General features: G+C 69.7%; 38 protein-coding genes and 2 pseudogenes (1 of these 40 running past the window's edge). 20 read left to right on the top strand and 20 right to left on the bottom strand.

All coding sequences use genetic code 11. The features are described 5' to 3' along the window. Both ACFXOA_RS27525 and ACFXOA_RS27520 read left to right on the top strand, forming a co-directional pair. Positions 1-351 carry the end of an IS110 family transposase gene (locus ACFXOA_RS27525; protein ID WP_385034018.1) on the top strand. 717 nt of this gene lie to the left of the window's left edge, so only the last 351 of its 1,068 coding nucleotides appear in the window; the start codon falls outside the window, past its left edge; the stop codon is at positions 349-351. 16 nt (positions 352-367) lie between these two features. After that, positions 368-592: pseudogene (locus tag ACFXOA_RS27520) on the top strand (transposase family protein); the annotation flags it as partial. Positions 593-688: 96 nt separating this feature from the next. On the opposite strand, the pseudogene ACFXOA_RS27515 reads toward ACFXOA_RS27520, so the two are convergent. From ACFXOA_RS27515 to ACFXOA_RS27470, 10 genes and pseudogenes are all read right to left on the bottom strand, one after another. Continuing rightward, positions 689-904, bottom strand: a pseudogene (locus ACFXOA_RS27515) (hypothetical protein); the annotation flags it as partial. Between the two features lie 44 nt (positions 905-948). Beyond that, positions 949-1,353 (bottom strand): hypothetical protein, encoded by a 405-nt coding sequence (locus ACFXOA_RS27510; RefSeq protein ID WP_056791702.1) that lies wholly within the window; start codon positions 1,351-1,353, stop codon positions 949-951. Between the two features lie 127 nt (positions 1,354-1,480). Then, on the bottom strand, positions 1,481-1,891 hold the full coding sequence (locus tag ACFXOA_RS27505; RefSeq protein WP_385034015.1) for a hypothetical protein: 411 nt from the start codon (positions 1,889-1,891) through the stop codon (positions 1,481-1,483). A gap of 1,029 nt (positions 1,892-2,920) precedes the next feature. Then, positions 2,921-3,235 (bottom strand): hypothetical protein, encoded by a 315-nt coding sequence (locus ACFXOA_RS27500; RefSeq protein WP_385034012.1) that lies wholly within the window; start codon positions 3,233-3,235, stop codon positions 2,921-2,923. Continuing rightward, positions 3,232-7,248 carry an SAV_2336 N-terminal domain-related protein gene (locus tag ACFXOA_RS27495; RefSeq protein WP_385034009.1) on the bottom strand — a complete coding sequence of 1,339 codons (4,017 nt, stop codon included), beginning with the start codon at positions 7,246-7,248 and terminating at the stop codon, positions 3,232-3,234. The genes ACFXOA_RS27500 and ACFXOA_RS27495 overlap by 4 nt, the downstream gene beginning before the upstream one ends. Further along, positions 7,245-8,312 (bottom strand): AAA family ATPase, encoded by a 1,068-nt coding sequence (locus ACFXOA_RS27490; protein ID WP_385034006.1) that lies wholly within the window; start codon positions 8,310-8,312, stop codon positions 7,245-7,247. Before ACFXOA_RS27490 ends, ACFXOA_RS27495 begins: the two co-directional genes overlap by 4 nt. 25 nt (positions 8,313-8,337) lie before the next feature. Beyond that, positions 8,338-10,257: a hypothetical protein gene (locus tag ACFXOA_RS27485; protein ID WP_385034003.1), complete on the bottom strand. Its 1,920-nt coding sequence runs from the start codon at positions 10,255-10,257 to the stop codon at positions 8,338-8,340. Continuing rightward, positions 10,254-11,456, bottom strand: coding sequence for a hypothetical protein (locus ACFXOA_RS27480; protein ID WP_385034000.1), 1,203 nt, complete (start codon positions 11,454-11,456; stop codon positions 10,254-10,256). The genes ACFXOA_RS27485 and ACFXOA_RS27480 overlap by 4 nt, the downstream gene beginning before the upstream one ends. Positions 11,457-11,896: 440 nt before the next feature. Beyond that, the gene (locus ACFXOA_RS27475; protein WP_385033997.1) at positions 11,897-12,238 is read right to left on the bottom strand and encodes a hypothetical protein; all 342 of its coding nucleotides are present in this window, start codon (positions 12,236-12,238) and stop codon (positions 11,897-11,899) included. Next, positions 12,222-13,196, bottom strand: a complete 975-nt coding sequence (locus ACFXOA_RS27470; RefSeq protein ID WP_385033994.1) for a hypothetical protein — start codon at positions 13,194-13,196, stop codon at positions 12,222-12,224. The genes ACFXOA_RS27475 and ACFXOA_RS27470 overlap by 17 nt, the downstream gene beginning before the upstream one ends. A gap of 133 nt (positions 13,197-13,329) precedes the next feature. On the opposite strand from ACFXOA_RS27470, the gene ACFXOA_RS27465 reads away from it, so the two are divergent. Beyond that, on the top strand, positions 13,330-14,472 hold the full coding sequence (locus ACFXOA_RS27465) for a hypothetical protein (protein WP_385033991.1): 1,143 nt from the start codon (positions 13,330-13,332) through the stop codon (positions 14,470-14,472). A gap of 579 nt (positions 14,473-15,051) precedes the next feature. Then, on the top strand, positions 15,052-17,055 hold the full coding sequence (locus ACFXOA_RS27460; protein WP_385033988.1) for an N-6 DNA methylase: 2,004 nt from the start codon (positions 15,052-15,054) through the stop codon (positions 17,053-17,055). Between the two features lie 46 nt (positions 17,056-17,101). Here the strand turns inward: ACFXOA_RS27460 and ACFXOA_RS27455 are convergent, their stop codons facing one another. After that, positions 17,102-18,571, bottom strand: coding sequence for a serine/threonine-protein kinase (locus ACFXOA_RS27455; RefSeq protein ID WP_385033985.1), 1,470 nt, complete (start codon positions 18,569-18,571; stop codon positions 17,102-17,104). Between the two features lie 205 nt (positions 18,572-18,776). Here ACFXOA_RS27455 and ACFXOA_RS27450 point away from each other — a divergent pair, with 205 nt between their 5' ends. The 9 genes from ACFXOA_RS27450 to ACFXOA_RS27410 all read left to right on the top strand — a co-directional run bounded on the left by ACFXOA_RS27450 (position 18,777) and on the right by ACFXOA_RS27410 (position 36,612). Then, positions 18,777-20,459: a PD-(D/E)XK nuclease family protein gene (locus ACFXOA_RS27450; protein ID WP_385033982.1), complete on the top strand. Its 1,683-nt coding sequence runs from the start codon at positions 18,777-18,779 to the stop codon at positions 20,457-20,459. 56 nt (positions 20,460-20,515) lie between these two features. Continuing rightward, on the top strand, positions 20,516-21,715 hold the full coding sequence (locus ACFXOA_RS27445) for a hypothetical protein (RefSeq protein WP_385033979.1): 1,200 nt from the start codon (positions 20,516-20,518) through the stop codon (positions 21,713-21,715). Then, complete coding sequence (locus ACFXOA_RS27440; RefSeq protein WP_385033976.1) at positions 21,708-25,397, top strand: hypothetical protein; 3,690 nt, start codon at positions 21,708-21,710, stop codon at positions 25,395-25,397. The genes ACFXOA_RS27445 and ACFXOA_RS27440 overlap by 8 nt, the downstream gene beginning before the upstream one ends. Positions 25,398-25,428: 31 nt before the next feature. After that, positions 25,429-28,512 (top strand): pPIWI_RE module domain-containing protein, encoded by a 3,084-nt coding sequence (locus ACFXOA_RS27435; RefSeq protein WP_385033973.1) that lies wholly within the window; start codon positions 25,429-25,431, stop codon positions 28,510-28,512. Between the two features lie 256 nt (positions 28,513-28,768). Beyond that, a complete protein-coding gene (locus ACFXOA_RS27430) occupies positions 28,769-29,584 on the top strand; it encodes a hypothetical protein (RefSeq protein WP_385033970.1) in 816 nt (271 codons plus the stop codon). Then, the gene (locus ACFXOA_RS27425; protein WP_385033968.1) at positions 29,569-33,078 is read left to right on the top strand and encodes a DEAD/DEAH box helicase; all 3,510 of its coding nucleotides are present in this window, start codon (positions 29,569-29,571) and stop codon (positions 33,076-33,078) included. Before ACFXOA_RS27430 ends, ACFXOA_RS27425 begins: the two co-directional genes overlap by 16 nt. Positions 33,079-34,157: 1,079 nt before the next feature. After that, complete coding sequence (locus ACFXOA_RS27420) at positions 34,158-34,859, top strand: hypothetical protein (RefSeq protein WP_385033965.1); 702 nt, start codon at positions 34,158-34,160, stop codon at positions 34,857-34,859. Positions 34,860-34,981: 122 nt separating this feature from the next. Further along, on the top strand, positions 34,982-35,284 hold the full coding sequence (locus tag ACFXOA_RS27415; RefSeq protein WP_258466693.1) for an AlpA family transcriptional regulator: 303 nt from the start codon (positions 34,982-34,984) through the stop codon (positions 35,282-35,284). A gap of 131 nt (positions 35,285-35,415) precedes the next feature. Beyond that, on the top strand, positions 35,416-36,612 hold the full coding sequence (locus ACFXOA_RS27410; protein WP_385033960.1) for a tyrosine-type recombinase/integrase: 1,197 nt from the start codon (positions 35,416-35,418) through the stop codon (positions 36,610-36,612). Positions 36,613-36,738: 126 nt separating this feature from the next. Here the strand turns inward: ACFXOA_RS27410 and ACFXOA_RS27405 are convergent, their stop codons facing one another. From ACFXOA_RS27405 to ACFXOA_RS27395, 3 genes are all read right to left on the bottom strand, one after another. Next, on the bottom strand, positions 36,739-38,268 hold the full coding sequence (locus ACFXOA_RS27405; RefSeq protein WP_385033957.1) for a helix-turn-helix domain-containing protein: 1,530 nt from the start codon (positions 38,266-38,268) through the stop codon (positions 36,739-36,741). A gap of 148 nt (positions 38,269-38,416) precedes the next feature. Next, positions 38,417-38,617 (bottom strand): DUF4236 domain-containing protein, encoded by a 201-nt coding sequence (locus tag ACFXOA_RS27400; protein WP_362665792.1) that lies wholly within the window; start codon positions 38,615-38,617, stop codon positions 38,417-38,419. Between the two features lie 107 nt (positions 38,618-38,724). Then, positions 38,725-40,266 carry a PucR family transcriptional regulator ligand-binding domain-containing protein gene (locus ACFXOA_RS27395; protein WP_385033953.1) on the bottom strand — a complete coding sequence of 514 codons (1,542 nt, stop codon included), beginning with the start codon at positions 40,264-40,266 and terminating at the stop codon, positions 38,725-38,727. Positions 40,267-40,929: 663 nt separating this feature from the next. On the opposite strand from ACFXOA_RS27395, the gene ACFXOA_RS27390 reads away from it, so the two are divergent. The 3 genes from ACFXOA_RS27390 to ACFXOA_RS27380 all read left to right on the top strand — a co-directional run bounded on the left by ACFXOA_RS27390 (position 40,930) and on the right by ACFXOA_RS27380 (position 44,410). Next, complete coding sequence (locus tag ACFXOA_RS27390) at positions 40,930-42,363, top strand: purine-cytosine permease family protein (protein WP_385033950.1); 1,434 nt, start codon at positions 40,930-40,932, stop codon at positions 42,361-42,363. A 200-nt stretch (positions 42,364-42,563) separates the two neighbouring features. After that, the gene (locus ACFXOA_RS27385; RefSeq protein WP_385033947.1) at positions 42,564-43,070 is read left to right on the top strand and encodes a nucleoside deaminase; all 507 of its coding nucleotides are present in this window, start codon (positions 42,564-42,566) and stop codon (positions 43,068-43,070) included. Beyond that, on the top strand, positions 43,067-44,410 hold the full coding sequence (locus ACFXOA_RS27380; protein WP_385033944.1) for an amidohydrolase family protein: 1,344 nt from the start codon (positions 43,067-43,069) through the stop codon (positions 44,408-44,410). Before ACFXOA_RS27385 ends, ACFXOA_RS27380 begins: the two co-directional genes overlap by 4 nt. Before the next feature lie 121 nt (positions 44,411-44,531). Here the strand turns inward: ACFXOA_RS27380 and ACFXOA_RS27375 are convergent, their stop codons facing one another. Further along, entirely contained in the window at positions 44,532-45,119 is a 588-nt protein-coding gene (locus ACFXOA_RS27375) for a TetR family transcriptional regulator (RefSeq protein ID WP_385033941.1), read from the bottom strand. Between the two features lie 85 nt (positions 45,120-45,204). Here ACFXOA_RS27375 and ACFXOA_RS27370 point away from each other — a divergent pair, with 85 nt between their 5' ends. The 3 genes from ACFXOA_RS27370 (at position 45,205) to ACFXOA_RS27360 (ending at position 50,299) form a co-directional block, all read left to right on the top strand. After that, positions 45,205-45,627 carry a nuclear transport factor 2 family protein gene (locus tag ACFXOA_RS27370; RefSeq protein ID WP_385033937.1) on the top strand — a complete coding sequence of 141 codons (423 nt, stop codon included), beginning with the start codon at positions 45,205-45,207 and terminating at the stop codon, positions 45,625-45,627. A 432-nt stretch (positions 45,628-46,059) separates the two neighbouring features. Next, positions 46,060-48,774: an aconitate hydratase AcnA gene (gene acnA / locus ACFXOA_RS27365; protein ID WP_385033934.1), complete on the top strand. Its 2,715-nt coding sequence runs from the start codon at positions 46,060-46,062 to the stop codon at positions 48,772-48,774. A gap of 295 nt (positions 48,775-49,069) precedes the next feature. Further along, positions 49,070-50,299 carry an ROK family protein gene (locus ACFXOA_RS27360; protein ID WP_385033931.1) on the top strand — a complete coding sequence of 410 codons (1,230 nt, stop codon included), beginning with the start codon at positions 49,070-49,072 and terminating at the stop codon, positions 50,297-50,299. Positions 50,300-50,357: 58 nt separating this feature from the next. Here ACFXOA_RS27360 and ACFXOA_RS27355 read toward each other — a convergent pair whose 3' ends face one another. After that, positions 50,358-51,230, bottom strand: a complete 873-nt coding sequence (locus ACFXOA_RS27355) for an alpha/beta hydrolase family protein (RefSeq protein ID WP_385033928.1) — start codon at positions 51,228-51,230, stop codon at positions 50,358-50,360. Positions 51,231-51,466: 236 nt separating this feature from the next. On the opposite strand from ACFXOA_RS27355, the gene ACFXOA_RS27350 reads away from it, so the two are divergent. Beyond that, positions 51,467-52,855, top strand: a complete 1,389-nt coding sequence (locus tag ACFXOA_RS27350; RefSeq protein WP_385033925.1) for an alpha/beta hydrolase domain-containing protein — start codon at positions 51,467-51,469, stop codon at positions 52,853-52,855. Positions 52,856-52,975: 120 nt separating this feature from the next. Here the strand turns inward: ACFXOA_RS27350 and ACFXOA_RS27345 are convergent, their stop codons facing one another. Genes ACFXOA_RS27345 through ACFXOA_RS27330 form a run of 4 tightly spaced genes read right to left on the bottom strand, consistent with a single transcriptional unit; the run spans position 52,976 to position 57,472 of the window. Further along, positions 52,976-54,355, bottom strand: a complete 1,380-nt coding sequence (locus ACFXOA_RS27345; RefSeq protein ID WP_385033922.1) for a GH1 family beta-glucosidase — start codon at positions 54,353-54,355, stop codon at positions 52,976-52,978. 8 nt (positions 54,356-54,363) lie between these two features. Next, positions 54,364-55,221 carry a carbohydrate ABC transporter permease gene (locus ACFXOA_RS27340; protein ID WP_385033919.1) on the bottom strand — a complete coding sequence of 286 codons (858 nt, stop codon included), beginning with the start codon at positions 55,219-55,221 and terminating at the stop codon, positions 54,364-54,366. A gap of 5 nt (positions 55,222-55,226) precedes the next feature. Then, entirely contained in the window at positions 55,227-56,198 is a 972-nt protein-coding gene (locus ACFXOA_RS27335; RefSeq protein WP_385033916.1) for a carbohydrate ABC transporter permease, read from the bottom strand. An 11-nt stretch (positions 56,199-56,209) separates the two neighbouring features. Beyond that, on the bottom strand, positions 56,210-57,472 hold the full coding sequence (locus ACFXOA_RS27330) for an ABC transporter substrate-binding protein (RefSeq protein WP_385033913.1): 1,263 nt from the start codon (positions 57,470-57,472) through the stop codon (positions 56,210-56,212). Positions 57,473-57,671 lie beyond the last annotated feature (199 nt).

Below are 57,671 nucleotides of genomic sequence, written 5' to 3'. Positions count from 1 at the left end.
ACGGAGACCGCCGGGCAGCTCTTGGTCACGGCCGGCGACAACCCCGAACGCCTGCGCACCGAGGCCGCGTTCGCAGCTCTGTGCGGCGCAGCTCCGGTTCCGGCTTCCTCCGGACGCACCGACCGACATCGGCTCAGTCGAGGCGGAGACCGCCAGGCCAACCGCGCGCTCCACATGATCACAGTGGTGCGGATGCGCTACTGCCCCCGCACTCGCGCCTACGTTGCGCGCCGCACACAGCAGGGACTGACCAAGAAGGACATCATCCGTTGCCTCAAACGCTTCATCGCCCGCGAGGTCTACCACGCGCTCACCCGCACTCACACCGGCAGCACTACTTCGACGACTTGACTTCTATAGGAGCATCAAGGCGTATCAGGGCGCAGGTCCTGCTGTCCGCGTTCCGTTCCGGGGCAGGAATCTGCGCGGCTGGCGCCGTCGCCACAACCGCGATCACGCCAAGATCCGCAGCCTCGGCGAACGTGCCATGGCCACCCTCAAATGCTGGCGGCTCCTGCGGAAGCTCCGCTGCAACACCACCCGGATCACCGCCGTCGTCCGAGCCGTCGTTGCCCTCGAACTCGCCTCCTGATCAAGATGGAAAAGGCTCAGTGTCACCGGTTTCTGACGGTTGAACCGGGGGATGGGCCGAGGAGCGCACCACAGCAGTCGCGGAGGAAGCACACGACTATTTTGTGCCAAGGGCGGCTTCGAGCCAGCGCACGGACCAGATGAAGATGCCCGCGAGGTGGAGTGCCGCCTGGTAGATCGTGGCGGTCTTGTGGCATCGGGTGGCCAGACTGCGCCACTGTTTGAGCTTGTTGATGCACCGCTCGACTGTGTTGCGCTGTTTGTAGGCAGGCATCCTGCAACAACTTCCGTCAGCGATGTCGGACAAGGGGCGTGAGGTGCCCGTGGGGGTGGCAGATGGAACAGGCTCGTTCCCACTCAGCCCTGCGTACGAAGCGATTCGAAGAAATCATCGATCTCCAAAATTTCCGCATCGCTGAGATGGGGGACGCTCCACTGCATCCTCGCACCGTGCTCCATGAATCCAGAAGGGAGCCCCGTCCTGTAGGTCTCCACGTACTCGGCAGTGTCGCGACGCCAGTAGTAGGTGCCGTCACTGTGAAGGGCGGACCCACCCATCACGCCGAACTTTTTGCCCACGACATCCTCCGTATATCCCATGAGGGCGATGATCACGGGAGCTCTTCTCAGGTATTCCGCTACGCGCGAGCAGTCGTGTACGGGCATCTGTCCGGAGAGTTTCTTGATGCCCTCCGCATTAACGCTGAAGCGGGACTGGCTGGAGATACTGCTGAAAAACCCGAGAGGGGTGACCTGGCGCATGTGACGGCTTCCTGAGCAGGACCGCGTGAGGCGGTGATAGGTATACTTATACCGGTGCGTAAGGGTGCGCACGGCTTTCGTTCCGGACGCGCCCTTACGGGTAATCCTGAGCTGTTTTCGGAGAATTCTACCTCGGGTCGCCCTGGCTCCCCTCAGGCCACTCGCGAACCTTTCCGGTCCGAGGGTGGAGATCTACCTGATGACCGCTCGCGTTTCTCACTTCCACGCCACCCAGAGCCTTGGAGAGTTCACCGGCCGCCTTGCAAGCGCCGTGACAGGTGACCAACTGAATGGGGCCTCCGTTGTAATACGGATTTTCTCTGACCAGTTCGGCGATCTGCTGCGGGTGGGTTATCTTGCCGTCAACGATGAATTCTCCCTGTTCGTTGCCGTGCACAATGACGTCGTGCCCATAGTCGCCCCTGGACCGCAGCAGATTCTGAATCGTGTTCGTATCGTCTCCGATTGCTGTGGCGGTCCTTGTGTAGCGGACGCTTCCGCCGGCCCAGGTGAACGACGAGGCAGGTGGAACCCCCATCACGGTGGCTCCAGCCGCACCACGAGGCGATGCCGCCGCCTTGCGCCACCCGGTCAGTCCTCCGAGTCCCGTGACGGCGAGCTGTTGGGTCAGCTCTTCCCTGACGCCTCGTCACCAATTCAAGATCATCTTGCACGCACGTTGCACAAGGTGATGAAAAACAGCGATGATCAATGGAGGGTCCCGCAAGTGTGTAACAGCAGGTCAGCAGGCATTTAGGAGTGTCGTGCCCCTCATCTCCTAGGGGCACGGCACTCCTGCCGATCAGATGTCCCGGAAGAGACCAGCGAACGCGTTGACCTGCCGCAATGAGTGGCTGATGGCGGCTGACCTGGGCGAATGCCCTTTCAGCTGTTTCACGTTCGTGCCGGTTGATGGGGTCGGAAGTCCCAGGAAAGTCCCAGAGGGCTCCTACTCTTGATGGACGCCCTTTCGGCTTTGTTCAGGGTGGGGCAGCGTGGTGTGGCCTGGATCGTGGAACACGGATGTCGAGTCACTGGTGCTCAGCCGATGCTTTGCGGGATCGTGGGCTCCTGATGATCGACGATGACTCTGCGACTGGCGGCAGCGAGCCGACTGTGCCCTCGGAGCCTCGGACGTCGTACAGCGAGCGGGCGAGGGCGCGGGAGCTGATCGAGCGGCTCGTCGCCGAGGGGCGCGTTCGGATCGCTTCTTCCGGTGACGACGAGGTCACCGAGTGGCGGCGTGTCCTCAACTACGCGAAGCCGCACGGCCTGGAGCCGGAGGGCAAACGCATCGAGAAGGTGCCGTACGGCGGGCCGGGGATGGAGTTGTTCCTTGCGGAGGGCCTCATCCCAATGCGCGGAGTCAACGGCGGAAAGAGGTCGGGGGCTTGGTTCCCGTCCACGCACGACTGGGGAACCTGCATCCTCTCGTGGCCGCGCTCAAAGATGACGAGTGCCGACTGGTCATGCCGTCTGCCCTGCGCCGCAGGTACGAGGTGGGGAAGGACCACTCGTCCTTCTACCCACGCGAGGGCGGAGTGGACATTGCTGTCGACGGCTTCGCTTATACCGTCACCGTCAGGCAGGAGTTCCCGAAGTCAGCGGTTCCCGACCGCTCCGCGCGCCTCGTCGTGGAGCTCGCCCATGGCCTGACCAGACGGCCGGCCGCTGGCGGGATCCGAAGACCCGGACGCTCGAAGAGGCCCTCGGTGTGGTTCTTGGTGAGATCGAGGCACGAGCGGCAGAGGATGTTCGGCGAAGGCAGGACGGGCAGCGGGCTGGCGCGGAACGCGAAGCTCGCTGGCGAGCGGCCGTGGAGGTGGCGAAGGAACAGGCTGTTTGCGAACAGCTTGCCCAGGCGCTGCGCGATTCGCGTCACGCTTCGATGGGAAGGGGACGAACACTCTCCGCCTGCGGGCCGCGGTCGCCCTGGGTGATCCGGAGCTGGACGCGCTGACCGACCTCCAGCCCGCGGAAGCCGGTCATCTGGATGGCGGAGTAGTGGACGAAGACATCACGGCCGTCGTCGACGGCGATGAATCCGTAGCCCTTGTCGTTGCTGAACCATTTGACGGTGCCTTCGAGCGGCGGTGCGAAAGCGGGGTTGCGCAGGAGAAGGCCCCGGGAATCGGCGCTGGCGTCGTCAAAGGTCTGAATACCGATGACAAGCCTGCGGTCGCGGATGCGAGCAGTCAGGTCCCTAAGGCTGATGAACTCCGGCGCTTTGGGGATTCCTTCGGTGAGCACGGTGGCGAACTCGTTCGTGAGCGTCAACCGCGACCGCTTGGGGTTCTGGGGTGCGGTGATCAGGGACCAGTGCCCATGGACGGATCGGGAGTTCAGCAACGACCGTATTCTGTCCGCGTCGGCAAAGCAGGCGTCGATGATGAGGACCTTGAACCGGGCGGGGCTGTCCTCCATCAGCGAGACCAGACGCCGGAGGGACAGGGCGGTGAGATCGGGCCGGTCGCGATGGGAATAGGAAAAGGCGAGAAAGACGCCGTGGGGTGTTTCCAGCACATGCCCTGTGAAGTGGACGAGAAGAGTGTGCTCGGCCTGTTGGGAGAGGTTCTCCAGCGAACCGACGAGAGGCTCTGGGGAGTGCTGGTTCCAGAAGAGCGACACGTTGGCATCGTCGAACGGACCGGACTCCTGAGCCTGTCCCAACGCGCGCGCCAACGCGAGGGCCTGCTCCGCGGAGTTGGGCCGGTCTGGGAACTGCTCGTATCTGTCGGCTCCGATCAGCACGGCGCGTGAACGCGCTGGATCGAGCACGACGCGGCTCGAAACGGACTCTGGGGTCCGGGAGGCCGTCTGCGACGAAGACGGGATCCTTGTGGCGTGGAGCCGGTTCTCCCTGTCACCTGTGCTTCGGTACACCATGCCGATCACAGCGCCTTGCAGGTCGACAACTGTTGCCCCAAACAAAAGCACGGGGTCCGCCGCCGCTGACTCCAGTACGAAGTTGTCGCCCCGTACGGATACGACCCGGTAGCGGGCCAGAGCCGGAGGCGTGGATCCAGGAGTGCGGTCCCGCGTGAATCCCACGACCAGGACCCAGTCCCCCCGTGTCGGTGAGGGAGCGGAGGGCAGGGGTGGCTCCTGCGGGGGGCGCCCGGGTCCTACGTTCGTCAGCACGGCCAGCGGCGAATGCGTCTCAGCCGTCAGTTGGGCATGCCACGTGCGCGGGTCCTCCCATGGGCGCCCTTCGAGGCGTAGGAGGGGGGCGAGAGTACCCGCTGGGAGCAGAGCGGCCGGCATTACTACCTGCCCGCCTGCAAGAAGGATTCCCGAGCCCAGCTCCTCACGGTTCAAGCTGATCCTCACCAGCCGTTCGCCGGCGGCTCGGGCCAAGCTACGGATTTGGGGGGAGCGCGTGTCGTTGTGGAATGCCGCTGCGTTCCGGAGGAGCCAGGACACCTCGCGCAGACCTCGCTCCCGAGCGGTCTGGGTCAGGACGTCAAGTGAGTTCGTGTCGGCGAATCGGGCCAGCACCGGCCAGAGTTCGTCGGGTGGGGAGAAGTCCGGGCGGTCCCGTCGGTCGGCCCACTCCACGAAGTCGTCGAGCACGTAGTAATCCCCTCCGCGCGACGCCGTGGCCATCACCGACCGGCCTTCGGGCACCGCTGCACAGGCGTATCCCAGCGCTGCCGAATGCCAGTTGTGCGGAGCGGTGTCCCAGCTGGAGCCGGAGGACCGATAAATCAGTGTCGCCGCCTCCAGCAGTTGGCGCGACATCGCGGCCGTGTGTCCCAGGCGCCGGATGTCCAGCGCCGCCAGGAGCAGTGTTTTGGCGAAGGGCGGAGCGTTGTGGACGCGTGCGAGGGTTTCCGACTCCGCGGTCAGCGAATACACCCGTATCAAATTGAGCCGGTCTAGGGCAAATTGAAAGGACTCGGCTTCCTTCGAGTGGTCCGTTCGCAACGCATGGAAGTCCTCGGGTCTGAGTTCGCTCAGCACCAGCATGGGGCTCAGCGCGGACGTCAGATTGATGAGCTCGTTGGTTGTCGTGGGCGACCGACGGTCGGAGGCCAGCAGGAAGGAGCGGAGGTCGGGCACGACCACGGCCGTCCGAGGGTGCAGCCGTTCTCTCGCACCGACCAGTTCGTCCGGTGACTGCGGGGTCCACAGTGTCCAGTCGTCCGGCAGGGCGGTCACCGCGCGGGCGATGGCCGTCGTCTTCCCCGACCCCGCATCGCCCAGCAGCACCGTGAACGAGCTGAGCCCCCGCTGCGCCCGAGCCAGTACTTGTTGCAACTGTTCGTCCACGTAGCGGTCGACGAGTTCGGGTATAGGCTGGAGCCCTGGCGGGGGATCCGAGACCCAGCTTCCCGCACCCTCCCGAGCCGCGAACGGCATCGCCTCCGGTACGAGTCCCCGTTCACCGGTGCTGTCTCCACCCCCGCGCCCGGCGAGGAAGTCGCCGCCGCTGGCCGCGCCGTACTCGCTGATCCCCGTGCCCATCTCGCGCCGCACCAGTTGCTGCACGGAGGTGATGGCGTCCCGGCGCTGGCCGCCCAGTAGTGCTTCCCGGACCCCGGGGCGGAAGTCGAAGGGGATGCGGTCGGGGTCGGCCGCTGCCTCCTGGCCCCAGGGGGCGAAGAGGCCACCGAGAGCGACCTCCGCCAGGTGGCCGTGCTCCGTCTCGGGGAGCATCGTCTGGCGGACGAGGTTCATGACCGGGAGGCTTAAGGGCACGGCGGACAGATATCCGGCCAGTCGTTGGGCAAGGGGGGACGCACCTGCCCTGAAGCGGCGCAGTACGTCGGTGACCTCCTCCCGGGCGGGAGCCAGGGGCTCGGCCCGCAGCGGCGCTGGCGACGACGGCGTGCGGGGGAGCGCCAGGCACGGCACCCGCGTCCACTGGCCGCTGCCCGCCACCAGCTTCGCCAGGAGCAGCACGGACGTCGGTTCGGCCTCCACCACCGGGATCGCGAGGACCTGAGGGGTGGGCCGCAGCCGCATGCTCCTGCGGCGGCTCCGTGCCGGCGCACCCACCCGCCACGACGTGTTGGGCGAGGCCGGACTCACCGAACGCAACGACAGGGACCGCGGACGCACCGCGCCACGGTCCCAGAGCCGGCGCGGCAGGACGTTGAGGAGCGCCACCGGGCCGTGGGATGCCCACTGCCGCAGCATGCGCTCGACGTCCGCCTCGGCCCAGCCGCTCGCCACTGTGTCCGTGACGACGATGACCAAACGGTGCCCCGACGGGTCGGACACCTCTTGCACGCTGCGCCGCTCACCGTCAGGTGTACGGGCCACGGACAGCGGCTCGGCGGCGTCCGGGTCGGTGCCGAGCAGGTGCCAGGTGCGTACGTCGCGGAAGATGCCTGTCTGCACGAACACCCGCCGCAGTTCACCGACCAGGCCGTGCCAGAGCAGCATCGAGTGGTGGGCGTCCACCACGAGGGCCAGGTCCAGCCAGCGTCCCCTGCGCGGCCGCAGCACCGGAGTCGGAAGGCGCTGCTCGATGGTCCTGCGGACCGTCAGTTCCTCGTCGAGTTCGCAATCGGCCGGGTTCCCGCCCGAGGTGTCCTTCGAACGGCCCAGGGGGCGCAGCGCCCGCATCACCGCCAGCGCATCCCGGACGGACGAAGCTCGGCGGACGCGGACCAGTTCGACGCCTTGCCGCGCCGGGCCGGGCGCGTCCGTGACGTCGCCCGCGGTGTAGAACTCCTCCTCCGGCGCCCGGTCTGCTTCCTCGGGGCCCTCGGCCGAGTACTCGGTCAGCGGCGTGGCCTCGGACTCGTCGAGGACGTCCTGAGCGGACCCTGCGTCCAGACCCGCGGCGCCACCGACGCGCGCCGCCAGCCAGAGGATGTCCGCCAGCTCCTCGGGTCCGGCGTTCGCGCCGGACTCCTCCAGTGCCCGCAGCAGCCGCTCGATCACGCCAACGGGCCCGTCAGCCGTTGCAGTACGGCGTCCAGGAAGTCATTGCGCTCGCCCGCCCCCGACCACGCGCCGCTCAGCCGCAGCTGGACGGCGTTGAGCAGCTGGTCCGTCGCCAGGTCGCCCTCCGTACGGCGCTCGATGAAGTCGGTGATGAGGTCCTGGTAGCGGTCTTCCCGGGTCGTGTCGTCGAGCCTCAGCCGCTGCCGGACGATCTGCTTCAGCTTCTTCTCGTGCGGCGGCTCGACGTGGAGGCGGATGCAGCGGCGCAGGAAGGGCGGCGGGAAGTCGCGCTCGCCGTTGCTGGTCAGCACGACGACGGGGAACGCGCTGCACTGGACCCGCCCGCGGTCGATCCCGGCACGTAGCTCGGGATCATCCTGCGTGCCCACCCTGACCCATGGCTGGCGGGTGGCGATCCGCGCCAGTTCCGGGATCTCGAAGAAACCCTCCTCGAACACGGTGAGCAGGTCGCTGGGCAGGTCGATGTCGCTCTTGTCGATCTCGTCGACAAGCAACACCCGGGGGCGCTCCTGTGGCAGCAGCGCCGTGCCGAGCGGGCCGAGACGCAGGTACGGCGCGATGGCGCTGCCCGGGGAGGGACGCCCGCCCGGCTGCCGCCGGGGCGGCGCGCCTCGGCCGGCCTTCAGATGGCGCAGGTTCGCATCGTGCAGACGCCCGATCGCGTCGTACTGGTAGAGCGCGTCCCGCAGGGAACTGCGGCTGGTCACCGGCCAGTGCAGGACCGGTCCGAGTTTCAGATCGGCCGCGATGCTGTGCGCCAGCGTCGACTTGCCGACTCCGGGCTTGCCGGTGACGAGGAGCGGGCGGCGCAGGTACAGGGCCGTGTTCACGGCGTCAATCTCCGCGTCGTCCGGTACGTATCCGTCGCCGCGTACCCAGGTCTCGGTCCAGGCCGGTCCGGCGGTGCCGGGCGGGGCGTACTCCGGGTCGGGGGCACCCTTGAACTCCCGCCACGGCGGCCGGTTCTCGTCGAGCCGGGCGCGCTTCTCCGCGACCGAGCCAGTGCCCCGGTAGATCCACCAGTCCTTGACAGTGTTCATCGGACTTCCTCTCCTAGACGACGGTTCACGAGGACAGCGACCGCCTCAAGGGCACCCGATCGGGGTTGTCGTAGAGCAGCGCGAGCGGGTGTTGGTCCACCCGGGCTCGCCTGAGTCCGGTGGGTAGCGATGCCACGTCGAGTGCGTGCGGAGGGTCGGCGTCGAGCGCTGTACGTATGGCCGCGCCGGCTGCCGGGGAGGGGCGACGCCAAACGGCGATCGGGATCCCGCCGTCCACCACGGCTTCCAAGACGTCCATGACCAGATCCTCGGTCACCTCGGCCAGCACGCAGACCGGTGACGCGTTCAGTTGTAGCTTGTCGGCCAGGTCGCCGGACACATCGCAGTCCGCGATGTCCCGCACGGCGTCCGGATGCAGGCCGCCATGTGTCTCGTACCACTGCCACTTGGCGAGCCAGAGTTCGAGATCCTCGCGTTCCTCGGGGCAGCGCAGCACTACCTCGTAGCGGCAGCCGAGCTGGACGGCCCGCTCACGGCGGCCTCTGCGCGCGGGGTGCGACACCGTCCAGGTCTCGAACGGCACCTCCAACAGGTCGAACGGAACGTGGAACTCGATCCGCGCCGGCTTCGCCGGTTCCGTCAGGAGGTGAAGGGTGAGCGCCTTCCGCACGCCTTCCAGGTCCATGGGGTCCGGAAAGTCGCCCACGTAGTCCCAGCGCTCCTGGAACGACCAGAGTTGCAGTCGGTAGGAGCCCTCGTCGTCCTCGGTCAACCGCACGTGCAGCGCGGGGGACTCGACCGGAGGAGAGGGCGGCACCGGGACGGGGTCCGCGCTGAGGCGTTCACGCGTACGCTCCACCCATCCGTTCGCCGCCACGACCCAGGGAGAGGGCGCGGCACGGGATGCCAGGTGCTTGACGAACGGCAGAGCGAGCGGAACGGCGCGGCTGGTGCCCTGCCGGTCGTCCAGATCACGCACGATCTCCACCAAGTCCGACGACGGCAACTTGTGGTCCATCGGCGGAACGCAGCCCGTCACCTCGAAGGCCCAGCGGTACGCCGCATAGGTGTCACGGGGCAACTCCGTGCTCTCGGAAATCAGTTGCCCCAGCTCCGTCCAGGCGACCTGGTCGAGGACGAGGCCACCAGTCGGCCTGCTCGTCGTACCACCGTCCGCCCAGGTGTCCCCGTGGAGAGAAGAACCGTCCCAGCCCAGGGCGATGTCGAACTGCGGATGCTGCCAGGCCGTGCCGTTCGCTCGCATCACGGTGAAGTCGGCCTGCACGTGCCGGGCGATGTCGGATAGGCCGAGTGTCGCCTGTTCGAGCGTTCGGCCCTCCAGACGTCTGAGGAGGGTATCCGTGAACTGGCCCGCCTGGACGGTGTTCTTCGCGGTCTCACCGGGCCGGGACGCGTAGAGCGTGAACTGCATGCGCCTGGTGGGGGCGCCCACCGGGTAGTTCACCTGGGAGAACTTCCCTTTAAGTCGTGCGATGTCCAGCCGGCAGGCATCACCCACGGTGACGGTACGGCGGAAGCGGCCACCAGCGATCTCGTCGGACTTCCACCGGCGCAGAGCCGAGCTGAGATTGAGGTGAGCGAAGAGACCAGCCGTGGCGTCGGCGTACGGCAGCAGCAGATCGTGGCGACGGTCCAGGAAGCCGTGTCCGGCCCAGTAGATCCACAGCAGGTCACCGTCGCACTGGGCGAGGTCCGTGAAGAGCGCATCCTCGACGTTCTTCTGTGTCGCGGGTTTGGCCTCCCCCTCGACCCAGGTGCCGGCCAGGGGCGACAACAGCAGACGTACGTTGCTCTTCGGTACACCCGCGGTGCCGGTGAGCCAGTCGGCGAAGCGGACGGCGTCGCCGGCCGGGCCGGAGAGGTTCAGCCGGGTGTCGATCTCGTAGGACTCGACACCCACCACGAGCGCGAAGGTCCGTTCCGGTGTGATCTGCGGCTCGGCGGCTGGGGAGCCGTCCGTCACCGCAGTGCCTCGGCGATCCGCTCGAAGACCGGAGGGAGCTTCCAGTAGGCGCTGTGCGAGACGGGGAATGGCATTCCGCTGCGCACCTCATGGTCGACAACCCGGCCGTCGCCCGGGAAGACCGGTTCGGCGAGGTAGGAGAGGACATCCCGACGGTCGTAGATGTTGAGCCACTGAGGGAAGTCGGAGGGCAGCCGGTCACCAGGCTCCAGTCCGGCCAGGGCACCGAGTTCGTGCAGGAAGGGTGCCTGGGAGCCGACCGTCACCAACAGGCGCACAGACAAGGGAGGCTGGCGTCGGGCAGCCAGAGCGAGGGTGTCCACGAGGGCGATACCGCCGAGGCTGTGGCCGATGACGACCGGAGGCTCCGGGCTGTCGCCGATCACCCGCTCCAGATGGGCGCGCAGATGCTCACCGCGCGCCTGGTAGCGCAGGATGTCACCGATCTCGGATGCCTTCTCGGAGGTGACCTCACCCCGCTTACGGTCCAGAAAGGACTGGGTGGCCACGCGCTGTGCCAATCGGGACAGGACGCCCGCCGTGCGCGTCACCACGCCCCGGGCAGTCCCGCCTAGCCGCTCGCTCAGCACGTCGACGAGCCGGTCCCGTTCCGCGTCGGTGCACAGGGCGGTGTCGCGGGCCTCGGCGAGCATCACGGCCACCAGAGCCCGGCCCGCGTGGACCCTGAGTTCGGCGGCGGTCGCGTCGTCCTCGGCGACGAAGCACGCGGCGTGGAACTCGTCGGAGCGCTCCACCGTCCACAGGGCGTTCCGGTAGCCGCCGGCCAGACCGGTCTCCCGCAGTAGTACGGCGAGTTCGTCGTCCGGTGCCGGGACGGCGGGCAGGGCGCGCAGGGCATCGCCCACGTTCTCACCGGGCGACTGCGTTCCCAGCAGCCCGAATCCGTCGTCTTCGGCCTCGGTGCCGAGTTCGGCCAGAACCCTCAGCTCGCACAGCGGGTCGGCGAGGAGCAGCAGCCACTCTGCGGTCTCGGGATCCTCCTCCGGCCCTGGCGCGGGCCTCGTGCCGGGAACCGACGCGCCACCCGCGCTGAGTTCCGCACCGAACTCCGCTCCCCAGTAGCAGCGTTCGACCTCGGCCTCCGGGAATTCCTTCAGCAGCCCGGCCTCGACCAGCGCGAACAGTTCCTCGAACCGTTCCCGGCGGACACCGGTCCCATGGACAAAGACGAACCTCATGCGCCCCCCGACCTCCGACGTGCCTGTGCCACAGTGAGAATAGTCCGTCGACGCAGTTGGGGGAGGCGGTGTGGCGAACCCGCCTGACTGCGTGTCACGTTCAGACGGTTATTCCCAAGGTGAAGCTCAGAAGGCAGCCAGCGGAAGCAGGCGCGAAGGTCGGCGGGGACGACGACACCTCTCCATCCTGCCCCGGCCCGCCTCCGCCCGAGAGCAGAGACCGGGAAGGCCGATAGCCCCTGGTCTTCGTGGGGAAGACGAGGGGTCACCTGCCATGACAGCGGCGGTCCCCCGCGTGTGCGTTCTACGGCTGTGGAAAGCCGCTCAGCCAGACGGCTCGCCGTCTGCTGGGAAAGCCGGACCCGCTTGACGCACAGGTCGCCGCGCGGGCCGTACTCCGCGGTCGTGCCCGGGCCCGGGCCAAGTCCGGCGACGGCCTGCTACCGGATGCTTCTCTTGACTTCGGTGACGATGGTCCCAGGGATGCATTGTCCTTGTGCCGTGCGGCTGGCGCCCTGGCTGAACTCTCTCCAGACACGCGGATGCTCGGCGGTCACAGGCTGCCGTTCACCGGTCATGCCCTGGACCAGGCAGTGGCCGCTGCGCTCGAGGTGGTGCTCGAGCCACTCCCTGGACGCGAGGAGACTGTAGGCCCTGCCGCTCTGGCGGTCCCATGTCAGGTACTGCACCTGCAGTTGCCCGTCGGTGTCGTACCAGAAGGGGCGGTCCGGGTCGCGCCGCAGCCTGCTGGCTCTCAGGAGTGGGTCACTGGGCAGCGTCACGGAGACGGATGCGTCGAGGGAGCAGTCCAGGCTCTGACCACATGGCAGCCAGTGTGCTCAAGGCGGGCCGGACGGACTTCGGAAGGCTTTGCGCGAAGGCCGGGATACGGGCGGGGTCGACGACGACAGGATCGTCGGCGCGCTGCCACGCCGGCCGACGGGGATAGTCGGTCGACAGCGGCAGCAAACTGAAGTGACGCACGGCCGGCCGGACCTGGTAGTCCGCAAAGTCTCCCAGGGGTGAAAGGGACGAGCGGAGCGATCCCCACAGCGACTTGTTCTGGTCCCGCCAGGGGAAGAGCACGTCGAGGTCCTCCTCCGCAGGAGCCTGCCCGATCGGAGCGCAGGCGTGTGGATGCCTGACCGCGTTTGCTTCCTCGCCGGTGACGGCTCCAGCCCGGTGCGCCAGGGTGACAATTCGGGTAGCCGCTTCGCACAGCAGCCCGTTCCGTGAGGCGTGCGCGGGCGAATCAATGGCGCCGTAGGAGTACGTGAGGAGCCGCCGGGCGACGGTGCCGAGGAGGTCGTGCTGGCTGGCGTCCTCGCCGTGACGGGCCAGGACTCCGTAGGTGACCCATACCAGACGCTCGAAGAGGTAGGGATCGTCGATCTTCTCCGCGTCCTCGTGGAGGAATCTGTCCAGGAGTGAGACGAGAACGTCTCGGTGTCCCAAGAGCAACTGCACGAGGGCTTTGGTGGCCCGGTCGCGCAGGAACCGGTTGGAGGACGTGAGGGTCCACACCAGTGTCGTGGCGGCCAGCCGGACGACTTCCTCGTGGCCGGCTCCGGCCGTCTGCACCGGCTGGCGGGTCCGGTCCCCGAGGCGAAGTCGGGCCGTGAGGGATGCAGGGTGGAGATGGCGCGGGGTGGGGTACTGCTCGGCCCAGCGCAGCAGCCGGTCACGTTCGTGCCGGTTGATGGGTCCGGAAGTCCCAGGAAAGTCCCAGGGGACTCCCACTGCTGACGGGCGTCTTTCGGCTCTATACGGCGGTACGGGTTCGTAGAACGGCCTCGTTTCGAGCGCGGCCAGTGGAGCCAAGATGTCGAGTGACTGGCGTTCGGCCGATACCTTGCGGGATGGTGGGGTCCTTATGATCGACGACGACTCTGTGGTCGCAGTTGGCAGTGAGCCGGCGGCGCCCACCCACCCTCGGACGCCCTACAGCGAGAGGCCCGTCGCGCGAGCCCGGCGGGCGAAGGCTCATGAGTTGATCGAGCGGCTCGTCGCCGAGGGCCGCGTTCGGATCACTGACCCTGATGACGATGAGGTCGCGGAGTGGCGGCGCGTTGTCAACTACGCGAAACGGCACGGCCTGGAACCAGCAGGCAAGCGCATCGAGAAGGTTCCGTACGGCGGGCCGGGGCTGGAACTGTTCCTTGCGGACGGCCCGCATCCCAACGCGCGGAGTCAACGGCCGAAGGAGAACGGGGATCCGGTTCCCGTTCCCTCACGACTGCGGAACCTCCATCCGATCGTGACCGCGCTCAAAGACGACGAGCGCCGACTCGTCATGCCGTCCGGGCTCCGCCGAAGGTCGCTTCTGCTCCTGCAGGGACTGTCGGCTGAGGCGGTCCGGCGAGGGTACGAGGTGCGGAAGGCCCACTCGTTCTTCCACCCACGAGAGGGCGGAGTGGACATTGCTGTCGACGGCCTCGCTTACACCGTCAGTGTCAGGCAGGAGTTCCCGCAGTCCACGGATCCCGACCGCTCCTCTCGCCTCGTCGTGGAGCTCGCTCATGGCCTGACCGACCGGCCCGGTCGCTGGCGGGATCGGACGACCCGGACGCTCGAAGAGGCCCTGGACGCGGTCCTTGGAGAGATCGAGGTACGAGCGGCACAAGACGCCCGGCGCAGGCAGGACGAGCAGCAGGCCACTGTGGAACGCGAAGTTCGCTGGCGAGCGGCCGTGGAGGCGGCGAAAGAACAGGCTGTTCGAGAACAACTTGCCCAGGCCCTACGCGAAGAGGCCGGGCGCTGGCAGGAGTCTGCTGCCCTCAGCGCGTACTGCACGGCATTGGAACATCGTATTGGCGAGCTTCACGGAGTTGTAGACGAGCCGACTCTAAGTCAGACTCGGCGCTGGTTGGAGTGGGCAAGGGCGTACGTGAGGTCGATCGACCCCTTGAGTGAGCTGCCGAAGATGCCAGACGTACGAGAGCCCACGCCGGAGGAACTCAAGCCGTACCTCAGGGGATGGAGCCCTGACGGGCCGGAACGGCGGGGCGGTCGGTGACGCGCGCATGAGCAGTTCGCCGACCTGCTGCCGGTGACGCATCATGTGGAGTGCGTGGCGATTTTCGAGCGGGCGGCTAAGGGACCGCGATGATGTTCTCGGAGACCGTGACGGTGATAGAGGCGAAGCTGTCCCTGATGGCCTCGACTATAGGGTCGGCCAGCGGGTGCTGCTGGCGGGCCCAGTTCATCCAGTCGGAACCGGGAACCTGGTCATGACTTCGGTACGGTCAACGTATTTGCGGCCGGAACGAACCGCACGAGGGTTCGTGAGCCTCCCGAGCGCCAGGCCACGACCAGCTTGGTGGCGGAGTAGCCGGGGATCCACGCTTGAACTGTCCAGGCGGAGCGTCCACTGAATCCAGACATCTGCCCTTCCACTGTGGCATCTGCTTAGGAGCGGGCACGGCGTCGAGAATGACAGCGGTGCGTACGGCTCGCTGCAGGGCACTGCTCTCGTGCACCCTGGGCTTAGTGCATTGACAGAGTCAACGCGTAGGCTTCGCTCGTCGGCTGCACAGTGCCTCAGGTGCGTCGTTGCCCGCCATATCCAGCTGGACCATCCCTGAAACGAGAGACCATGGAGCAGCACGATGAACCGGTCACGCTCAGCCTTGCAGGGATCGCGCGGCTTGCCGGAGTCGGTCGTGCCGCCGTGAGCAACTGGAGGCGGCGGCACAGCGACTTCCCGGAACCGGTCGGCGGCACGGATGCCAGCCCTTTGTTCTCCCTGGCGGATGCGGAGTCCTGGCTTCTAAGGCACGGCAAGATCGACGAGTCCTCCAGCGGCTGGGACCGTCTCTGGCCGCGGATCGAGGACCTCGGCGACCGGGACGGGATGGCCCATCTACTAGCCTCGGCGGGGGAGCGCCTGGCGATCCCGGCGATGAACCCGCCGCGTGGAGCCTCGGAACTCGGTGCTGCCGACCGGGGGCTGGCGGACGAGGTCGTGAGGCTGGCTCTTCGTCAGTCGCCGAGGGAAGCCTTCGCCGTGCTGCTGGATCGTTGGCATGCTGTCCACGTACGCCAGTTGATCGTCAGTCCCCGGCAACTGGCCGACACCGTGGTGGTCCTGGCGGACGAACTGCGTGAGGGCAGTGCGCCGGTGCGTCGGGTGCTGGACCCTGCGTGCGGAATGGGTTCGCTGCTGGCTGCGTCCGGTCGGCGGTGGTCGGGGCAGGTACCTCCGCCTGTGCTGGCAGGTGTCGACAACGATGCCGCACTCGCTCGCCTGGCCCGAGCCAGGCTGGCTCTGGAGTTGCCTGGCTGTGAGCGGCAGGTGCAGTCTGGGGACACACTGCTTGATGCCCCCCTGCTGCACGCCTCCCGTGCCGATATGGTTCTGAGCTATCCACCGACCAACGAACGTTCCTGGGGACACGACGAACTGGCGACCGATCCTCGCTGGACGTACGGCACGCCACCACGGACCGAGCCTGAGTTGGCGTGGGTGCAGCACTGCCTGTCCGTGCTGGAACCCGGGGGAGTCGCAGTGCTGGTACTGCCGCCGGGTGTCGCTTCGCGCCGGGCCGGACGGCGAATCCGGGCGGGGTTGGTGCGCACCGGGGCCGTGCGAGCTGTAGTCGCGCTGCCACCCGGGAGCGCGCCGCCGCATGGGGTGGGGTTGCACCTGTGGCTACTGGCGACGCCCCGTGAACACTCCGCGGACGACGTGACCTTCGTCGACGCTGCGGACTGCCGGACGACCGCGCTCACCGGTCGCGGCACGGCCGTCGACTGGGACAGTCTGCGTCAGCGCACCCTGGCGGCCCTGCGTGGCAGTGACCTACATGGCGTCACACGGGTGCCGATGGCTGAACTGCTCGATGAAGAGACCGACCTGACGCCCTCTCGCCGTACCGTGACCGAGCGGCCCGTGGGGCCGGTGGAACTGCGGCGCGCCTGGGCCGGCTGGGACAAGGCGCTGATGGACATGGACGATGCGGCCAAGGCCGTTCGCGAACATGAGGCGAGCGCCGCAGTGCCGGACGACTTCGGCTATACCTTCGTGGGTGATTTGGAGCGTTCCGGTGTTCTGGACGTGACGCCCGGCAAGGCTGTCGCCGACGATTTGATCCAGCAGGGAGCGCCGGCCGAGGATTCTCTGCGCGTCGTCACTCCATGGGCCGTACGGGGTGAGGAACCCTGGGTTGCCGCGGCGCACGCCGCCGAGTTGGAGGCTGAAGGACAGGGGGTCTTGACGTCCTTCGGCGATGTAGTGGTCGTGACCGCGGCTGGCGGATTCGACGTCTGGGTCGAGACGGCTGGACCGCGACTGCTCGGTGCCCACACCGTCCGGCTGCGGACCGACCCTGCTGTGCTCGATCCGTTCTTCCTCGCCGCATGTCTGAGTGCGCCAGGCAACGACCAGCGGGCAGGGACGCGTGCCTCCTCTTCCTCCCGGGTCGACGTACGCCGACTGCGCGTCCTGCGCGCGCCGGCGACGCAGCAGCGGCGGATCGGGGAGGTCCACCGCCGACTCGTCCGGTTTCAGGAGTCGGTGGCTGACCTGGGCAGGCACGGTGATGCGCTCTCCGCCACGTTGTCGGGGCTGCTGGCCCAGGGCAGGCTGACGGGGGAGTGAGGGGCGGGGCCCGGCAGAGGCCGGGCCCCAGTTTCCGCGGAGCTTGTCAAGCTGGCCCTGGCAGGCGATCCAGCAGCTTGCGGATTGCCTCGGGGAGCGCCGGGGACACTTCATCCTGTCTCGCGTCGAGAACTTGTTCCTTCACTTCGAGTCCCACTTCTCGGCAGAATTCCACGGTCTGGCGGGATGGTCCCGGCCCGGGCCAGGACGCGAGTTCCTCGGCCAGCGTCAGCCAGGTCTCGGCCACTGCCTGGACCGGGCTCCTTTCCGCAGTCATCACCTGAATCGCGCCGAGCCGTGCCCGTGCCCGCAGTTCACCGGTATCCGTGCCGGCCGACGCGTCCGCGAGCCGTCTGGCGACATCCCGGCAGGTGCGGCCTGCGGAGGCGGTCTCCCCGCGCAGCAGCTGAGCACGCGCCACGACGAGGCGCGCACCCTGCACCTCACGGATTGCCCCAGGAAGGCACTGCTCGGCGCGCACCAGTATGGCGGTCAGCTCATCGACGGCCTTGCCCGGTTCGCCGCGTTCGATTTCGATCTCGGCCTCGGCGCACAGATTCCGGAGCACGGACCGGGTGGGACCGCCGACGGGTCGGCGATGCACCCGAGGGCGGCGCGGACCCGTCGGCGGTGCTTCCGGGAGCGGGGCCGCAGCGGTCTCCGGGGCGCGATGGGGCAGCGTCGGGTCCGGGTCGAGGGCGGGGCGTGGAGCGGGGTCACCCGGCGAGGGCAGCAGGGGCCGCCAGATCTCGAGCGCCAGTTGCAGAGGCGGCCGATCGGCGGGCGACTTGGCGAGCATACGGTCCGTGATGTCCACAATCTCGGACGGCAGGCCGGGAACGTCGTCGCTGAGCAGCGGCGGCCGCTCCTCGCAGTGCAGGCGGGCCAAGTCGTAGTCGGAGTGGCCGGCCTCGAAGACCAGCCGTCCGGTCACCATCTGGAACGCGATGCAGGCGACACTGTAGAGGTCGGCCTCCGGGCCCGGGTTGCGTTCGCCTCGGTGGATCTCCGGAGCCATGTAGCCGATCGTGCCGGGCGTCCGGCCGTTGGTGTACCGGGTGGCCGCCGGATCTTTCGGCAGGGCGATGCCGAAGTCGGTAAGGTATAGGACCCCGTCGCGTCGGGCCAGCAGGATGTTGGCTGGCTTGACGTCCCGGTGCACCACGCCCGCGCCGTGCACCCGCCCGAGCACTTCCAACAGTGGGACGATCGCACACGCCGCGGCCGACAGGGTGGGTCTGTTCCTGATGAGAAAAGCATGCAGGTCATCGCCGTCGACGTACTCGGTGACGAGGTACGGCCGTGGCGGAGAAAGATCCGCGTGGACGAAGGCTGGCACACCCCGGCCACCGAAGCGTCGGTGCATCTCGCACTCGCGGTCGAAACGTTGTAGCTCTTGTGGGGTGGGAGTCCGGTACCCGCGCAGGGCGGCGTCCGGATCTCGAGGCCACAGGAACTTTACCGCGACCACCTGCCCGGGACGCCTTTCGTCGGTCGCCCGGTAGACGACCCCCATGCCACCCCAGGCGCCTTCGCCGGCGCGGCTGAATCTGCCCGCGAGTTTCCTCCCCGCCGGCCATGGCTCCACCACGCACACTCCCTGCCTCTCCTGGCGAACCGTCAGACATCAAGCTACAGCAGATTCTTGCGTGCCTTGACTTTGTTCACACGCCTCTGTCACGGTGGTGCCCTCACCGTCGAGACCGCAAGGAGTCCGCACCGTGCAGCCCTGGGCCAATCCCCCCGGTACGGTCGGCGTCGGGTGTCTGGCCCGCATCCCGGTCCGTCATCTGCGCGACGAGGAGCCCGGTTGCCCGATGAACCGTGCTCTCAGTGTTCGCCGCGACGTGTTCGCTGCGGAACGCCTTTCGTCCAAGACTCCACGCGAGGAGTTCCCGTTCGCGCTCGTGCAGGAACTGCTCGACCAACTGGAGTCCGGCGCGGCGCAGAGCATTGAAGAAGCCCTGGAACGATGTCGCCGGACCCGGTCCCGCTGCCTGCCGCAGCACGTGACCTGGTCGGTGGCGGCCGCCGAGCGTTACCTTGGTGCCTGGCGCAGAGACCAGGAAAGCCGCAACGGCGCCGGCCTCCCCCGCACGTTCCGTGCCCCGGACGCATGGATCGCGTTCCGCACGCCTGAGGAACCCGACGAGCGCGGCATCACCGCCTACGAGCGCACTGTCTGGGGGAGGCAGTACGTCTCGGAGGACGCAACGCTGCGCGAACTCGTGATTCCCGCCAAAGGAAGTGCCAAGGAGCGTCTCCCGCTGCCTGAACTTGCAGCTGTCGCCTCTGTCCTATATTACGGGACTCCGGCCCGCATTCCTTCCTTCGAGCACCACTCCCCAGCCCTCAGACACCCGGTGCCACCGCCGCGGCCAGAACGCGTCCGGATCTACTCCGCTGGTCTCACCGAGGGCCGGGTCCGTCTTCTGCGCACAACGGAGACCGACGTCTTCGCGGACTGGACCGCTGAAGAGATCATGGACTTGCACGAGCAGCACGTCGTGCCCCGGCTCGGCCGTGTCCTCGACGGCCGCGAACGCATCGCCGGCCCCCACTGCGCGGGTTGCAAGGTGTTACCCCAGTGCTCCGTCGTACCGCGGGTGCCCGCTCTCCTCGTGCTCCCACCCCCCACGCGGCCTCGCAAGCGGCGCACGGTATCGATCAGCGACCTGAGAGCACACCACGACTGTCCCGCCCGCTACCACCTGACCCGAGTACTCAAGCTGCCGAACCCGGGTCAGGAGAACGAGGCTGTGCGCAGAGGCCGGGCCGTCGACAGCTGGCTCAACGTCCGGCACGCCTCGGCGGACGCCCCGCCGTGCCGCGAAGTGCCTCTACCCGCAGACCTGCCCGGCCTCACGGACGGCGAGCTGGCCCCCGCCCTCGGTATGCTGCGGGCCCACCAGGCCCGGTGCCCGCTCGACAATCCGGCGGCGACGCGGTTCCGCCCGCAGCATCGAGTGACGGCCCACGACCCGCAGTCCGACGTCATGGTCATCGCCTCGTGCGATCTGATTTACGAGGAACGCGGCGGCGTCGTCGTTCGCGAGACCAAGACCACTGCGTTTCCACCAGGCAGCCGGTCTGTTCTGCTGGAGAAGCATCCACAACTCGCCCTCGCCGTACTGCTGCTAGCGGCCGGCGTACTCGGCGGCGATTCGCGACGGTCCCGCGTGGAACTGGAGATCCTGCGACCGGACGGGGTGTCCCTTGAGGAGTTCGATCCGGGCGACGGGGCCACGATCGACCACGCCCGTACCGTCCTTGCCTCGTACACCGTCCCCTGGTCCGCCGAGACCCGCTACGACGCGGTGCCCCGGCCCGGCTACGACTGCATCGGCTGCGAGGCACTGCCCTGGTGTGCCACCGGTAAAGAGCGCGTGGCTGTCGCCGGCTGAGGGAAGTTCCTGCCGTCTCCTCCACGTCACTCATCGCACCACCTGGAGTGGAAACCGTGCCCACAAGTCCCCTTGCCACCTTCGATTCGTCCGCCGAATCGCTCGATGCCTGGGCCGCCCATGACGGCGTGCCGCTGCTAGCCACCGTGGCCAGGGCCTTGTGCGTCCTGGACCACACGACCGGGCTGGACGCCTTCCGTCTTCCGTATCCTCCCGTCGTCCAGCTCGCCCTGGACCGGGCGGTCGTCGCCTGGCTGCGCGGCGGGCTCCGGCCTCCCGCCTCACTGGCCGAATTCGTCCAGCGGTGTGCCGACATCCCGTTGGAGGACTGGCCGCTGTCGCTGCCGTCGGACGCCGTCGGCCCGGACGACGTTCTGCTCGACCCGTACTCGCACCGCCCCACCCAGTTGTGCCATGAGTGGAGCGAATGGGAACGTTCGGCGCCCGACCCGGCCGTGCGGCATCGCGACCAGCAGGTGATGCGGACCGCTCTGGACCGCTGCCGTAGCCACGGAGAGCAGGACGCGTACACCGAGTTCCGCAGCCTGCTGGTGCGGCGGCCGGTGCTGACGGCCCACGAACTCTTCGCCCTGCACGGCGACTTCACGCTGGAGCCGGTCTGGGAGCTCATCGATCTGATCTATCCGGAAGTCCCTCTTTCCTGGAGTCGGCACGGTTGCTACGCGGTGTGTGGCCGCTGCGGAACACTGCTGACGCCGGTTGCGGGCGGAGAGTGGTGGTGCGAGCGGGATCGCTGCCGACGGCAGGGAGACCCGCCGGTCGGCCGTCTGATCGAAGCGGCTCACGCCGGCACTGTGTACCAGCTGGAGCGCCCGCTGCGCCGACACGTCACCGGGCCCGGACTGGCCGAGGTGGAATTGGAGGACCGGCTCACCAGTCTGGGCCTCGACGTCACCATGTGGCCTGGCTTCGACGCCTACGACGTGCTGGTGGTCTTCCCCGACGGCCACCGCTGGGCCGTCGACGTCAAGGACTGGGCTCATCCGGCCTTCCTCGGCCGGGCCGCCCGCCCCGCGCGGCCCGAGCCTTCGTGCGACGAGGCGTTCTATGTGGTGCCTGTCTACCGAGTGCGCGAGCGCCCCGGGTATCAGCAGGCGTTTCAGCGAGCCCGGCCCGCGGCGGCCGCTGCCGTACGCCTGCTCACCGACGACGAATTGCTCCGGGCTGCCCGGCGGCGGCTGGCCGAGTCGCGCCGTGGCACCCACGCCGACAGCCAGGAGGGCACAGATGCGTGACGAGAAAGCCTGGTGCGAGGCGCTAGCAGGGGAGTTGAGGGGCGAATGGTCCGAGGCCGGTGCCCCGGACGGGTTCGGCCCGGTCGAGTTGTGCCGCGTCGAGCTCGGGCTGCGGCTGCTCGAACGGCTTTCCCCTACTTCGGATGCCGGGGACGTTTATGCGCTGTTCGGCGGCTATCCGTTCGCGCAACACGCCGGGCTGGCACAACATCCGTGGCAGCGCACGGCCCTCGCCGCCGCCCGGCACCTCCTGTGGCCGATGCGGCGGCGCGCCTGGCGGCAGGCGCTCGACGCCTACCGGTTGGTCTCCGACAGGCTGAGGGCCTACGAGCTGCCGCTGGCCGGAACCACCGGCGGTCCTCGACCCGTGGTGCCGATGGTTGCCGGGCGCCGGATAGACGTCTACGACCAGGCCCTCAGCCGGCTGCCGGACCTGGTCACCCGTGCCCTCAAACCAGCCCCCGCAGGGCCGAGTTCCTTCCAGGAACGCCGCCGCAACGCCTCGGTCACCATTCCCGAGGAACTCGTCCGCGCCAACCCACCCGGCCACGACCTCGCCGTAGGACGGCCCGGGGGCGGCGAGCCACTCCGGGTGTGCCGCGCCGAACTACGCGCGACGGCCAGGTGGATGGATGAGCGTGAGGCGGAAGTCCCGCATCCGGGTCACTGGGAACATCGGCTGGAGGGGGTCAGGTTCGCGCCCCGCGATGTCGCGGGAACGGACTACACCGAGGCCGACGAGGTCGAGCTGGCCGGCATGGTGCACCTGGCCGGCATGGTGGGTGCCGGCAAGAGCACATTCATGATTCTGGTGGCAGTCTGGGCCGCCCGGCGCGAGATTCCGCTGCGCACCACGCTCGTCGTCGGAGACGTCGCCGAACAGCTACGGCTGTGCGGTCTCTTCGAGGCGCTCGACATCGCCGTCGCGCCGGTGCTCGGCACCACCACACGCGAGCAGCACGTCCAGCGGCTGCACCGGCGGCTTTCGGCCCGAGGGTTGGACAACCTCCTCGACCACGACGACTCGGGCTTCGACCTGCTGAGCACTGCCTGCGCGGTGAGCGGTCTGCGCGGCGTGGACGGCGATCCGCTGGAATACCGCGACGCACCATGCGCCCGTCTGCATCCCGAGCCACAGCGCGACCCGGCGGAGCCGGAGTCGGTCGTTCTGGAGCAATGGACTCCCGACCGGAGGAACACCGCACCCCCCCAGGCCCACGCCCCGGACCGATTGCCCGGCCGCCCGCACGGTTGCCCTCTGTGGGCCGATTGCCCGCGCCACGCGGCTGCCCGCGCGCAGGTCGAGGCTCTGATTTGGGTGGCCAACCCGGCCAGCCTGGTGCAGAGCCAGGTGCCCGCGCATCTGAACGACGAGCGGCTGCGCCAGCTGGAACTGGCCTGTCTACGCAGCGATCTGATTTTTGTGGACGAGGCGGACAGCGTCCAGATGGCACTGGACCGCCTCTTCACCCCGTCCGGCACGCTGGTTCGCCCCGACACCGACTCCTGGCTCGACCAGCTGAACCGCTACAAGATCGAGGAACTGAGCAGGCGCGCCCGCCTGCCACTGACCGACGGCCAGGTCGCCCAGTGGAACCGGGCCCTGGGAACCGTAACTCTTGCCGTCGATCCGCTCTGCGCTCTGCTGATCAAGGACGAGGACCTCCGGGAGTGGGCTGATCCCGCCTACTTCAGCCCGTGGACCCTCCAGCAGAGCCTGCTCGATGACCTGTTCCGCGACGTGACCCGACGCCACCGCGAAGCCGTGCAGCACCAGGCGGAAGGGGACGCGTCCGCCGCTGACGACATGGTCGACGACAGCGCTGAACTCTACGAGGGCTACGACGACGTGGTGCACGAGCCCGGCCCTTCCCCCCATCTCGCGCTCTCACCGGCACGCCGCTTGCTCGAGGAAGCCTGGGACGCCTTCCGCGACGATCCGTTCGGAGAAGGCGACGCCCCCGACCCGCTCACTGGCGTCCTCACCGACACTGCCGACGCCCTCCTGCACCACATGGCAGCGGGCCGCACGAGGGATCGGGTGCGTGAGCTGGCCGGTCAGCTCGTCGACCGGGTGACGGAGGAGGTACGGGCCGAACAGCCCGCATCCGCCACGCCCCCGCCCGAGCCGACTAAGGACTGGTGGGACGTCCTGTGCCTGCGGCTCTCCTTCCTCCTGCTGCTCAGCACCCTCCACCACAGGCTGGAGCGGCTCACCTTCCTGTGGCCGCACGTGGAGGCCGCCCTGCGACTGGACTCCCAGGGCAGGGAGCTTGCCCGGCGAGTCCCCTTGGACTACGCCCCGCTGGTGCCCGAGGCGCCCATGGGCAACATCCTCGGCTATCAGTACCTCCCGGACGGAGAGGAACGCGACGACGCTGGCCGCCGCGGCGGCACCCTGCGCTTCTTCCGGTGTGCCGGAGTCGGACGGGAGCTGCTGCTGAACCTGAACAGCCTCGGCGCCGACCCGGCCACCGGCCGTGGCGGCCCGCACATTGTGTTGATGTCCGGTACCAGCTGGGCCGGCGAGTCCAGCCGCGCCCATGTCCGCGTACCGGTGAGCCTCGTCCTCAAGCCCACCAACGCGTCCCTGGCTGCGGTGGCCCGAACCTCGTTCGCTACCCGTTTCCTCTACGACCGGGACGGCCGCCCGATGAGCCTGTCCGGCACACCGCCGCGCGACCGGCTAGCCCAGGCGGTCGCGATGGCCCGGAGGCTCGGCGAACCGGGCCCGGGCGGCACTTCGGTGCTGGGCCAGGAGATCAGCCGTATCCCTGAGACGACCCGGCGCCGAGCGCTGATCCTCGTGGGCAGCTACAGGGAAGCCGCTGCGGTCGCCGAGGCACTGCACCGGTTCGACGCCTGGCGCGGCAAGGTGAGTGCGCTGATCCCGGACGACGAGCCCCGCGGTAGCGACGGACCAGCCACCGCCCCGGGGCAGCGGGACGAGACTCCGACGACGCTACGGCGTGGCGACGTCGCCCGCTTCGCCGACGATCACACGGCAGAAGTCCTGGTCGCTCCGCTGCTGGCCGTCGAGCGCGGCCACAACATCCTCAACGACGAGGGCAAAGCGGCCTTCGGCACGGCCCTGTTCCTGGTCCGCCCGCACCCCCGCCCCGACGACCTCGACCTGTCTGTGTTCGCCGTTAACGACTGGTTGAGCGGCATGCTGCGCGACCAGCCGCGCCGCGACAGCCTCGACGGCCCGCACACGCTCACCGAACTCATGGAGAAAGTGGGATCGCTGGACGAGGCGGCCGGAGCACTGCGCCAGCAGGGCCGCCGCGAGTGGCGCCGGCTGCTCAACCGCAGGTACGCCTACAGCTCACTGCCCGCCTGGGAGAAGCGCGCCTTCGCCTGGGACCAGCTCGTCACGCTGTGGCAGGTCATCGGCCGTCTGGTGCGCGGCGGAGTGCCCGCCCGAGTGGTGTTCATCGATGCTGCCTTCTCGCCTCGCCTGGCGAGACAGCTCGCACCCGGCAGCACAGGCCAGCCGTCCCCCGGGACCGATGTGCCGGGCACCGACGGCCTGCTCCACGCCCTCGCGGGCATCCTTGACCCCTACCTGACGGACCGGCCCGACACCGCCCCGCCCCACCCCGACCCGGCGGCTCGCTCTCTCGTCCGTCTCCTGTACCAGCCGTTCTACAACGCCCTCCGCACGATGACGCACCGCTGACCCCCGGACTCTGCTCGCGAGGAGCCGTCACATGCCACCCGTCTACCGCTCCGCCCGCACCACGGCCTGGCGTCCAGCCGACGCCCTGGCCTCTCACACCGCGCCCTATCGCGTCTTGCCCTTCCCCGAGCAGTGGCGCGACGCCGTCCTGACCCTGAGCAACGCGCCCCGGGTGGCAGCGGGCCAGGAACCTTGGAAGACAGCACCGACCTGGCGCCTGGAACAGGTCCTGCAAGCGTTCGCCCCCGACGTCCTCGCCCTGCCACGCCCATTCCACGACCGCGACCCGGGCGCGCCGGCCCACTGGCTCTGCGCGCCCGCCGACCTCCCCGATCCGCTCCCCGGCCCGGTCCTGGACACCGTGCTCAAGCACTGGCTGCGTGACCTGCGGCCCGAGCCCGAGTACCGCGGCCTGTTGAAGGAGACCATCGCAGAACTGGCCGCCCATCCGCCGCGCTGGGAGACCGTCCACCACGAACTCATGCCGCGTGACACCCCGACCGACGGTGGCACCGCACGTCCGTCAACGCACCAGTACATCCTCAGCCCGGACTGGCTGGCACGCCGGATCCTCGCCCTGGGCCCGTACCCGTACGACGGGGGGCAGCTCACCTTCCGGGCCATGCCACGTGGACCGCGTGACCAGGGTGCTCAACTCGTCTCCGAACCGATCCGGTTCCCCGGGCCGGACGAGAAGCAGGACTCCTGGTGGTCAGTAATGCTGTCGATCACGCTCCAAACTGTGCCGTTCGACCCACTGCCACGCTTCAACCTCCGCTGGTCGGTTCGCCGCTGGGCCACTCGTACCAGCGCCAAGACGGGCCGTTTGCGCCTCCCGTGGGGTGCGAGCACCACCGTCCTGCTGCGCCCGCGCAGGCCGTTCCTGCCGGGCACCCCCCGCAGCGAGCGATTCGCCGTCGCCGCTTTGGAGCGCTACTGGGACAAGGACCTGGGCGAGAAGGGCGACTTCGCCGACCGGTGGCGCGCGGGCGGCCCCGCAGCGATGCTCGCCGGGCTGCCCCTGGGCGAGCCCTTCCCAGATGCCGACGCGCTCCTGACTGACCCCTCGTCCTGGCTGCGTGACGACGCCCGGGCCGGCATCCTGTACCGCACCGCGATGGGCGGGCACGACGTGGGCCCCGGCTTCATGGCAAACCAGCTCTCGCAGCTCACCGCCTGGGCGGAAGGCGCCCTCACGTCTGAGCTGCGCCGTGCCCCGGACCTCGCGCTGATCGATCGGGGCACGCCCACGAACATCCCCAAGGGCGACAAGGAGACGGTCGAAGCGGAACGATGCGCTCAGCGCCGACTGGCGACGGCCTACGCGCTGGACGCTCTCGACGGCGTGCCACGCCAGGATGGCGCTCCCGTGCTGGAGACACGGCTGCTGTGGCAGTCGCCGCGGCTGCGCGACGCCGCTTTGGCTTCTCTCGCCGAGCATCTGGGCCTCAAGGGCGACGGCGGGTCCTTCACCGCACAGCAGTACGACGAGGCCACGGCCGGCGCTCCGGTCGTGCACGAGTGGTCCGCTCCGGAGCTGACCGTGCGGGTCCACTGCCTGCGCCCGCTCGTCGCTCTCGGTGACCGTACCGCCGACAGCCTTCTTGCTCCCCTCGATCTGCCCACCGGCACCCACGTCAAGGACGCCCAGGTGGCCGCTGCGACAGTGGCCCGCCGTGACAGTGCCGCACAGTGGTTGGCCGCGGAACGCACCTTCGACGCGCCGGCCCTTGCCCTTGTGGAGATCGGCCGCGCCGCGTCCTATCCGAGCAGACTCCACGACCCGAAGTTCGCCATGCGACTGGGCTGCGCCAAGGCGGGCTTCGTCACACAGTTCACCACGGTGCCTGTGGCAGGCGACGAGAGCGGCAAGGGCGCGGAGACAGCGTCCAGCCTGAGGCACCGCACGCTCAGTGCTTGGAACGACGGGCTACGGCAGCTCGGCGCGCGCACTCTCCCCCGGCTCGCCGAGCACGACGGACTGCCCGACGGGCTGCGATATGCCGCTCTGTGGATGGTCCGCAAGAACCGTACGACCCGGAATCGCTGGGCCGCCTACCTCCCGGTCGGCGTCATGATCACCCCCGACCCGGCCGGCACCGGCGCGGCCCGCGTCGAAGGCTGGGACCCCGAGGCGCGCTCCGGAGCCGGCGCCTGGGTCCCCTACCCCGAACTTCTGCTTAGGCTGACCATCAAGGCTGAGGTTAAGCCCGTTCTGCCCAGCCAGCGGGGCTCACAGGAGGACGAGGCCGACATCTCGGATGCGCAGAAGGAAAGTGGGGCTGAGCGTCCGAAGCGCTACCAAGAACGCGAACGGCAGCGCCGTGAGGCCGCCGAGTGGCTCCAGGGCCTGCGTGCCTCCCTGCGCACCGGGCCAACCGTCCTGTTCGCCGAGGCCCACAACGCACGCTCGCACTGGACCTGGCTCCAGGACGGCCGGATCGAACAGGATCGCCTGCAAGACGGCCTCGCTCCTGCTCGCCGCCTCGACCCAGACCTGCGAATGGTTCGGGTCCGCGCAGGCGCCCGGAACGAGACACCGCAGTGGTGGGGGAAGGCCCCGGAGGGCACCGCGAACGGCATCCAGCAGGGCTTGTGGGTGCCAGAGGATGCCGCTGAAGACGCCCGCGTGTTCTTCAGTACGACGGCCAAGCCCGTGCAGTTCAAGCACGCGGCGGTGGCCGCCGACAAGCTCTCGCCCCGGCCGATCGCCCAGGGCAAACGCAAGGGTGAACCCACCATTGACACCGGCCAGGCCGCCTGGATGCCGGGGCTGGTGGAGATCGCCGTCGTCGGTTGCCACCGGGATGACGGAGACGACCCGACGTCCCTCGCGCTCCTCACCCATGTTCTCCGCCAGCCCTCGGACTACGACCAGGCCCTCGCCCTGCCCTTGCCGCTCCACCTGGCTGGCCTGGCGCAGGAGTACGTCCTGCCGACACCGAAGGACGACGAGGCGGAAACGGGAGACGCAGGGGCCGCGGTTCAACCGGGTGCTTCGGACGATGTGGATGACGCGCAGGACGCATCGCCGCTACAACAGCCTGTGCCGAACTTGGAGTTGGAGGCACTCGACGTCGACACGGAAGGGCAGCTGCAACTGTTCGAGATGTAGGTCTGGCCCGTAGTCGGTGGTGACGGGGTAGCCATCACCGATCATGGGTTCAAGCCCGGGGCCCGGACAGCCGCGCTCGCAGCAGGCCCACGGCCATGCTCACGCAGAGAAGCCGCCCTCACAGACCAGATCTTGCTGGGTAGGGTGATCCGTGTTGCCGCAGGGCTCGGCACTGAGTCAGGAGCGGAGGTGGGGACGGGTGTTGATACCCGCTCTGCAGGCCAAGGAGCGCGCCCGGGCCGCCGGAGGCCGCCTCGTGGACTTCACTCAGCGGGAGAGCCGCGGCATCGAACAGGTGTGCCCGTGGGACTTGGTGGTAACCATCGGGCCGGAGCCCGAGGATCGTGATGCGGCAGCCTGGATTATCGCCGACGAGATCATGCGGGCCCGCACCGACCTGGACGACCTCGCATACCGGCTCTGGCGCGACAGTGCCCTGGCCGGCACCCCGCTAGCCGGCCCCGATCGCGCGCACGTCCTGCTCTACACCGGCCCGGTATTCGAGGCCAACGACCCCACCGGTGTCACCGGCTACGTGGGCGAGTGGCTCTGGTACCTCTCCACCCGCGACCTTCCCCCCGAGCCGGGGCACAGCGTGGAGATCCTGGACCCGCCCTCATCGACGGTGACGGACAGCGGGCCGGATGGACTGGTTATCCACCGAGTGCCCGGCAGCGAGCTGGGGTTCGTTTTCCGGTTGTGGGAGATGAAGAAATTCACCGCGGAAAAGACGAAGCCGAGCGACACGATCCGCAAGGCATGGCAGCAGTTGAACACCTGGGGGGCGCGGTACCTGGGCCAGATCTCGTGGGGAGGTCGGGAGCTGACCCCCGACACCCGGGAGTTCGTCGCCTCGATGGCTCGGCAATGGGTGGACGCGAAGGCGTCGGGGAACGGCGGGGTCAGCATCGCGCTCGACGCCACGTACACCCCGGACACGGCCTTCGAGCGTTCGCACCAGCACTTCACCACCCACACTCACCCGGGCGCACTGCAGGGCGTGGTGGTGGCGATCGAGGATCTTGAAGACTTCGCGAAGGACGTGAGGAGGTACGTATGGAGCGCACTCTAGACCCGGAGCTACTCGCGTCCGCGCTCGGCGAGCACCGGGCGGGCGGGGTGCTGCCCAGCGCACAGGACCTGCTGGCGGCGATGACCGAGTTAGAGGTCGCGGCCTTCCGCGGTGAGCGGGAGATCGAGGACGAGACCCTCGCCACGGCGTGGTACTTGCACGGGCTCGCCGCGCTCGCCCCGGAGACTCCTGGCTACGACGCGGTGCGAGTGCGGCAAGCCTTCGCCACAAGCGCGCACCTGATGGACCTCGCCCTGGGCGACGAACGCCGACCCGAGGCTGAGCGGCTCCAGATCGCCTTCGCCGCCCAAGCCGGGTACCGGCGCAGCGAGCAGGACCCGAACGCCACCGCCGTCTACCGGCAGGCTCGCGCTCTCGTCGACATCACCGGTGAACTGCGCGAGCACATCGGTACCCTGGCGGTGGAAGCCGGGGTCGTCTTCCTCGGTTTCGACCGCCCGGAGCTGGGCCGGGCGCTGCGGGCGTGGCGGCGGCAGCTGCGCGGGGTGCGGGCGATGATGCGCCGCGAATCCCTGGTGGGGACCATGTACGGGCCCGCGGAGGCGGTAGTGAAGGCCGTCTTCCGCCTATACCAGTTCCTGGGGTTCGGCGAGGAGCGGGATCTGCTGGCGGCACAGCGGCTGCTGCGGGATGTGATGACGGAGAGGGCGGGCCGGGGTGACCGGCTGGCGCGGTGGGTTGCCGCGCACCTGTTCCAGCTGAGCGGGGAGATGGCGGCCAGCAGCCTGTACCAGCTGCTCCCCCCGGGAACTCCACCAGAAGTGGCGCGGAGCTTTGCACTGTCGAAGCCGCCGGTGATGACGCTCTGGCCGCCGCAGCGCCAGCTCCTGAAGCTCGAGCGTGGCAACCCGCTCGACCCAGCGACGTCACGAAGTCTGATCAGCGTGCCAACCAGCGCGGGCAAGACGTTGATGGCCCAGCTGGTGATCTGCTCGCACCTGGCGCAGCGCCCTGGGCGCGTGGTGTATGTGTCCCCGATGCGCAGCCTGGGGCGGGAGATGCGCGGGACGCTGCGGGGCCGGCTGCGGGTGCTCGGGCGGCGCCTGGCCGCGGAGCAGCCGGAGTTCCCGCTGGGCCCTTGGACCTCCCCGGCCGAGCCGGACGGCGGGGACGTGGAGATCGTCACCCCCGAGCGGCTCATGCACATGATCCGCAACAACCCCGGCGAAGCACTGGCGGAGGTCGGGCTGGTCGTCGTTGACGAGGCCCACCACCTGGGCCAGGGGCGGCGCGGCTTCGTGCTGGAGAGTCTGCTCACGCTGCTGCAGGCTCGCAGCGACATCCGACTCGTGCTGCTGTCCGCGGCAGTCGGCAATAAGGGGGACATCGCCTCATGGCTCGACCCGCATCGCCCCGAACGAGAGGTCTACTTCACCGACACCTGGCGGGGCCCGCGCCGGATGCACGGGCTCATGTACCCGAACCTCATGGCGGACCACGCCGAGCTGACGGAGCGACGGCCGACCGCGAAGCACGCCTCGCCGGTGCTCGCCGCCGTGCCCGTCGAGACTCTCCTCGATGTCCGGCCGACCGCCTCCTCTGCCATCGCCCGGCTGACTACCGGCGAGGTAGGCACGCGGCGCTTCGCCAGCTCCGCAGGCCGGTGGAATGCGCGGACCCGTCTGCCAGGCGGGATCGCCGACTATCAGGTCTTCGCCGCCGGCGCCGCGGAACTCACCGCGAACGGCAGCGTGCTGATGGTCGTCGGCACCAGGCGGGCAGCCCGTGACGCGGCACTCGCCATCGCCGAACGCCTGCCCGAGCGGCCCGAGTCCGCAGCCCTGACCGACTACCTCGCCGACACCCTCGGCGCGGAGCACCCGCTGGTGCGCTGTACCCTGCACGGCGTCGCCTACCACCACGGCGCCCTGCCCGAAGACGTCCTCCACGCTGTCGAGGGCGCGCTGCGCCGCGACGCGCTCCTGGCGATCGCCAGCACCAGTACCCTCACCGACGGCGTCAACCTGCCCGTGCGCACCGTCATCGTCCACCACAAGGTCGACGGTGACCCGCTCACCTACGACGGCCAGCGCGCTCTGTCCCCCGCTGAACTCCTCAACGCCATCGGCCGCGCCGGGCGGGCCGGCCGGGAGAGCGAGGGGTGGATCTTCCTGACCCGCCCCTACCCGCCCCGACCTGCCGAGTTTGACTCCCTCAGCCCCGACCCGGAGCAGTTGCGCGTTGTCTCCGCACTGCTGACCGGTGAGGCCCTGGCCGAACTCGCCGCCGCCGAGGACACCCTGCGGCAGGACGCTGACGGTGTCTTCGCGCTGGCGGACAGCATTGCTGCGGACTTCGCCTCGTTCGTCTGGCTCGTCCTACAGCTCCACGCCTCCTCGCCGGCGCCGCAGGGCAATCCCATCGACGCCCTGGACGCACTGTTCGCCCTGTCCCAGAGAGGCAACGGGCGGAACACCAGCCGGTGGCTCACCCTCGCGGACAAGGTTGCCGCCGTGTTCGCGAACACCGACCCGACCCAAGCCAGCCGGTGGGCCGCCACCGGCACCAGCCTGGGGTCGGCCCGCTACCTCGACTGGTTCGCGAACCAGCTGGCCGTGCTGCTCGAACAGCACTCGGCGGACGACGCCACTGGGGGCTACCGGCTCGCCGAGCCGGAGGAATGGCCGCTGCAGCGCACCCTCGACTTCCTCACCGAGCACCGGGTCTTCGATCGCCTACTCGAGCACGTCCCGGAGGTCACCAAGACCTGGAGCTTCAAGGACAAGGAGACGCGGGGCAGGCAGATGGACGTCCTGATCGCTCCCGCGCTCCGCGAGTGGATCTCCGGCGCCGCGATCCCCGGCCTCGCGCGTTCCTGGCAGCCCGGTGTCGCTGACGGGTGGGCGCTCGAACAGGCGGTACGCAACATCAGCACTGCCTTCGGGCACGCCCTGAGCTGGACCGTCGGCGCCCTGATCAATCTGGTCAACACCAGCCCCGCGCTCTCTCCCGGCGCACCGAGGCTCAACACATACACCGCCTGGCATATCCGCCATGGCGTCGACACTGAGCAGGCACTCACCCTGCTCACCTCCGGCATCACCTCCCGGCGCATCGCCCACCTCCTCGGCCGCGACGCCGCCCCTCTGGGGCACCGGTCAGCCGGACTGCGGCAGTGGACCGCCCAGCACCACATCGACGGCTGGACGCAGCAGTACGGGGCGAGTGACTACGAGGTCCAGGACCTCCTCGACTACGTCCGCACTCCCTCCGACCCGATCAACCAGCTTCTCGACAACCGGGCCGCCGCCACTCCGCTGACCCGACTGGTAGCAGGGACACCCGACGGCCCGGTCAGCGTCGCACGGCCCAGCGAGCGCCACCCGACCATCCGCGTCGGTCGCGACCGCCGCCTGGTGGCGACCGTGCCCGCCGACCGCCACCTCGATGTCCTCGCGATGCTCGACAGCGGCCTCGACCTGGACCACCGTCTCCACAACGGCGAACTCGTCACCACCCGGCGCGCCCGGTAGTGCCTGGGCCCTGTCGCAGGGAACCAAGCGTGGGATCGCGGCTCAAGATGGGGGGGCGATGCACCACAGAGTCACCGATTTGCCGCCTCCTGTGGAGACGTTGGCCAGGATGTCCGGCGACTCCGCGTCCAGGTCGACTGAGACGATCCGCCCGGCGGAGCCGATCCCGATGATGGGCGCAGACTCTTGGCGGCGGCCACCACCTCGCGCACCCTTGAGGTCCTACCTTCGCCGGTCTCATCGGGCTCGGCATCGCCCGCCTGGTCAAGGCACCGGTGGACAAGACGATCGGCTGGGGCAACATCGCGGCCCTCAGCTCCATGACGCTGTGCATCGCGCTGTTGGACGGGTCGTCATGCTGCTGGCGTCGTGACTCGCTGGAGGCACGGCCCTCTCATCGATCGCAGCGCCCGCTGACCGTGCCTCACACGCTGGGCTCGGTCATGAAGGAACCAGGCAGTCTGCCCGAGGGTGGTTTCCTCTAGAGGTAGTGCTGCCTCTCACATAGGGCGTCGGGGCACCCAACTTGCCGGCCTCTTTGGTGAGGTCCGTGTAAACGCTCGTCATGGTGCCACCTCAATCGTGTCGCTCGCTCGGGACCGAGACCAGTGATCGCAGGACGGCGCCACGAGGGGTGGAGCAGATCACGACTTCCGTTCGTCGCCTATCGGCGACCCCGGCACAAGGTGTCGAAGCGTTATCTGGACGGCGGCCTGCGCCAACCCGATCGCTGAAGGGGGATAGAGCAGGTGCTTAGAAGACACCTGCTCTGTTCTGGTGCTTCCACTCGTTCAGGGCTGACTATTCGACAGGCTGACCTCTGTGATTCCGGCGCCAGCATGGTGGTTCGCCGATGGCAGACACATTGACCCGGGAAAGGACTGGAATCGTGCGGTGAAGCAAGCGAACCTAGATCAGCTGCGGAAGAGTGCGCGAGAGCGGCGCAAGATAGCACGGGATCGCCGGTTACCCAAACCGGCGATTCTTCGGAGTATTGATGGTGTTCGGTCGCCGTGCGATTCGCCTGGGATTGCCGAACTGCCGTGTCTATCCATGCCTCACCCTCAAGGAGCTCTCCCATGACCGCAGTCGTCAATGAGCAAACGTCTTATCTGTCCGATCGGCAGTGCTTCGCGATCCTGGACCGGGTCAGCGAAGATCCGCAGAACGGCCTCGCCCTGCGAGCCTTCCTGGCTTCCATCGCTCTCGCGGCTCTACGCCCGGAGGAGGCCCGGGTGCTGCGCGTGCGAGACGTGGAGCTCGGGGACGACGGCACCGGTTGGCTCATGGTCCGCCCTCAGGCACAAGAGCGCCGCGAGGAGGATTCGGACAGCGCCGGTACCGTACGGCGTGTTCCCGTCTGCCGTGAGCTGGCGGCGATCTTGAAGGAGGAGACTACCCGGCGTGATCTCCGCCCTGATGACGCGATATTTGTCCTCGACAACGGACGACCGCTGACCGCCCAGGTCTACCGAAAGACTTGGCAGCAGGCGCGAGCAGCAGCCCTGCAAGCACATGAACTCGACTCGCCGCTCGGCAGGCATGTCTCTGCTCTCCGTGACGCGCGCATCGCGGCGTGGCTGAAGAACGGCGACCAGACGGCTGGGCACATCCTTACGGTGGCCGAATGCGCCGGAATGAGCGCTCCTCGCCTCGCCGAACGCTTCGCGGACTGCCTTCGCAAGCCGACACGTGACGAAATCCCTTGGGACCGACTCGAAGCCGCTTTGGCCCTTCCTGACCTGCCGAGCCAGCCGAATCGGACCGCACGGCGTCCGTAGCGGTACTCCGAGTCGCGGCTTCGCCGCGATTCGTCCCTGCCTCACGACAGGCAACGGCTGGGCGGACCAATGGTTTCCGCCCAGCCGGGCGCCCCTCTCCCGTCCCTCACAGAGAACCCCAGATGCCTGCACGACCCTTGCCTGCCCCCACTGCTTCCTCCACGGCCGTACGCACGGCCTTCCTGACCGTGAAGGACGCCGCCGACTACCTCGGCCTCTCACCCCACACCCTCTACGTCTGGCGCCACCGCCGTCAGGGACCGCCGAGCTTCCGCATGGGCCCCCGCGGTCGCGTCATGTACCGAGTGGAAGCCCTCGACGCCTGGGTCCGCGAACAGGAGCAGGCCGACTCCCGCTCCAATCCCGCCCTCAACCCGCTCAGCGTCCGACCTCAGGAGCGTTCCGCCCGCTTTGCCACCGCCTGACACGGCCTCCTGCGTCGTAGAACGCTGCCGCTGCCCCCATTGCAAAGGAGTTCCACCTGGCCGGCTACATAGAAGACCGATGGCTGAAGAAGCGCCCGAATCCGAAAACCGGCAAACGCGATCGCACCGCCATGTACGGCAAGTGCACCCGCTACCGAGTCAAGGGCATCCCCGGCGTCAAGGACCGTTCCTTCGACGCACTCCAGGACGCCAAGACCTGGCTCGCCCAGGCCCAGACCGATGCACGCCGAGGCGAGTTCGTCGATCCCCGCGACGGGGCAATCTCCCTCAAGGACTACATCGCCACCCACTGGTGGCCCACCCAGAGCGGTGACCCGTCCACGATCGAGCGGATCGAACAGAGGGTACGGCGGCACATCGTTCCCCATCTCGGTGCTCAGCCGCTCAACGCCATCGGTACGGAAGTCCTCCGCCACTGGAAGAAGCGGCTGGAGAAAGACCTCGGTCCGACTTCTATCCGCCTGGTCTGGGCAACGCTGTCCAGCGTCCTCCAAGCCGCCGTCGAGGATCGTCGCCTCGGACGTAACCCATGTCGGTCCAGCACGGTCGGGCCCCCGCCCGCGGCCCCTGGCAGGGTTGAGGCGTGGCCGCCTGAACGGGTGCTGGCCGTACGGGAGGCCCTGCCGGATCGCTACCGGCTCCTCCTCGTGATCGGAGCAGGTCTCGGGCTCCGTCAAGGAGAGGCGCTCGGGCTCTCCGCGGACGACATCGACTTCGAGAAGGAGGTCGTGCACGTCCGGCGGCAGATCAAGATGGTGCGGGCGAAGCTGTGTTTCGCTCTCCCCAAGGGGCGCAAGGTCCGAGACGTGCCGCTGCCGTCCAGCGTGGCCCGGGTCATCCGGCAGCACATGGAGCAGTTCGAGCCGGTGCCGGTCACGCTGCCATGGGACGACCCGACTCCGGCTAAGACGCCGGTGGAGGCCAAATACCGGCGGCCGAGGACCTACAGCCTCCTGGTGACGGGACGCGAGCGGAAGGCCGTCAACCGGAACTACTTCAACTCCTACGTGTGGAAGCCCGCTCTGGCTGCGGCGCGCGTGATCGCCCCACTGGACGAGGGCAGCACCGACGGTGGTCGCGTGTGGGAGCCGTCCCGGGAGCACGGCTTCCATGCCCTGCGCCACTTCTTCGCCTCCGAGGAACTGGAGGCTGGCGAATCGGTCGTCTCCCTGGCACGCTGGCTGGGGCACTCCGACCCGGGGTTCACGCTGCGGAAGTACTCCCACTTCCTGCCCCGCGCCGGGCGCACGGGGCAGCGCCGCCATCGACGCGATCTTCGCGTAGCTGCGGCCGTGACCGGTCGGTAGAGCCCGTCCAGCGTGGCTCGTAGCCCGCCGCCGGCCCAAAGTCCCAGGGAAGTCCCACAGATGCCGCCGCACCCCTCCCTGACCCGCTAAAGAGCAGGTCAGATGGGGTGTGGCGGCATTCGCGTATCAAATGTCCCGGAAGATCTCGATCTGCGCCCCCACCGAGTTCAGCCGCTCCGCGAGTTCCTCGTAACCGCGGTTGATCACATACACGTTGCGCAGCACCGAGGTGCCCTCCGCCGCCATCATGGCGAGCAGGACCACCACCGCCGGGCGCAGTGCCGGCGGGCACATCATCTCGGCGGCGCGCCAGCGGGTGGGGCCCTCGACCAGGACGCGGTGGGGGTCGAGGAGTTGGAGGCGGCCGCCGAGGCGGTTGAGGTCGGTGAGGTAGATGGCGCGGTTGTCGTAGACCCAGTCGTGGATGAGGGTCTGACCGTGGGCCGAGGCCGCGATGGCCGCGAAGAACGGCACGTTGTCGATGTTCAGGCCCGGGAAAGGCATCGGGTGGATCTTGTCGATGGGCGCCTCCAGTTTGGAGGGCCGGACCGTCAGGTCCACCAGCCGGGTGCGGCCGTTGTCGGCGGCGTACTCGGCGGTGCGGTCGCAGTCGACGCCCATCTCCTCCAGCACCGCGAGCTCGATCTCCAGGAACTCGATCGGGACGCGACGGATCGTCAGCTCCGACTCGGTGACCACGGCGGCCGCCAGCAGGCTCATCGCCTCGACCGGGTCCTCCGAGGGGGAGTAGTCGACGTCGACGTCGATCTCCGGGACGCCGTGCACCGTGAGGGTCGTCGTGCCGACGCCGTCGACGCGTACGCCGAGGGCCTCCAGGAAGAAGCACAGGTCCTGGACCATGTAGTTGGAGGACGCGTTGCGGATGACCGTCGTGCCGTCGTGCCGGGCGGCGGCGAGCAGGGCGTTCTCGGTCACCGTGTCGCCGCGTTCGGTCAGGACGATCGGGCGGCCCGGACGGACCTCTCGGTCGACCTGCGCGTGGTAGAGGCCGTCGGTCGCCGCGATCTCCAGGCCGAAGCGGCGCAGCGCGATCATGTGAGGCTCGATCGTCCGCGTCCCGAGGTCGCAGCCGCCGGCGTAGGGCAGCGTGAAGCGGTCCAGGCGGTGCAGCAGAGGGCCGAGGAACATGATGATGGAGCGGGTCCGGCGCGCGGCGTCGGCGTCGATGGACGCGAGATCCAGCTCGGCGGGCGGGACGATCTCGAGGTCGGCGCCGTCGTTGATCCAGCGGGTGCGGACGCCGATGGAGTTGAGGACCTCCAGCAGACGGAAGACCTCCTCGATGCGGGCGACCCGGCGGAGCACGGTGCGGCCCTTGTTGAGCAGGGAGCCGCAGAGCAGGGCCACGCACGCGTTCTTGCTCGTCTTGACGTCGATGGAGCCGGAGAGCCGGCGTCCGCCGACCACCCGCAGGTGCATGGGCCCGGAGTACCCGAGGGACACGATCTCGCTGTCGAGGGCCTCGCCGATGCGTGCGATCATCTCAAGACTGATGTTCTGGTTGCCGCGCTCGATGCGGTTGACCGCGCTCTGGCTCGTGGCGAGCGCCTCGGCCAGCTGGCTCTGTGTCCAGCCCCGGTGCTGACGGGCGTCACGGATGAGCTTGCCGATACGGGCGAGGTAGTCGTCTTCCATGGCTGCACGCTATCTCAGATATGAGATGAAGATCGTGCCGGGGGTGTGCGAGTCCGGTAACAAGCCGGTGCCGGGCCGTCGGGAGCGCCTGTATGGAGCTTTGTGCGCGCGCGGCGGCCCGGCTCGCGGGATTGCGCCGATCGGGTGATCAGCTACGCCGGCTGCGCCGGGTCGTCTTACGCCATCCGAAGGGACCCGGCAGGTCCATCGAGGTGGTGCGCCGGCCGGTGGAGCTGTGGGTCCGCTTCGGGCCGTGCCGGCCACCGGTCGTCACGGACCACGAGCGCCGGTTGATGTTGAGCCGGACGCCCGGAAGGATCTGGAAGCTCTTGCGGAAGGTGAGCGGCATCTGTTCCTCCTCTGTCAGGAGTGCGGGTATCCCGAAGCGGCCCGCTCATGCCTGCGGACCCAGGGCGGGCCTACGAGAGGACCAGTGCCGCCCGGCGTCCAAGGGGCTCACCTGATTCCGAGCGCGAGGACGAAGTCCACCCGGTCGTGCAGCGTGGCGATGCTGTGCCCCGTCAGTTGCTCGACGCGCTGGAGGCGGTAGCGCAGCGTGTTGACGTGGACGTGCAGTTGTTCCGCGCACCGCTGCCATGACCCGGACGCGTCGAGGAACGCCCGGACGGTCTCGACCAGTTCGCTCCGGTGCTCCGCGTCGTAGCGCTCCAGCACGCCGATCAGCCGCTCCCGGTAGAGCAGTCGCACCTCGTCGGGGACCGCGGCGAGCAGCATCAGGTGGGACGAGAGGGCTTCCGTCCCGGCCGCCCGTACGGATCCGCTGCCGAGCCGGGCGACGCGCTGGGCGTGGGCCGCCTCCTCGAGGGCCCGGCGCAGCCCGTCCCTGCCGGTGGCCGGATCCGATACGCCGATGGCCGCCCAGCCGTGGGCGAGGAACGGGTCCAGCCGTCCGGCCGCCTCGGTGAGCCTGAGGGAGAGTTCGCCGCTGCCGGCCTCCGCCGCCGGTACGAACATCAGGTGGCCGTCCGGCGTGGTGAACGGCGCCGAACAGCCGGGTATCTGCTCGTGCACCTCGTCCAGGACGACGGCCGCGAGTTCGCCGCCGTAGGGCCTGCCGGTCGTGGTCACCTGGGCGACGGCCATCGGAGCGTCCGGGTCCAGACCGAGGCTGCGCAGCCGTCCCACCGCCGGCTCGGTGCCTCCCTGGCGCAGGAGGTCCACCGACTCGCGCAACAGCCGCTCCTCGATGCGCCGTCGCTCCTGCCTCGCGACCCCGTCGAGCGCGAGCAGAGCGCACACCTCGGCGGCGGAGTCCGCTATGCCGGGAGCCCAGTCCCGGTGGTCGCCGGACGCCACCAGGTAGCCGGACGGCGGGCGGTGGGCGACGGGGGACTGCACCGGCAGGAACGTGAGGTGCCCGCCACCGGGCATCGGCTGCACCGAGGGGAAGGCACCGGCGGCGAAGGCCGCCCGGAGGCAACGGCCCAGGTGATGGTCCGACACCGCGGGTACGGCGCCCGCGGTGCGCCGCCCGGTTGCCGAGAGCACCGCGCAGTGCACCCCGGTCGAGCGGGCGAGCACCTCGACGAGGCCCTCCGCCCCGGCGCCCGACGCCATGCTGGCCACCAGACCACGGTGCAGGCCGGCACCGGGGGAGCGGCCGACGGGACCGGCGAGCGCCGCGAGCACGGTCTCGGTCAGAGCGGCGTACGACACGTCGTCACCGACGGACAGCAGCGGCAGCCCGTGCCGCTCACAGGCGGCGGTGAGCGCATCCGGCAGTTCCCCCACGGCCGCCGATCCGGCCACGAGCGCCGCGGCGCCCGCGACGGCCAGCGCGGCGACGAACACATCTGCGTCCCGGGGCTCCCGGTACCAGGTGGTCGAGGTGAGCACCAGCTCCCCGCCGTCCAGGTAGCGCCCCGGGTCGGGCAGGTCGGTGGTGTACACGCCGGTCACCCTGCGGTCCCGCCTGCCCGTCGGCAGGAGCGGGATGAGGCCGAGGCCGGGAATGCCGAGAAGTTCGGTCAGCAGCACCAGAGTTCCTGCCAGACGGGAATGCGGCGCGCGCGAGGGGCGCCACGGGTGTGTTACGGGCGTGCGCACCGTCGGGCACGGGGTTTGGAGAATCCTACGGGGTCACCCCGCTCACCGGACCCTTCGTCTGTAGGACGGTCCCGGTCCGTCCGCCCTCCCGCCCGGGTTCACTGAGGGCATCGCGGGACACGGCGGAAGCTCCGCCTCACGTACCGGGCAGGCGGAACGGCCACCTGACCGGCAGGCGGAACGGCCACCTCACCGGTCGGGTTCAGGCGAAGGACACCGCGGTCCTTCACCCACGGCCCTCCCGCGCGTGTCCCGTCCCCCGCCCGACATCTGTCCCCGCCTGACCCCCGTCCGCACCCTGTCCCGTCCCCGTCCGCACCCTGTCCCGTCCCCGCCCGCCCCTCCGCACCCTGTCCCGGCCGAGTTCCGCCCGCACGGCCCCGAGCCCTCGCACTCCCCGGGCCCGCCGCCCACGCGGCCCCAGCCCATAGCGCGTCCTGATCCGTGCCGACACCGCGACAGCCCTGCTCCGTCACCGCACCGCACCGCACCGCACCGCATTCGCACCCGCACCGAGCCGCATGCCCCGTGTGCCGTACGCCCTCGAACCGGGCGTGCGGGCGCCCACTCCCACCGCCCACCTGAGGAGATCCCGTGCGCGCCGAACCGTTTCCGACCGCCCGCCCCCCTGCCGGCCGTCCCGCCGCACCGGACGGTGCCGCCTCCGGCGGATCACCGTTCGGTGTCGAACGGGCCGGTGCCGAACCCGTCCCGGCGGACTGCAGGCACGGCCGGCCGCGTTCGCTGTTCACCCTGTGGTTCGGGGCGAACGTGCAGTTCGCGACGTTGAGCGTGGGTGCCCTGTCGACTTCGGTCTTCGGCCTCGACCTGCTGCCCTCGGTCCTCGCGATCGCTCTGGGCACGGCGCTCAGCGCGGTGATGGTGGGACTCTTCTCCACCCGAGGCCCGCTCACCGGCGTACTGCAACTCATCCAGACCCGCGGCCCCTTCGGGCGGCTCGGCGCACTGCCGTCCGCCGTGTTCACCGTCGTCAACGGCGTCGGCTGGTGCGTCGTCGACACCCTGCTCGGCATGTTCATCCTGCGGGACCTCACCGGACTGGGCTTCACGCCGGCGCTGCTGCTCATGGCGGCGGCCCAGCTGACGGTGGCGATCATCGGCTACCGGATGATCCATGCCGTCGAACGCACTCTGGCCCTCGTCCTCGTGGCCGTCTTCGCCCTGGTGTCGGTCCACGGCTTCGGTGAGGCCCACGCCGCGGCCCCGGTCGAATCGTCCGGCGGGTCCGTCGCGGCGTTCCTGCTGGTCACGGCGGTCACCGCGGCCCGCGGCCTGGGCTGGTCGGCGTACGCGTCCGACTACAGCCGCTACCTCCCCGCCGGCACACCGCCTCGCCGGGTGTTCCTCGCGGCCGCCGGCGGCAGCGCCCTCGCCGGGGTGTGGATCGGCTCCCTGGGCGCCGCCATCGGCACGGCGTCGGCCATGGGCGACCCCAGCGCGATGGTCAGCGGCCTCCTTCCGCACGCTCTCGGCACCGTCGTCCTCGCCGCCCTCCTCCTCTCCACCCTCGCCTCCACGGTGATTGACCTCTACTCCGGTGCCATGGCGGCGCTCGCCGCCGGATTCACCATCCCCCGCTGGGTGTCCGTCCTCGCCGTCGGCGGGCTCGGCACCGTCCTGTCCTGGTACGCCGGACACGGGGACTTCGCCTCACAGCTCCAGGACTTCCTCCTGATGACCGGCTACTGGCTCGCCCCCTGGGCCGCGGTGCTCGTCACGGCGTACTGGTGGCGGGAGCGCGGGCAGTACGACACGACCCGCCTCTACGACTCCCGGCACCGGTTCGGCTGGGGCCTCCCCGCGGTAGGGATCGCCCTGCTCGCCGAGATCCCGTTCATGAACCAGTCCCTCTACACAGGTCCGCTGGCGGCCGCCCACCCGGCGGCCGGCCCGTTCGGACTGCTCGTGGGCTTCGCCGTCTCGGCCGCCGTGTACGCCGCGGCGACCGCCTGGCGGCCCGTCCCGCCGGCCGGGCTTCCCGCGCCGGGAACCACTCACTCCGGCTGACGTCCTCGCCTCGCTGACGTCAGCCGGACGCCTCCCGACCCCGAGACGGCGAGGCCCGAAGCGCACGCTCCCGAGAGGGCGAGGCCCGAAGCGCACGCCCCCGAGACGGCGAGGCCCCGAAGCTCATACCCCCGAAGCTCGCACCCCGGATACCCGCATCCGCTTGGCCCGTACGAGAACGACAACGAGGAGAAGAACCGATGACACCCCCAGCTCCCACCCCCCTGACCCCCGACGAGGAGAGGTTCCTGACCGCCGCCGTCGAACTCGCGGCCCGTTCCCGTAAGGACGGCAACCACCCCTTCGGCTCGCTCCTGGTGCTGGACGGCGCCGCGGTCCTGGAGGCCGGCAACACCGTCACCACCGGACGGGACGCCACCGGCCACGCGGAGACCAACCTGGTCCGGCTGGCGTCCGCCGCGTACACCCGAGCGGAACTGGCCCGCGCCACGCTCTACACCAGCACCGAGCCCTGTGCGATGTGCTCGGGCGCCGTCTACTGGAGCGGCATCGGGCGCGTCGTCTACGCCCTCGGGGAGGACGAACTGCTCGCCCTGACCGGGGCCGACGAGGAGAACCCCACCATGGCACTGCCCTGCCGCACCGTCTTCGCCGCCGGACAGCGCACCGTGGAGGTGTCCGGCCCCCACCTGTACGAGACCGCCGCCGCCGTCCACGCCGGCTTCTGGACGGGAGCGGACGCATGAGCGCGCGCCACCCCCGTACCCTGATCCGGGGCGGCATCGTCCTCCCCTGCGAGGGCTCCAGGACCGTCCACGATCCGGGTTCGGTCCTGATCGAGAACGGCAGGATCACCGCCGTGGGCCCGGTCGCGGCCCTCGACGCGGCGGCGGCCGACGCGGTCGTCGTGGACGCCACGGGCCACGCCGTGATCCCGGGACTGCACAACACCCACCTGCACTCCGGGCTGTTGCGCGGCACCGCCGAGTCCAAGTCGCTGTGGGACTGGCTGCGCGACTACGTCGACCCCGCGCACAAGGCCCTCACCCCCGAGATCGCCGAGGCCGCCTCACTGCTCTGCTACACCGAGTCGCTGCGCGCCGGGACCACCTCCGTGATGGACATGTGGCGCTTCATGGAGGGCTCCGCGCACGCCGCGGAACGGGTCGGCATCCGCGCCACCCTCGTCCCCTACGTCGCCGACCTGCCCGGATACGACTACTTCGAGACGCTCGACACCAACCGGCGGCTCCTGGAGGAGTACCGCACCCACGCCGAGGGCAGGGTCCGCTCCTGGGTCGGTCTGGAGCACCTCTTCTACTGCTCGGAGGCGGCGTTCAAGGCGGCGGCCGCCCTCGCCGAGGAATTCGACACAGGCCTCCACACCCACTCCTCCGAGACCACGTGGGAGGTGGAGGAGTCGGTGCGCCTGACCGGCAGGCGCCCGATCGAGGAGTTCCACCACCGGGGGATCCTCGGGCCCAGGACGGTCGTGGCGCACTGCGTCTGGCTGGACGACCACGAGCTCGACCTGCTGGCGAGCACCGGTACGGCCGTGGCGCACTGCCCGTGTTCCAACATGAAGCTCTCGTCCGGCCCGGCCAGGATCGGCGACATGCGGAAGCGCGGAATCACCGTAGGGCTCGGCAGCGACGGCGAGAAGGAGAACAACAACCTGGACCTCCTGGAGGAGATGAAGTTCGCCTCCCTGCTGCAGAAGCTGACGACGCTCGACCCCACGACCGGCGACCCCTGGGACATCCTCGCCATGGCCACCCTGGACGGTGCCCGGGCACTCGGCCTCGACGGTGAGACCGGCTCGCTCGAGGCGGGCAAGAAGGCGGACGTCGTCACCGTCGACCTCCGCGGCCTGCACACCACCCCGCTGCTGCACGGTCCGGACTTCAACGCGGCGGCCCATCTGGTCTTCTCCGCGGGCGCCGCCGACGTGTCCGACGTCTGGGTGGACGGTCACCGCCTGGTGCAGGCCGGCCGGGTCCGCAGCGTCGACCCGGAATCGGTGCGCGAGCGTGCCCAGAGCGCGGCGGAGGAACTCTTCCGCCGACGGGCGGCCCTCAAAGGCTGACGCGCGGGGACGGTGACGCGCCGGAATGTGCTGCGGGTGGCCGGGTCGCCCCGGAGCCGGTGGCCGCACCGCCGCCTCCGGCAGAGCCCCCGGCCGCCCGGCCGGGGGCCGGGCCTCGCGGCTACGCCTCCCCTCCCTCCGCCTGGTCCACAGACCCGGTGAGGGCCTGGATCGCGGGGCGGAGCAACGCGGCGACGCGGTCGGCCGGTACGTCGCGGAGCGCGGCCACGCCGAGGAGCTGGTGGCCGATCGTGACGCCCAGCAAGGTGACGACCGCCAGCGCGGCGCGCAGCTCGGTGTCCCCGGTCCCGGGCAGTGCCGCGCTCACGCCCGCGATCTGCCGGTCGAGCGCGCCGCGGACGTGATCCGCCGCCGTCGGGTCGGTGAGCATGGAGCGCAGCATCACCAGCGTGCCCTCGGGAAGGCCCCCGAGCTTGAGGCCGAGGCCGGCCAGCAGCTGATCGACGAGCGCGTCGGTGCCGTCGGCCGCCGGCACGGGGGGCAGCAGCTGCACGGCGCGGGTGAAGAGCTCGCGCTTCGAGCCGAAGTACTGCATGACGAGCGCCGGATCGACGCCGGCCGACGCCGCCACCGCCCGGATCGTGGTCCGGTCGAACCCCTTCTCGGCGAAAAGCCCCCGGGCGCCTTCGAGGATGCGGTGCTCGGTGGCCCGGCGGCGGTCGGCGCGCGAGTGGTGAGGAGTGGACACCGGTTCACTCTACAACCGTTGACCGAATCGGATGCGGGTGCCTACCGTGTGGGTCAACACATGTTGAGCGAATGGAGTGATCCACGTGCCGCATCCGAGGACTCCCGTTCAGGCCCCGCGCGAGGTGCTCGCCCGTTACTACCGGGCGATGCTCGACAAGTCCGCGGACGGCCTGGCCGACCTGTACGCGGTGGACGCCGTGCACGAGTTCCCGTTCGCCTCCCCCGGGTTTCCGCCGCGGTACGAGGGGCGCGAGGCCGTGCGCGCGGGCTACCGGGCGGCCTGGGGTGCCACCCCTGTCCGGGTGCGGGAGGTCAGGGAGGTCGCCGTCCATGAGACCGGAGACCCCGAGGTCGTCGTCGCCGAGCACGTCGTGGTGGGGGAGCTGCCCGACGGGGGCGCGGCCTTCACGGTCCCGGGTCTCCTGGTTCTCCGTGTCCGTGACGGGCTGATCGCGCGGGTCCGTGACTACATGGACGCCTCGGCGGTCGCCGGCGTGAGGCGGTGACCGCCGCCGCGGGCCGGACACCTCCGCCTCGGCGGGCGCCGGGCCGGTGCCGGCCCCGGTGGTGCGCGGAGCCCGTGGAGCGCCGGGCGGGTGAGGCCCGGGGCGGCCGGCGTGCGGATCCGGTGACGGCGACGCCCCGGCCGGTGCGGCCGCCGCCGCAGCGGGTAGACGCAGGGGCGTGGCCGACCGGGGCTCCTGCGCCCGCCCGTCCGGTGAGGTGTGCGGGACACGGGTGCCCGGGCATGACCGCGCGGCGGTCATGTACTAGAGTTATCTCGACATCGAGATATCTGCCGAGGCGCACCGCAGCCGCCGCTCGGTAAGGGTTACCTAACTAATCCTTACCTTAGCGGATGGTGGGGGCCGCAGGCGGCGCCGGCCGCACATGAGGCGCGGCGCGGTTGAACGCGCACATTGAAGAAGGAGACTGTCGTGTCGGCGAACAGCTTCGACGCCCGCAGCACGCTGCAGGTGGGCGACGAGTCGTACGAGATCTTCAAGCTGGACAAGGTCGAGGGCTCCGCGCGCCTCCCTTACAGCCTGAAGGTGCTGCTGGAGAACCTGCTCCGCACCGAGGACGGCGCGAACATCACCGCCGACCACATCCGTGCGCTGGGCGGATGGGACTCCCAGGCCCAGCCCAGCCAGGAGATCCAGTTCACGCCGGCCCGCGTGATCATGCAGGACTTCACCGGCGTCCCCTGCGTCGTGGACCTCGCCACCATGCGTGAGGCCGTCAAGGAGCTCGGCGGCGACCCGGCGAAGATCAACCCGCTGGCCCCGGCCGAGCTGGTCATCGACCACTCCGTCATCGCCGACAAGTTCGGCACCAAGGACGCCTTCGGCCAGAACGTCGAGCTGGAGTACGGCCGTAACAAGGAGCGCTACCAGTTCCTGCGCTGGGGCCAGACCGCCTTCGACGAGTTCAAGGTCGTCCCCCCGGGCACCGGCATCGTCCACCAGGTCAACATCGAGCACCTGGCCCGCACGGTCATGGTCCGGGGCGGCCAGGCCTACCCCGACACCCTCGTCGGCACCGACTCGCACACCACCATGGTCAACGGCCTCGGCGTGCTGGGCTGGGGCGTCGGCGGCATCGAGGCCGAGGCCGCGATGCTCGGCCAGCCGGTCTCCATGCTCATCCCGCGCGTCGTCGGCTTCAAGCTGACCGGCGAGCTCCCGGCCGGCACCACCGCCACCGACCTCGTGCTGACCATCACCGAGATGCTCCGCAAGCACGGCGTCGTCGGCAAGTTCGTCGAGTTCTACGGTGAGGGCGTCGCCGCCACCTCGCTCGCGAACCGCGCCACCATCGGCAACATGTCGCCCGAGTTCGGCTCCACCGCCGCGATCTTCCCGATCGACGACGAGACCCTGAACTACCTGCGCCTGACCGGCCGCGACGCCCAGCAGGTCGCCCTCGTCGAGGCGTACGCCAAGGAGCAGGGCCTCTGGCTCGACCCGGCCGCCGAGCCCGACTTCTCCGAGAAGCTCGAGCTCGACCTCTCCACGGTCGTCCCCTCCATCGCCGGCCCCAAGCGCCCGCAGGACCGCATCGTCCTCGCGAACGCCAAGGCGCAGTTCGCCCAGGACGTCCGCAACTACGTCTCCGACGACGAGGAGGCGGGCAAGGAGTCCTTCCCGGCCTCCGACGCCCCGGCCTCCTCCAACGGCGTCCCGTCGAACCCGGTCACCGTCACCGCCCCCGACGGCACCACGTACGAGCTGGACCACGGCGCCGTCACCGTCGCCGCGATCACGTCCTGCACCAACACCTCGAACCCGTACGTCATGGTCGCCGCGGCGCTCGTGGCCAAGAAGGCGGTCGAGAAGGGCCTGACCCGCAAGCCGTGGGTCAAGACCACCCTCGCCCCGGGCTCCAAGGTCGTCACCGACTACTTCGACAAGGCGGGCCTGACCCCCTACCTCGACAAGGTCGGCTTCAACCTCGTCGGCTACGGCTGCACCACCTGCATCGGCAACTCCGGCCCGCTGCCGGACGAGGTCTCCAAGGCCGTCAACGACCACGACCTGGCCGTCACCTCGGTGCTCTCCGGCAACCGCAACTTCGAGGGCCGGATCAACCCCGACGTCAAGATGAACTACCTGGCGTCCCCGCCGCTGGTCGTCGCGTACGCCATCGCCGGCTCGATGAAGGTCGACATCACCAAGGACGCCCTCGGCGTCGACCAGGACGGCAAGCCCGTCCACCTCGAGGACATCTGGCCCTCCGAGGCCGAGGTCAACGACGTCGTGGCGAACGCCATCGGCGAGGACATGTTCAACAAGTCCTACCAGGACGTCTTCGCGGGTGACGCCCAGTGGCAGGCGCTGCCGATCCCGACCGGCAACACCTTCGAGTGGGACTCCGAGTCCACCTACGTGCGCAAGCCCCCGTACTTCGAGGGCATGACGATGGAGACGACCCCGGTCGAGGACATCACCGGCGCCCGGGTGCTCGCCAAGCTCGGCGACTCGGTCACCACCGACCACATCTCCCCGGCCGGTGCCATCAAGGCCGACACCCCGGCCGGCAAGTACCTCACGGAGCACGGCATCGAGCGCCGTGACTTCAACTCCTACGGCTCGCGCCGTGGCAACCACGAGGTCATGATCCGCGGCACGTTCGCCAACATCCGCCTGCGCAACCAGATCGCGCCGGGCACCGAGGGCGGCTACACCCGCGACTTCACGCAGCAGGACGGCCCGGTGTCGTTCATCTACGACGCCTCGCAGAACTACCAGGCCGCCGGCACCCCGCTCGTCATCCTGGCGGGCAAGGAGTACGGCTCCGGCTCGTCCCGCGACTGGGCGGCCAAGGGCACCGCGCTCCTGGGCGTCAAGGCCGTCATCGCCGAGTCCTACGAGCGCATCCACCGCTCGAACCTCATCGGCATGGGCGTCCTCCCGCTCCAGTTCCCGGAGGGGCAGACCGCCGAGTCCCTCGGCCTGACCGGTGAGGAGACCTTCTCCTTCGCCGGCGTGACCGAGCTCAACGACGGCACCACCCCGCGCACCGTCAAGGTCACCACCGACACGGGCGTCGAGTTCGACGGCGTCGTCCGCATCGACACGCCCGGCGAGGCGGACTACTACCGCAACGGCGGCATCCTGCAGTACGTGCTCCGCAGCCTCATCCGCAAGTAGGGGCACCGCCTCACGCGCGACCGGAGGCACCGCCTCACGCGCGAAGGCGACCGCGAAGTGAGCGAGGGCCGCACCCCCGGGGTGCGGCCCTTCGCCGTCCGGGCCCCTCCGGCGGAGCACGCCGCGGACCCGGCGCCGGGTGGCCCGCCCGCGGCGCCGCCGCCGCCGGCCGACGGCGCTCCGCCAGGCCGCCCCTCCGCCGCACAGGCGGACCACCAGGCCCCGCTCACCACCGATGAGGCACCGCCTCCATCCCGCGCCCTGATCCCGTACAGGCCCTAGGCTCGAAGGTCTGATGAAGAACAACCTCGCCCCGCCCGCGGCCAAGGCCGGCCACGAGTCCGTACGGCGCCACAACTTGAGTCTCGTCCTGCGGACCGTCCGTGACGAGGGCGAGGTCACCCGGGCCAGGGTGGCGAGCCTCGTCGGGCTCACCAGGGCAGCGGTGTCCTCCCTCGTGGAGGAGCTGCTCGCCCTGGGCTGCCTCAGCGAGTCCGGCAAGACCTCCAGCGGATCCGCGGGCCGCCCCGGCACCGTGCTGAAGCTCGCCAGGACGGGCCCGGCCGGTCTCGGCGTCGAGATCAACATCGACTACGTCACCGTCTGCGCGGTCGACCTCACCGGAACGGACCGGGTCCGTGTCACCGAGCACACCGACCACCGGCGCGTCCCGCCCGCAGAGGTCCTCGTCCACGCCGCCCGGCTGACCAACCGGGTCATCGCATCCGCCCAGGAACAGGAACTGCGCGTCGTCGGCGTCGAGCTGGCCCTGCCCGGCCTCGTCTCCGGCGGTGTCGTACGCCAGGCCCCCAACCTCGGCTGGAACAGGGTCGCCGCCGAGGGCATCTTCGGTCAGGCGCTCAGCACCCTGCGCCCCGCCGGACGGGCGCTGGCCGTGGGCTCCGACAACGAGGCCAACCTCGCGGCCCTCGCCGAACTCTGGTTCGGCGGACTCGGCGGCGTACGCACCTTCCTCTACCTCACCGGCGAGACCGGTGTGGGCGGGGCGCTCGTCGTCAACGGCGAGATGCTGAGGGGAGCCCACGGCTTCGCGGGCGAGATCGGGCACGTCGTCGTCGACCCGCAGGGCCCGCTCTGCGGATGCGGGGCACACGGCTGCCTGGAGCAGTACGCCGGCCGGTCCGCCCTCCTGCGTGCGGCCGGCATCGACCCGGACACGGGAGTACGCGGGATCGACGAGCTGGAGCAGCGCGCCGCCGCCGGTCAGGAGCCGGCCCTCGGCGCCCTGCGCGAGGCGGGGGACCGGCTCGGCGTGGTCCTGGCCGGCGCGGTGAACCTCTTCGACCCGGAGGCCGTCGTCCTCGGCGGGATCTACCGCAACCTGATGCCCTGGCTGGAACCGTCGGCGGACGCCCAGCTCAGCGCGCGGGTGGTCTCCGGCCGCTGGCACGAGAAGGGCAGCGGACTGCGCGCCTCGTCCGTCTCCGGCGACGCCGCCCGAGGGGCGGCGGCCCGGGTGGTGCAGGACATCATCGCGAACCCGGCCGCGCACCAGGTGCGCTGAACCACCGTGAGGGGCACCCCGGGGTCGCCGGGTGCCCCTCACGGCACCGCCGGTGAGGTCAGCAGGCGTTGCTGCGGAAGCCGGAGACGGCCGAGCCGCTGAAACCGCAGGTGTACGGGGTGAAGCGGGAGTCGTCGTTGATGTAGCGCTTGAACCAGGACACCAGCGTGCGGGAGAGCAGCGGGTTGTCCCGGTTGGAGAAGAAGTGGTCGGCGCCCGCGAGTTCGAGGTACGACTTGGGGCCGGCCAGGCTGTTGTAGAACGGGACCGAGTGCGAGGACACCGGGGCCACCGAGTCGGACTGCCCGCCGACGATCGCGACGGGTTCACTCACCTCCGGCCAGGACTTGTCGCTGTTCCACGGCGCCATCGGCACGGCGGCCTTGATCTTGCCGCTGGTGTCGGCCTTCAGCGCCTCCAGGGAGCCGCCGCCGCCCATCGACCAGCCGGCCACGCCCTGCCGGTTGCCATCGACCTTCGAACGCACGGCGCTGGGGGACGAGTTGACCGCCCAGTTCAGTGCGGAACGCAGCTGGGTGCCCCGGCTGGACGGCTGGTCGTAGATCGAGTTGGTCTCGATCCCGACCACGACGAACCCCCACGACGCGAGGCGCGGGCCGATCCAGCTGATGCTGGACCAGTAGGAGAGATAGCCCGGGACGACCGCGATCACCGGATAGGTGCCGGCGGTCGTGGGGTAGTACACCTGGCCGCCGCGGACCCCGGACGCCCCGCTGATGCCGGTGGAGGCGGTGGCGAAGCTCCCGTTGCCGGTGATGTTCGACGTGGTCGGTGCCTGTCCGATCTCGTCGGCGGCGGCGGGTGAGGCACCGGTCAGCATCCCGCCCGCGGCGAGTCCGACCGCCAGCAGGAGGGACGACAGGGCACGGACGGCACGCGTGTGCGGAAGACGTGGGATACGGCGTTGCATGAGCTCTCCTCGAATGGGGGGACGCCCGGCCCGTCCCGGAGCGGGACAGGGCCCGGCGGTCGCGCCATGCAAGCGCACCCGCCGGCTCCGGGCATCGGCGAAATCACCGGTGACCGGCCGGGCCCCCGTCCGCCACGACACGGCCGGTGGTTTCGCCGGTGCGTGGCCCCGGGCCGACCGGCACCGTCGTGCGGGAGAGCGGGCCGACGGCCCGTCGTCGAGAGGGAGGCATGCCCGTGATCGGATGGCGAAGAATCTCAGGACCCGCCGTGGTCCTCGTGGTCGCCGCACTGCTGGGCGCGGCGGCCACGGCTACGGCGGTCCCGGCGGCGGGTACCGCACCGGGGCCCCGGGTGACGGCGGAGGCAGCGGTGAGCGGCCCGCTTCCCGGAGCGGTTCCGGGAGACCCCGGGGCCGAGGACCCGGCCGACACCTACCCGTGGCTCTCCGCGCCCGGTCTGGCCGCGGCGGGATACGTCGAGGAGGAGTTCCACCTCTCGGGCCGGGCCGACGCGTACGGCCCCACCGGCGAACGCCTCGCCGAGGACGTGCCGTACACCACCCGGATCGTCGTACGGCGGCCCAGCAGCCCGGCCCGCTTCAACGGCACCGTACTGACGGAGTGGCAGAACGTCAGCGCGGGCTACGACATCGACGCCCTGTGGGCACCCGACCAGATCACGCGGGCCGGATACGCCTGGGTGGGCGTGTCCGCCCAGCGGGTGGGAGCCGAACAGCTGCGCGAGTGGAGCCCGGCCCGCTACGGGAAGCTCGACGTGACCGGGCAGGGGCGCTTCACCGCCGACGAACTGTCCTACGACATCTACGCGCAGGCGGCGGGGGCGCTGCGCACCGGGACGGGCAGGGTGCTCGGCCCGCTCCGCGCACGCACCCTGCTGGGCATCGGGGCCTCGCAGTCGGCGGGCAGGATGACGGTCTACTACGACAGGGTGCTCCCGCAGACCGCCCCGGTCCTCGACGGCTACGGGTTCGTCGTCGGCTCCGCACCCACCCGCAAGGGCGGCGAGCCGGTCCTCCACGTGCTCTCGGAGACCGACGTCCGCACCCCGGTCCGCAGGGCCGACGACGACGGGTACCGCCGATGGGAGGTGGCCGGGGCGGCCCACTCCGGGCGCTTCGGCCAGGCCTACCGCGAGCCGCTGCTGGCCCGCGACCTCGGCACGGCGCCCACGTTCTCCTGCACCCGGCCGCCGTACAGCGAGGTGCCGCTGCACCACGTCATCGCGACCGCTTACGCGCACCTGGGGCGCTGGGTGGAACGCGGCGTGCTCCCGCCGTCCGCGCCGCCCCTGGAGTTCGCCCCGGACGGCACCAAGGCACGGGACGCCCACGGCCTTGCACGGGGAGGCATCAGGCTCTCGCAGGTCGAGGTGCCCACGGCCCTGAACACCGGGGACAACGGCGGGGAGACCTTCTGTGTGCTCTTCGGCACCCATGTGCCCTTCACGGCCGAGGAACTCGGCCGGCTGTACCCCACGCGTACGGGATACGTGGCCGGGGTCGCGGCGGCCGGCGCCCGGGCCGTCCGGGCCGGTCATCTGCTGCCCGCCGACGCGGCCGCCGACCTCCGGGACGCGATGCGCTCAGGCGTCGGCCGGTACTGACCGGGCTGCGGATCACCGGGCCCGGCAACGGCCGCCCGGCGGGCCCGGCCCGAAGCCACGCATGGCGGAGGGGGCGTACACGTCGGCACGTGTACGCCCCCTCGTGGTCCAGCGGCTGGATCAGGCCCGGTGCGCCGCGATCAGCTGCTGGTACCAGCGGTAGCTGTCCTTCGGGGTGCGCTCCAGGGTGTCGTAGTCGACCCGGATGATCCCGAACCGCTTCGCGTAGCCCAGCGCCCACTCGAAGTTGTCCAGCAGCGACCACACGTAGTAGCCGCGCACGTCGACCCCGGCGTCCATGGCGTCACGCAGCGCCCCGAGATGGGTGCGCAGGTACTCCACACGGTCCGCGTCGTGGATGGAACCGTCCGCCTCGACGCTGTCGAACTCGGCCGAGCCGTTCTCCGTGATGTGCACGGGCGGCAGGGCGTCCCCGTAGGTCTGCTTCAGGACGGTCAGGAGATCGGTGAACGACTCCGGGACGACCGGCCAGCCCATCGCCGTACGCCGGACGTCCGGGTACTGGCCCTCCGAGTAGCGGTTGTCCGTGGCCACGCGCAGCGCCGGGTCCGCCTCACGGTGCGGGGCCGAGGCCACCACGATCGGGCGGTAGTAGTTGATGCCCAGGAAGTCCATCGGCTGGGAGATCAGCTCCAGGTCGCCCTCACGCCGGAAGTCCTGCCCCGTGATCAGCTCGCCCCAGGTCTCCTCCTCGGTGGCCGGGTAGCGGCCGGCGAGGAGCGGCTCGGTCCACACCAGGTTGTGCTGGGTGTCCGCGCGGACGACGGCGGCGAGGTCGGCGTCCGACTCGGTGGCCGGGACGTTGCGGTCCAGGTTCAGCGTGATGCCCGCCTCGCGCACACCCGCCGCCCGCAGCGCGGTCATCGCGTGACCGTGGCCGACCAGCAGGTGGTGCGCGGCGGCCAGCGCGCCGCGGCCCTCCTGGGCGCCCGGCGCGTGCCGGCCCACCGAGTAGCCGAGGAAGGCGCTGCACCAGGGCTCGTTCAGGGTGATCCAGCGCGGCACCCGGTCGCCGAGGTGCTCGGCGACGATCGCCGTGTACTCACCGAAGCGCTCCGCGGTCTCCCTGACCCGCCAGCCGCCCTTGTCCTCCAGGGCCTGCGGCAGGTCCCAGTGGTAGAGCGTGGCGGCCGGCTCGATGCCCGCCTCCAGGAGCGAGTCGACGAGCCGGGAGTAGAAGTCCAGCCCCTTCGGGTTGACGGCGCCGCTGCCCGTGGGCTGGATCCGGGACCAGGCGATGGAGAAACGGTACGAGTCCACACCCAGGTCGCGCAGGAGCGCCACGTCCTGCGGGTAGCGGTGGTAGTGGTCGCAGGCCACGTCGCCGGTGTCGCCGCCGTCGGTCCTGCCGGGCGTGTGGCTGTAGGTGTCCCAGATGGACGGGCCGCGGCCGTCCTCCTCCACGGCACCCTCGATCTGGTACGAGGCCGTGGCCGCGCCGAAGACGAATCCGGGCGGGAAGACCGGGAAGTCACTCATGGGAACCCTTACTTGACCGAGCCACCGGTGATGCCGGCGGCGATGTACTTCTGTGACAGGACGAGGAGGACCGCGGCGGGGACCGCCGAGAGCACCGAGGCGGCCATGACCGAACCCCAGTCGCCGACGTGCGCGCCGATGTACTGGTAGATGCCGAGGGTGATCGGCTTGACGTCGTCGGTGGTGTTGAGCGTGAGCGCGAACATGAAGTCGCTCCACGCGTAGAGGAACGAGAACAGCCCGGCGGTGATCAGGGAGTTGCGGCTCATCGGCAGGACGACCCGGACGAAGGTGCGGACACGGCCCGCGCCGTCCATCTCGGCGGCCTCGATCACCTCGCGGGGGATCGACACCATGAACGAACGCATCAGCACGATCGCGAAGGGGATCCCCAGCGAGGCGTCCGCCAGCATCAGGCCGAAGTAGGAGTTGACCAGGCCGAGATCCACGTACGCGCTGTACAGGGCGTTCGCGATGACGATGCCCGGCACCATCTGGGTGATCAGGGTGCCGAAGACGATCGTCCTGCTGCCGCGCAGCTTGAACTGCGCGAGCCCGTAAGCGGCGGGTGCCGAGATCGCCAGGCAGATCGCCACGGCGCCGAGTGCCACGGCCAGCGAGGTCAGCAGGTTTCCGCCCTGCTCGGTGATGGCCGAGGTGAAGCCGGAGAAGTCCACGCCCGTCGGCACCGGGCCCACGTCGACGAGGCTCGCGTCCGGCTGCAGCGCCGTGTTGATCATCCAGTAGAGCGGGAACAGCATGACCGCGAGGACGAGGACGCCGAAGACGGTCGCACCCCAGCGGCGCCTGGGCCGGCGGACACCGGCGGTCGCCGGGGCGGCAGGGGTCTGGGTGGTGGTCGCCATGCCGGTCACTTCCCCTCGTTGCGGTTGGCCCGCAGGTAGAACACCGCGAAGACGGCGGAGATCAGGATCAGGATGTTGCCGACCACGGCACCGGCTCCGAAGTCCATCTGGACGAAGGAGTTCTGGTACGTCAGCGTGCCCAGCGTCTGGGTGGAGTCCGCCGGTCCGCCGTCGGTGAGGGCGAGGACCAGGTCGAGGATCTTCACCGTCGACATGAAGCCGAGCACCAGCACCACGGTGATCACCGGCTTGAGCATGGGCAGGGTGACCGAGCGGAAGGTGCGCCAGGCGGAGGCGCCGTCGAGCGCCGCGGCCTCGTTCAGCTCCCTGGGGACCTCCTGGAGGCCGCCGTAGAGGATCACCATGTTGAACGGGATGCCGATCCAGATGTTCACCAGGACCACCGAGATCAGCGCCATGCTCGTGCTGGTCAGCCACGGCGTGTCGCCGGGAAGGCCGATGGTGCCCAGGAAGGAGTTGAGGACACCGGTGTCCTGGTCGAAGATCCGCCGCCACACGATGCCGGAGACGACCATCGGGACCAGCCACGGCAGCAGGATGAGCGAGCGGAGGATGCCGTTCAGCGGGAAGCGCCGGGTGAAGAAGACCGCGAGCGCCAGGCCGATGCAGAACTGGCCGACGAGCGATCCGACGGTGAAGAGGATCGTCTGCCACAGTGCCTTGCCGAACAGCCCGTCCTCGAAGACCTTGTGCCAGTTGTCCAGGCCGTTGAAGGGCGCCTCACCGGTGAAGAACGTCTTCGGCGAGTAGTCCTGGAAGCTCATCACGATGTTGCGCACGAGCGGGTAGCCGAAGAACAGCGCCATGAAGATCACGGCGGGGGCGATGAACCCCCACTGTGCCAGCGTCCGGCGCCGCTTGGCGCTCCGCGGGCTCACGGGCTTCCTGGCCGCGCCGGCGGCGGGGGCCTTCGGGCCGGTCCGCGGTGCGGTGGCCGAAGCGGTGGTGGATGACATGGTTCGTTACCTCAGTTCCCGCTCTTGACCTGCTGCTGGGCACGCTTCAGAGCCGCCTCGCTGGACTCGCCGGTGAGCGCGGACTGGAAGGCGCTCTGCAGGGCGAGCGACACGGACGACCACTGCGCCCCGACCTTCGCGGTGCGGGAGCGGGCCGTGGCGACCTGGCCGGCCAGGGCCGCCAGCTCCGGGGTCTTCGTCCGCCAGACCGCCGCCGCCTTGGAGTTGGCCGGCACCATCCAGCTGTTGATGGCGTAGGAGATCTCCTCCTGCTCACCCGACATGCAGCCGATGATCTTGGCGGCCGTCTTCTCGCGCTCGCTGTCACCGGTGTTGGGGACGGTGAGCACACCGCCGCCCAGCGGGCCGACCGAGTCGTCGCCCGCGTCCGGGACGGGGATCTCGGCGATGCCCCAGTTCAGGCCCTTCTTGGAGTTCAGGGTCTCGACCTGCCACGGGCCGTTGATCATCATGGCCGCGTTGCCCGCCATGAACTGGTCGTTCACGTCGGCCTGTGTCCAGTTGACCGTCGACTTGGAGAGCGAGCCGTCCTTCAGGAGCGCCTTCCAGTAGTCCAGGGCCTCGGCGACCTCGGGGCTGTCGAGCTTCGTCTCGTCGCCGCCGTTGGACCACATGAAGGGGGTGAACTGGAAGACCCCGTCCTCCGCGCCGCCCGCGCTGAGCGCCAGGCCGTACCGCTTGCCCCGGGTCAGCTTCTTCGCGGTGTCCCGCATCTCCGCCCAGGTGGTGGGGACCTTCAGGCCGGCCTTGTCGAGCGTGTCCTTGTTGTAGAACAGCGCCAGGGTGTTCACCGTGCGCGCGGCCCCGTAGTACGTCCCGTCGTAGGACCCGAAGTCGACGATTCCCTCGGGGATGTCCTGCGTGGTCAGCCCCAGGTCCTTCAGCGGGATCAGCCCGCCGGCCTCGGCGAACGTCGGCATCTCGGAGGCGTCCAGCTGGAGGACGTCCGGCAGCGACTTCGAGGACGCCATGCGCAGCGCCTTCGTCATCAGCTGCGCGGCCGGCACGCTCTGCTGCTCGATGGTGACCCCGAGCTGCTTGCTGCAGCGCTTGAGGGTGTCGCCGTCCCAGCGGTGGTACGACTCGTCGGTCGAGGAGTTCATGACGGTGTAGACGTCCTCGTCCCGCTGCTGGCCGCACCCCGACAGGACGGTGCCGGCGACGATCGCGGAGACGACGGTGAGGGGGACGACGATGCGCCTGGAGCGGGGGCTGCGGCGTCGGATCCGTCCGTCCGGGGAGGGTTCTGTCACGGTGGTGCCCTTGCGGTGAGAGGGTGGCCGGACCCATGGGAACGCTCCCACGGGTGCTGGTCAAGCCCCTGCGCGGAACCGGCGATGTCGCGTAGGGGGTGGAACCGGGGTGTCCGGTGGTGTTCCGGGCACCCCGGTGGGTGGGTCAGCGGACGTTGAGGAGGTGTTCCATGGCGAGCTGGTCGAGGGCTTCGAAGGC

It is taken from the genome of Streptomyces sp. NPDC059166 (assembly GCF_042755185.1).
In the GTDB taxonomy this organism is placed as follows: Bacteria; Actinomycetota; Actinomycetes; order Streptomycetales; family Streptomycetaceae; genus Streptomyces.
This window is presented reverse-complemented; position numbering and strand designations above follow the sequence as displayed.

Bases quoted from the DNA above. Each gene is read 5' to 3' on its own strand.
- ACFXOA_RS27455 (WP_385033985.1), bottom strand. From the start codon at position 18,571: ATGGGGGTCGTCTACCGGGCGACCGACGAAAGGCGTCCCGGGCAGGTG.
- ACFXOA_RS27440 (WP_385033976.1), top strand. From the start codon at position 21,708: ATGCGTGACGAGAAAGCCTGGTGCGAGGCGCTAGCAGGGGAGTTGAGG.
- ACFXOA_RS27435 (WP_385033973.1), top strand. From the start codon at position 25,429: ATGCCACCCGTCTACCGCTCCGCCCGCACCACGGCCTGGCGTCCAGCC.
- ACFXOA_RS27360 (WP_385033931.1), top strand. From the start codon at position 49,070: ATGAAGAACAACCTCGCCCCGCCCGCGGCCAAGGCCGGCCACGAGTCC.
- ACFXOA_RS27385 (WP_385033947.1), top strand. From the start codon at position 42,564: ATGACACCCCCAGCTCCCACCCCCCTGACCCCCGACGAGGAGAGGTTC.
- ACFXOA_RS27340 (WP_385033919.1), bottom strand. From the start codon at position 55,221: ATGGCGACCACCACCCAGACCCCTGCCGCCCCGGCGACCGCCGGTGTC.
- ACFXOA_RS27380 (WP_385033944.1), top strand. From the start codon at position 43,067: ATGAGCGCGCGCCACCCCCGTACCCTGATCCGGGGCGGCATCGTCCTC.
- ACFXOA_RS27410 (WP_385033960.1), top strand. From the start codon at position 35,416: ATGTACGGCAAGTGCACCCGCTACCGAGTCAAGGGCATCCCCGGCGTC.
- ACFXOA_RS27345 (WP_385033922.1), bottom strand. From the start codon at position 54,355: ATGAGTGACTTCCCGGTCTTCCCGCCCGGATTCGTCTTCGGCGCGGCC.
- ACFXOA_RS27355 (WP_385033928.1), bottom strand. From the start codon at position 51,230: ATGCAACGCCGTATCCCACGTCTTCCGCACACGCGTGCCGTCCGTGCC.
- ACFXOA_RS27425 (WP_385033968.1), top strand. From the start codon at position 29,569: ATGGAGCGCACTCTAGACCCGGAGCTACTCGCGTCCGCGCTCGGCGAG.
- ACFXOA_RS27505 (WP_385034015.1), bottom strand. From the start codon at position 1,891: ATGGGGGTTCCACCTGCCTCGTCGTTCACCTGGGCCGGCGGAAGCGTC.
- ACFXOA_RS27415 (WP_258466693.1), top strand. From the start codon at position 34,982: ATGCCTGCACGACCCTTGCCTGCCCCCACTGCTTCCTCCACGGCCGTA.
- ACFXOA_RS27510 (WP_056791702.1), bottom strand. From the start codon at position 1,353: ATGCGCCAGGTCACCCCTCTCGGGTTTTTCAGCAGTATCTCCAGCCAG.
- ACFXOA_RS27480 (WP_385034000.1), bottom strand. From the start codon at position 11,456: ATGAGGTTCGTCTTTGTCCATGGGACCGGTGTCCGCCGGGAACGGTTC.
- ACFXOA_RS27420 (WP_385033965.1), top strand. From the start codon at position 34,158: ATGACCGCAGTCGTCAATGAGCAAACGTCTTATCTGTCCGATCGGCAG.
- ACFXOA_RS27405 (WP_385033957.1), bottom strand. From the start codon at position 38,268: ATGGAAGACGACTACCTCGCCCGTATCGGCAAGCTCATCCGTGACGCC.
- ACFXOA_RS27460 (WP_385033988.1), top strand. From the start codon at position 15,052: ATGGAGCAGCACGATGAACCGGTCACGCTCAGCCTTGCAGGGATCGCG.
- ACFXOA_RS27465 (WP_385033991.1), top strand. From the start codon at position 13,330: ATGATCGACGACGACTCTGTGGTCGCAGTTGGCAGTGAGCCGGCGGCG.
- ACFXOA_RS27490 (WP_385034006.1), bottom strand. From the start codon at position 8,312: ATGAACACTGTCAAGGACTGGTGGATCTACCGGGGCACTGGCTCGGTC.
- ACFXOA_RS27400 (WP_362665792.1), bottom strand. From the start codon at position 38,617: ATGCCGCTCACCTTCCGCAAGAGCTTCCAGATCCTTCCGGGCGTCCGG.
- ACFXOA_RS27335 (WP_385033916.1), bottom strand. From the start codon at position 56,198: ATGTCATCCACCACCGCTTCGGCCACCGCACCGCGGACCGGCCCGAAG.